Genomic DNA, 55,748 nt, shown 5'->3' on the forward strand with positions numbered 1-55,748 from the left:
GGAATCTCTTTTGCAGTAGGCGCTTTCATTTTCGCTTTGGGAAGCATTTTTATGTTCTGCTCACTGCGCTGGCCTGAATTGGTCAATTTGACCAATCTGACTTTTTTTGCAGGCTCCATACCTTTTACAATTGCCGCAGGGTTACAGCATTTTCAATCGGCCAATGCATCGGACTTTAGTGTTCAGGAGGTTGAAGGACATACTCGGTTATCGATTATAGGATGGCATCCAAGTAGTGCAGGTTGGTTAAGCTCTTTCACGCAGTTTATTGGCACGCTCGCTTTTAATATCAGTACATTTAACAGTATCGCTGCTCCAGGCCGCCCGGAATTGGATGTTCTGGAAATATGGGCACCGAATTTTGAAGGCTCTGTCTTGTTTCTGATTTCGGGCTATTTGGCTTTTGTTGAGGTTGGAAACAAACATTGGAGCTGGCGCCCGAAGAGTTTATCGTGGCAGATCGTTTTTATTAATCTTCTGGGTTGTGTTGCATTTATGATAGCAGCGATTACACCGTCGTCTCCGAACAGAGACGATGCGCTATGGTTACTTAGCTATTCCAACACACATACCCTTATCGGTGCGGTGTATTTTTTTATCGGTGCTGTTCTACTTGTCAGGGAGAGCCGTGAGGCCGAACCAAGTTGATGAAAGTGAGATTAGATATCCGCCGTCTGATATTTCTTGGCCGTGCTGCTGATCAAACGACTGACATGCTCTAGTGCGTGATCGCGCACACGCATATTGCGCAAATGTTCGACAGTGTTTGAGAGATAATCGATATTTGCACCAGATTCGCCTTGTGCTGATGCGACGATTGCCGCTGCATCCTCTGCTTTAAGAGAGCCAGCATATTGTGTATGCGTTCGGTCGGCGACATAGGTGACGGCTTGTACATCGCGGCCATCTGCTAGTCGTAGACGTAGCCATTTTTCGTGATAGACGCGATTAGCCATTTCACGCTCGCGCAAATAGACCATGACTTCATCCGACATTTCCCCGGGTACACGGAAAGCGATTCCAAGACAGGAACCTCCGGTATCAAGGCCGAGCACCAGACCAGGGTGATCAGGGGTACCACGATGAACATGTGAATATATGCAAAGACTGCGGCGATAGCCGTGAAGGCGCGCGCGTGCAGTTTCGACATGTGCAAATCCCGGTCGCCACATCAGTGAGCCGTAACCGAATACCCAAAAATCATTTATGTGCTGATTGTCGGTGTGCTTTATCATGGTAGGAATCTATATAAGTTCAATTATGGCACGTTTTTAACGGCATTCTTAGAATATCCCGCACTTTTTGGTGAGCGGCACTTCACAGGACCCAATCCTGCCATAATATAGCCACCTGTTGGAGACAGCAGATTAATTTATGATGCGTCAGGTTCGCAAACTGATATCAGGTTCTGGTAACCAAGTAACTGATTAAATAGAGGCTTTTTTGATGGCGCATGCTGGTAGTGAAACAAGAAAATCCAGAAAGCGCACAATCACGATAGCGGCTATGGTCGTTGCCCTCGTTGCGGCTTATACGGCTGGTTGGTTCTATGTCTCAGATAAGATTGAAGCGCGCGCTAAAGCTGATATAGCGAAACTCGCATCTCAGGGGGTAGGCGTTCAGTGTGAGAACCTTCACATGGGCGGATATCCACTGCGTGTGAACGTAGTGTGTTCCAGCATATCTTGGCAGAAACCCTCTGAAGGTATGGCTTTGCGAGCCGGCCGCTTCGCCTCGGGCTCTCCTGTTTTTGCGCCGCGTTCACTCAGCAATGAACTGAACGGGCCTGCTTTTGTCGAGTTTCCTGGCATTCAGCCGCTAGAGGTCAATTGGAGCAAGTTTACCTCCAATACACGTCTTGCGCGTCCGTTCCCAACAGAAGTCGAACTTGATGCTCGTGATGTCACAGTCGGCGTGCGGACCGAAACAACAACTACTGAACCCATCAGCAAGCTTGAGCAGATGAATTTCCGCATGAGCACCGAAGATGATCAGCTCAAGATCAATGGGCGTTTTGCAGCGCTCAAGCTGGAACCATCCGTTATAGGTAGTGTCAAGAGTCCCGAAATCGACGGTCTGGCTGATATTGAGTTTGCCAATGCCGCAACATTGCTGGCACCGAGCGCTGCACCACTTAACGAACGGCTGCGTGGTCATAGCGGTGTGATTAATCAGGCTTTTCTGTCCATGCCCAATGGCGCTATGCTTTCGGTCGCCGGTCCATTTTCGGTGGATATGGAAGGTGCGATTGATGCTGACTTGAAGGTTACGATGGTCAATCCGCAATCCTTCGCGCAAGCCGGTCAGACTGTGTTTCCAGAACAGGGCGGTAATATCGCTACTGTTCTTTTTGCCCTTTCCGCCATGCCGAAAGACGAAAACGGCAACCCCGTTATCGAGATTGCCGTTCGTAAGGGTATAGCCAGTGCTGGATTTATTCCATTAGGACATTTGCCAACTTTGTAAGGCCTTATGGAATAGGGCAGAGCATTTGTCTGCCCCGATTATTATTTCTTTTCGCTGATTTCAGTGGCTGCCTGACGTCCGAAGTTTGGTGCGTCGACTTCCTGACCGGCATCGATAATGCTGCGACGCACCGCACGCGTGCGTGTGAATAGATCAAACAGAGCCTCACCATCACCCCAGCGAATCGAACGCTGCAATGAAGCGAGATCTTCCGAAAAACGCGCCAGCATCTCAAGGATTGCGTCCTTGTTATGCAGGCAGACATCGCGCCACATGGTTGGATCAGATGCGGCCAGACGCGTAAAATCACGGAAACCCGAAGCCGAATATTTGATGACTTCCGATTTTGTCACCTGCTCCAGATCACTGGCTGTACCAACGATGTTATAGGCGATGATATGCGGAAGATGCGAGACGATGGCCAGCACCAGATCGTGATGCTGTGGGTCCATCTGATCAAGGCGCGAGCCGCAAGCCGTCCAGAAGGCGGAAAGCTTGTCGATAGCCCCCTGATCTGTGTCCGGCAGAGGCGTAAGGATGCACCAGCGATTGGTGAAAAGTTCGGCAAAACCAGCATCGGGACCTGAATATTCCGTACCCGCAAGAGGATGACCGGGAATGAAATGCACATTGTCCGGCAGTTCCGGCTGCATCTGGGCGATGACGGAGGCCTTGGTGGAGCCCACATCGGTGACGATGGCGCCTGGCTTAAGATGTGCCGCAATCTGCTTGGCAACGGTGCCGGACGAACCGACCGGCACCGATACGATGACGAGATCGGCATCTTGGACGGCTTGCGCACTATCGGTTGAGTAGCTGTCGCCGAGGTTCAGTTCCTCGGCGCGCTTCAAGGTTTCGGCACTGCGTGTTGCAATGGCGATATGATTGACGAGGCCTTCGCGGCGAATGACACGTGCCAGCGATGAGCCGATGAGGCCAATACCGATGAGCGCGATTTTTTCGAAATGGATCGTGGACATCGTCTTATTTCAAAAACTCGGTCAAAGCAGCCACAACGCCACGATTGGCTTCTTCCGTACCAACCGTCATGCGCAGCGCATTCGGAAAACCATAGCCACCCACGCGACGCAGGATATAGCCGCGCCTGGAAAGCCATTCATCAGCCCTATCTGCCGAATATCGGGTATCGTCAAGGAAGTGGATTAAAACGAAGTTGGTGACGGAAGGTGTCACGCGCAGCCCAAGCTTGGTGAACTCATCAGTAAGCCAGGACAGCCACTTTTCATTGTATTCAACCGATTTTGCAACATGAGCTCGATCACGGATTGCAGCAGCCCCCGCAGCGATTGCTGCGGAGTTCATGTTGAAGGGGCCGCGGATACGGTTGATGGCATCGATGATGTGCAGCGGCGCATACATCCAGCCGATGCGCAGGCCTGGCAGGCCGTGAATCTTTGAGAATGTGCGCGTCATGACGACGTTCTCATTTGACGAGACCAGTTCAAGACCCGCCTCATAATCATTCCGGCGAACATATTCTGCATAAGCGCCATCAAGTACGAGCAAGACGTTTTTCGGCAGCCCGGCGTGAAGACGACGTACTTCCTCGAATGGCAGATAGGTGCCCGTCGGATTGGCCGGATTTGCAATAAAGACGATCTTCGTGCGTGGTGAAAGGCTGGCGAGTATTGCATCAACGTCAATGCGCTCGTCCTTTTCCTTGGCTGTCACCGGATTTGCACCCGCACCCATCGACTGGATTTTATAAACAGCAAAACCGTGTTCGGTGACGATAGTTTCATCACCTGGAGCCAAATAAGTCTGGCAGATAAGTCCGAGCAACTCATCCGATCCGTTGCCGCACATGATGTTGCCAATATTAAGTCCCTGTACTTCGGCAATCGCTTCGCGCAGGGCCTGCGCCTGACCATCGGGGTAGATCGCCAAAGCGTCTGCCAAGTGTCGATAAGCTTCTATTGCATGTGGACTGGGGCCAATTGGGGTTTCATTGGAGGAGAGCTTATAGACTTTTGCAACGCCTTCCACGTGTTCCTTGCCTGGAACATAGGCTGCAATATCGAGCAGGCCGGTTTTAGGCTGGGGACGGGAAAGGTCTTGCGTATTGGTCATGATTTTGGCTCCGCCAAAAGGACTGATGTTAAGGTTGCGTAGCGGGCATAAACCTCCGCTGCGTGCAAGTCGAGAAAAACCTTGCTGTGAAAGGATGTAGTGCTACTTTTTGGATTCTTTGGGAGCTGTTTTTCGCAAGCCGCTGACCGGTGTTCCCTGTGGTGCCAGAACTGGCACAAAGACACGGCGTGATGAGCGTTGTGCAACTGGCAACCCCTGATAAAGCCGTTTCTGCGCTTCGATAACCAGAACGCCGGAAAACAGTGGCCAGAGCTTGCGGCCTAGGCCTTCAATCGCCATGCAGGGGCGCATCATCCAGCGACGTTTGACAGGCGGAAAATGCAGCGCATTGCTGATTGTGTTGACACTGAAATTGGCCTCGCGCAGCAAGGCTGTCAACTGTGTGCGGCTGTAAGGGCGGCCACTGCCGAATGGCGTGCGGTCGAGACGCGCCCAGACACCGCGACGGTTCGGCACCACGATGACGAGCCGGCCGTTGGGGGCCAGCACCCGCCACATTTCTTTGAGCGTTTCAGAAGCGTTTTCGGCATATTCCAGCGCATGAACCATTAACACCCGGTCGATGGAAGAATCAGGCAAGGGCAATTCTTCGTCGAAAACCAATGCCGTGCTGGATTTTCCTGATGATGGCCATGCAACAGCACCCTGTCCGGCAGGCATGAAAGCAAAGCTGCGTTCTGTATCGGCGCTGAAACGGTCGAGATAGGGGAGACTATAACCAAGCCCCACAAGACGTTCGCCTGGTACATGTCCCCATAGTGCTGCAAGTGCCATGCGAATAGAGCGCTCGGCAAGATGGCCAAGGGTGGTTTCGTAAAAGGAACGTAGTTCGATAATGTCCGGATGCATGCCTGGCACGCTATATCAAATCAATAAAATGGCAAATGATTATGCTTCATCTGGCTCATCGCAAAGTCGTGCGTTCCTAAATGGTGCAATTTTCTGAAAGCATGCTATAGAGCGTGCCTTTCAGAACTAAGCGATGCTTGTAAATCAGGAGACGCAGCAGATGCCTCAGGTCGGCGGCAAAACCATTGACGTGCTTTTCAGCCCGGAGGAAATCGCTGCGCGTAATCTCGCGCTGGCAAAGGAAATCGCCGGTCGCGATTTTCATAATCTGCTGACAATTTCCATTCTCAAAGGCTCTTTCATTTTCGCAGCGGATCTTATTCGTGCAATGCATGATGCAGGGGTTGAGCCGGATGTCGAATTCATCACGGTTTCAAGCTATGGCAAGGGTACGACCAGCACGGAAGTACGTCTGCTGCGCGATATCGACAGCGATGTAAAAGATCGCGACGTTTTACTGATCGATGACATCCTCGAATCAGGCAAGACGCTCAAATTTGTGCGTGAGCTGATGATTGAGCGTGGCGCGCGTAGCGTCAGCATTGCCGTGCTTCTCGACAAGAGCATGCGTCGAAAAGTTGATCTTGACGCCGATTTTGTCGCTTTCGAATGTCCAGACTATTTCGTTGTTGGTTATGGCATGGATGTCGGCCATTCCTTTCGCCAACTTCCATATGTCGGTCATGTGAAGGAATAGTACCAGATTTCTGGCTGCTGTTTTGGCGTCAATCGAACTGCAGCAGCCGCTGGAGATATTCCTTTTCCATCTGCGGGGTCAGCGCATCGCCAAGCTTGCGGCGAATCTCATCCAGAATCTGACGGGCGCGCTGAATATCGATCTCTCCAGGTATCTTGACGCCGTCGCCATCAGACGGACCGTTGTTGCCTTGCTGGCGACCGAGCGGATCACGGCCATTTTGACCGCTCTGCCCCTGAGCGTCCTGTCCCATGGCCTGCTGCATCTTCTGTATCATATCGCGGCCACCGCGGCGAAGTGCTTCCAAAGCACTGCCTTGCTGATCGCCTGCTTCCGAGCCTTCATTGCGACCAAGTGCATCGGCGGCCATGCCCATGGATTTTCCGGCGTCGGAGAAATCCTGATTGGGATCAATGCCCATGCCCTTGAGGTCTTCATTGAACTTCTTCAGCTCGTCTTGAAGTGCCTGCTGCTGCTGTTGCAGCTTGCGCATGGCTTCCGCGAGATCTGAAGGCGTATCGCCGGGCTGGACACCCTGACCTTGACCCTGTTGCGATTCGCCCTGTCCCATAGGGCCCGTATCGCCGGGAAGCTGGTCGTCCCCATATTCGCCTTCGCCGCTGCCATATTGCTGTTGCTGCATCTGCTGATCGAGTTTGAATGTCTCGTTCATCATCTGTTGCTGGCGGCGCATCAGATCACCAAGCTTGTTCATCTGCTGCTGCATCTGGTTGGCTTGGCCCTGACCTTGCCCCTGCTGGCCGGGCTGCGCCTGTTGCCCCATCTGCAGATTGTTCATCAGGTCCTGCAGTTGCGACAGAAGCTGTTCAGCCTGATCACGCGAACCTTGACGAGCCAGATTTTCAATCTGGTCCATCATGCGCTGCAAATCCTTGTCGGTCAGCATGCGTGCATTCGGGTCCGTCGGCTGGTTGCGTGCATTCGGGTTCTGCTGCTGACGCTGGGCGAATTCACGCAGGAACTGCTGCATCGCTTCGCGCAATTCGGCCGTCAGCTTTTCGATTTCTTCCTGAGAAGCACCGTTCTGCAAGGCGTTACGCAATGCTTCCTGCGCCTGACGCAAACGCCTTTCTGCTGCTGACAGATTGCCGTCTTCAATACCGAGCGCAACCTGCCACATATAATCGGCTGTATCTCGCAAGGTGTCGTCGCTGGTCGCAAGTTTCAGCCGCGTGCGGATCGTCACGAGACCCAAATAATGGGCGGTGTTCTTAATCGTTTCCTCTGGCCGCAACATCAATGCAGAAAGCATGTCGCGCACATGGTCGCGTTGCGTTGCATCAAGCGCCAGAATACGGCGCTGCTCGGCAACAGCCTTGGCCAGCGGATTGGAGAAAGGGCGTTCAGGCAGCGTGATGATTTTTGTTTCGCTGCGTCCGAACTTGCCTGCTGCGTCTGCTGCAACAAGTGTCAGTGCCACTTTCTGGCCGGCCCAAGGATGCTGGGTCAGATCTTTCGACGTCGTTGCCTCTTTCGATCCACGGCGGGGAAGGGCAAGCGGTAATTCAGGCGCATCATAAAGAGGAGCGGTTTCCTCTTCCTCATGATCAATATCAAGCGGTACGACTTCACCATAGGCCTTGGTGGCACCGTAATCGTCGCTGATCTCATAGCTAAGCTGCAAAGTGCCATTGAGTGCGCGGCCCGGCTCTTTGGTGAGGCGGATTGTCGGCGCATTGTCTGGCGTGACAGCAAATGTCCAGCTGAGATCATTGCCCGAAAGGTTCAGGGTTTCGTCCTGTTGAAGATCGTAGCGGAAGTTGCGGCTGCCATCGACATTGGTCTGCTGTTCAGCCGTTGCATCTTCGCCTTCCTTGGGTGCGATAGGCTGTACTTCACGACGATGTCCGGTCGCATCGGTTGCTGTCAATCTTTCAGAACTGCCGCCGATTACGCGAATATTGACGATGCTGCCCTGCGGTACGGTTATAGGCTTTTCGACATTGCCTTCATCAGCATTGGTGCTGAGGAATACCGGCGCGCGGCCCGTATACTGTGGTGGCGTTACCCAGGCATCGACGCGGGCAACAGCGGTGGCACTACCGGCGCGGATATGAAAAGCATCGGCGATGCGCCCGCTATTTGGGCTAAGGCTATAGGCGGAAGCGGTCACGAACAGCAGCGCCACGATTGCGCGCAGTGCAAAAGGATCACGCTCAGGAATATGTGGACGCGGTACGCCTGACTGCAGGTTTTTCAGGCGCTCGGCCATGCGGCGCTTGTGCTCCCGCCAGAGAGCGACCGCAAAAGGATCATTGTTGCCGGTCGCCATTTGCCCGGTTTGCACGGCCAAGGGTTCATGGATCAGACCGTTTACATCTTCAATGCGTGCGGTAATGGCATCTTCACCGGGCAGGCGGAAACGAAACGGCAGATAGAGCGCGACAAGTGCCGCCAAAGCAAAAAGCCCAAGCACACCCAGATGCAGCCAGCGCGGCATCAGCGCAAAAAGCCCAAGCCAGCTTAAGCTTGCAAAAAGCGCAATCAACAGAATCAGCGGCAGTACGAGAGGCCAGAGTCGCTCGAAACTGATCGTCAGAAAGCTTTGCAGGCGAAGGCGGCGCAGGGCTGCACCTTCGCCGGAAAACAGGCGGAAAAACGCATCGCGCTTGCGGTTTGGCAAGTCTTTGCTGTCTTTTCTCTGTTGTGTCATCGGGTCTTTCTGATGCGTGTAACGCCTATGGTTGTTTCATAGAATAACACGCATCATGGCAAAGGCGAGGCTGGGCCTCTAATTTATAGCCAGTCCGGTACAGAATCGAGTGCTAGAAGCTCTTCGTAAGTGCGGCGTGGACGAATGACGTGGTAGCGATCACCATCCACCAGCACTTCAGGGATCAGAAGACGGCTGTTGTAGGTGCTCGACAGAACTGCGCCATAAGCGCCCGTCGTACAGACAGCGATCAGGTCACCGGGAGCAGGCTTTGCCACTTCACGGTCAAGGCCTAGATAGTCGCCGGTTTCACAAACAGGGCCGACAAAATCGGCGCGGATGCGTGGGGCATTATCCTTGGTTTCCTTGACCGGTTTGATGTCGTGGAAAGCTTCGTAAAGGGTCGGACGAATGAGGTCATTCATCGCTGCATCAACGATGACGAAGTTCTTTGCGTCGCCTTCCTTCACGAAAATAACTTCCGTTACCAGCAGACCGGCATTGCCGACGATCAGGCGGCCCGGCTCGAACACGGTTTTGAGACCAAGCGGCTTAATGTGCTTTGCAACGATTTCCGCATAGGCAACCGGCAGCGGTGGCGGGTTGTTATCGGTACGATAAGGAATGCCTAAGCCCCCGCCGACATCAACGTGGCGAATATTGTGGCCATCAGACCGCAATTCCTCAACCAGCTGCGCCATCAGTGCAAAAGCGTCGTCGAAAGGCTCAAGATCAATGATTTGGCTACCGATATGCATGTCGATGCCGACAACATCGATACCGGGCAGGCTTGCTGCGCGCGCGTAGGCCTGACGGGCTTTTATGCGTGGAATGCCAAACTTGTTTTCGGATTTACCGGTCGAAATCTTGGCATGGGTCTTGGCATCGACATCCGGATTGATGCGCAGGGATACAGATGCAACCTTGCCCGCCTTGACTGCGCGGGCGGAAAGAATTTCCAGCTCCGGTTCGGATTCGACGTTGAAGCAGTAGATGCCTGCTTCCAGCGCAAAATCCATTTCATGCGGGGTTTTGCCAACGCCGGAAAACACGATCTTGTTGGCCGGGATACCGGCAGCCAAGGCGCGGCGGATTTCACCTTCTGAAACCGTGTCAGCGCCTGCGCCAAGCTTGGCGAGTATCTTGAGAACAGCCAGGTTCGAGTTGGCCTTCAACGCGTAAGTTACCAGCGTTTCCATATCCGCAAAGGCTTCGCTGAAGACGCGGAAATGGCGCTCGATCGTGGCGCGCGAATAGACGTAAAAAGGCGTGCCGACTTCTTTTGCGATGTCGGGCAGGCTCAGATTTTCGGCGTGGAGAACGCCGTCGCGATATTCAAAATGATTCACGGGAAACAGTCCCTGCTTGATAAGCTATTACAGAATCTTGTCGAGTATGAAGGGCTTGTCTTCCTTCGGTTTCTCAACTGTGCGACCCTGTTCATTGGTGATGAGCTGTGCTGGCGGTGGCTCAAGTGGGCCTTTTCGTCCGCAAGCGGCAAGAATGGCTGCAAGAGCGGCGATCAGAAGCACGGAGGAAATGGCGGAGCGGCCTGTCATCAGCTTTGGTTCCCGAATTTGTCCTATGGGTCAGGTCTAACCCAAAATATCTGAAAGTGAAATCACTCCTTCAAGAGCGATCTCACTAACATGCTCAGCTTACGCCTTTGTAATGCGCTTTTTCCAATAACGGATCTGGCGGCGCACTTCCTGTGGCGCTGTTCCGCCAAAAGACTGGCGGCTCTTGACCGACTTCTCAACCGTCAGATAGCCGAAGATCGCATCGGTAATACCCGGATTGATCGACTGAAGGTCTTCCAGCGAAAGCCTGGAGAGATCGACCTTTTTGCTTTCGGCCAGAGCCACGGCGCGGCCCGTCACATGATGGGCGTCACGGAAAGGAAGGCCAAGCTCACGAACCAGCCAGTCGGCCAGATCGGTAGCGGTTGAATAACCAGAACCTGCAGCCTTCTTCATGCTTGCAACATTGATGGTCAGGTCACGCACCATGCCGGACATGGCGGCAATTGCGAGTTCCAGATTTTCGGCTGCATCGAAAACCTGTTCCTTGTCTTCCTGCATATCCTTGGAATAGGCGAGCGGCAGACCCTTCATGATGGTGAGAAGTGCAACAAGCGAGCCGTTGATACGGCCGGTCTTGGCGCGAACCAGTTCGGCGGCGTCCGGGTTCTTCTTCTGCGGCATGATCGACGAGCCGGTCGAGAAGGCATCAGACAGGCGCACGAAATTGAACTGCGGTGTGGACCAGATAACGATTTCTTCAGCCAGACGCGACAGGTGACCCGCGCAAATGGCAGCAATCGACAGGAATTCCAGCGCGTAGTCACGGTCAGAAACACTGTCGAGTGAGTTGCGGGTTGGCTCGCGGAAACCGAGAGCTGTCGCAGTCATGTGGCGATCGATCGGGAAGCCAGTTCCGGCGAGCGCTGCCGCACCCAAAGGCGATTCGTCCATGCGTTCAATCGCATCGCGCACGCGCGACAGATCGCGGCCAAACATTTCGACATAGGCCATGCAATGATGACCAAAGGTGACGGGCTGCGCGGTCTGTAGATGCGTGAAGCCCGGCATGACGGTTGCGGCATGTTCTTCGGCGCGCTCAAGGAAAGCCTCGATCAAGCCTTTAAGAGCCGCGGCAGTCTTCTGCATTTCCTGCTTGACCCAAAGGCGGAAATCAACAGCCACCTGATCATTGCGCGAACGGGCTGTATGCAGACGTCCTGCGGAGGCGCCAATCAGATCGGCAAGACGCGCTTCGATATTCATGTGAATGTCTTCAAGCTTGCGCGAGAAAGCGAATTTGCCGTCCTCGATTTCCTTGAGGATGGTTTTCAGGCCGTCTTCGATCTTTTTGTGATCGTCTGCCGCAATGATGCCTGTCTTTGCAAGCATGGCAGCATGGGCGAGCGAGCCCTGAATATCCTGTGCATACAGCTTGCGGTCGAAGCCGATCGATGCATTGATCTCTTCCATGATCGCATCGGGCCCTGAGGCAAAACGGCCGCCCCACATCTGATTGCTTGATTTTTGTTCGCTCATGCTCGTATGCCTCGGATGCAAGACTACCGCATCGGCTCAAAATCGGAATCGATTTTGGAAAGCACGATGCGTAGATTAAACAAGTGAGAGCGTCCTTTGTGCATCCAATTGGATGCACGGCGCTCTAACGGAAAGTGACGCGCTATGGCTGAAGACAACGTTAAGGCAAAGTCAGGCAATCGGAAGATTGTCCTTCTTGCAGCACTTGCCGGTGTCATCGCCGGTATAGGCGCGGTATACGTGATGGAACGGCCTTCTGGCAATGCACCAGTCGGCAAAGTTTACGTTCAAAGTGATGAGGCTTCCGCACAATGTGCGTTCAAGGCGGATAGTCTGAAAGCGCTTGATGCGGCGGTGACGGGCAGTGTTGCCGCTATGCGTGCCGCCGAGAAGCCGATTTCTGTAGCCCATATTGCTTTCACTGGACCCGATGGCAAGCAGACAACACTTGGCGATTACAAGGGCAAGACGCTGCTTGTTAATCTCTGGGCGACGTGGTGCGCGCCGTGCCGCGAAGAAATGCCGGAGCTTGATAATCTTCAGGCAGAAAAGGGCGGAAGCGATTTTGATGTCGTTGCCATCAATATCGATACCGGATCGGATGAAAAGCCGAAAAAGTTTCTCAAAGAGATCGGCATCAAGAATCTGAGCCTCAATCGCGATGCCACCATGTCGAGTTTCAATGAATTAAAGCGTAAGAATCTGGCTTTTGGCCTGCCTGTGACGCTGCTGGTTGATAAAGACGGCTGTCAGATTGCCTCAATGAATGGGCCGGCTCCATGGGATGGACCTGACGCGATTAAGCTGATCGAAGCTGCGCAAAAACTTTAGATAGACAATTTCACCGTTCGGTGGCTTCCTCTTCTTGAGAGAGGAAGTTGCCCATGAGTATTGAAATCTGGCTGGCGTTTTCTGCCGCATCCATCGTGCTCCTGATTATTCCAGGACCAACGGTTTTGCTTGCCGTGTCCTATGCGCTTGGGCAGGGCTGGAAAGCAGCTCTCCCCATGGCAATTGGCGTGGCGATTGGTGATTTTACCGCCATGACGCTTTCCATGCTGGGTGTCGGTGCACTTCTCGCCGCGTCAGCGACGGTATTTACTGCGGTTAAGTGGGTCGGTGCTGCCTATCTCATCTGGTTGGGTATAAAGTTGTTTCGGGCGGGCGGCATAATGGACGCCAAGGCGCGGCACGATGAAGTCAAGCCCGTACGGATGCTGCTTCATGCTTGGCTGGTCACGGCGCTCAATCCGAAAAGCATTACGTTTTTCGTGGCTTTCCTGCCGCAGTTTTTAAGCCCGCATCGTGATTTCATGACGCAGATGCTGGTCTTTGAAAGCACGTTCCTTGTGCTGGCATTTGTCAATGCCTTTGCTTATGCGCTGATTGCTACACGCGCCCGCAGCTTCTTTGCAAATGAACGCGCCCTTCGCATCTTCAATCGGGCAGGCGGAACGATGTTGGTCGGTGCGGGTATTGCGACAGCCTCGATCCGATCAAGCTGATTTAAAGCCGGAGCGTTTCAACTGGACAATCGCCAGTTCAAGCGCTGACAGAAACGCTGAGCGATCCTTGGGAGAAAAGGGTGCTGGCCCGCGCGTGACTTCACCTGCGGAGCGCAGTGAATCCATCAGATTGCGCGTTGCGAGTGTGTTGCCGATAGTGCTTGCCGTATGCACCTTACCATTGGGCGCTATGACCGATGCGCCCATCTCAATCGACCGGCTTGCCAGCGGTATATCAGCGGCGATGACGACAATGCCAGGGCGGGAATTTTCAGCGATCCAGTCATCAGCCGCATCAAGCTTGTCGGACACAATGACACGTTCGACGCGTTCAATATCGCGCGGGATGGCGATATAGCTGTTGGCCACGAGAACAACGGCCAAGCCGTGCCGTTCGGCAACGCGGTAGACTTCCGCCTTTACCGGGCAGGCGTCGGCATCAACAAAAATGCGGATTGTGTCGTTCTGAGTGTCCATGCCTTTTCATAGGCAGAAGCGAGGCATTTGGCAAATTGATCGCAGCGTTGAGATTTATGCGATAGCGCAATTCTCCGAACCGGATTAGAGCAGGCGCCAAAGAAAAGAGTCTCTGATCATGGCTACCCGCTTTTTCCCCCTCATGTTTGTTCTGCTCTGGGCCACCGGCTTCATCGGGGCTGGGCTTTCTATGCCCTATGCAGAACCATTCAGTTTTATGGCGGTGCGGTTTTCTATTGCAGCGCTCATCATGATCATCTGGGCTTTAGCCAGCCATAGCGTCTGGCCGAGGGGAAAAGTGCTGATGCACGCAGCCATCGCTGGCTGCCTGATCCATGGTGTTTATCTCTCTGCACTTTTCTGGGCCGTGCATCATGGCCTGCCAGCAGGCATGTCGGGGCTTGTCGCGGGTCTTCAGCCGATGCTGACCACATTGATTGCAGCGCTTCTATTGGGCGAACGTGCCAGTGGGCGGCAATGGCTGGGGCTGCTGATCGGTTTTGTTGGCGTTACGATGGTGGTTTGGCCGAAGTTTTCAGGCCATAGCGGTGTTGACCCGCAAAGCTTGTTTGCAGCTTTTGTCGCGGTGCTTGCAATCAGCACCGGAACCGTATGGCAGAAGCGATTTGGCACGGCGGCGGATCTTAAAACGGGGACAGCGGTGCAATATATTGCAGCCGCAGCGCTAACCGGGACCTGTGCTTTCATGTTTGAAACGCGGGTGATGGTCTGGTCGCCACAGCTTATTTTTGCTCTGGTCTGGTTGACCCTTGCGATTTCAATCGGTGCAATTCTGGCACTTCTAGTGATGATCCGCGAAGGTGCGATGTCGAAAGTTGCATCGCTTTTCTATCTGGTGCCGGGCACGGCTGCGATTATGGCCTATCTGATTTTTGGCGAAACGCTGGGGCCCATTCAGATTGCTGGTATGGTTGTGACTACGCTCGGTGTGGCACTCACGACTTTACGTCGATGAGATCGGGCTGCTGTTCGCGCTTGCGAAAGTTCATGATTGCGGCGTTTATTTCAGCACCGATGATAAAGATTGCCGATAACATATAGAGAAAAACGATAGCCACCATGATCGAGGCGAGGCCCGCATAGGTGGTGACGTAATTTGCAAAAGTTTCGAGATATTTTGCAAAAGCAGTCGCGGCTGCCAGCCACGCAACCAACGTGATAACGATGCCGGGGAGAATGTCGCTCAAGCGGCGTTTTCCGGCAGGTAGCCAGATATGCACGATGAAGAGTGCGAGCACCAGAACGATCACTGCAATAGTATAGCGCCAGATGGCAATTGTGCCTGTAAATGGCGCGATGTCAGGAAACCATTGCTCGGCCAGGCGCACGGCCAACGGAGCAAGAACCAGCAGAAAGCTGATAGCCATCAGGCTTATCGTGCCGATCAGCACGAAGCCTAAGCTTTGCAGGCGGCAGAAGATGATCGAGCGCTGGTCAATCACGCGATAGGCGCGGTTGAGCGACATGCGCAGCGCTTCGACACCGTTGGAAGCAAAATAGGCAGCGGCAATCACACTCAAGGTCAGAAGTCCGCCGCGCTGAACCGTCAAAACGTTCATCACTTCATTGGCGATAGGCCCTGCAATATTGGACGGCCACATATCGAAAATGACATGCACTGCCGTATTGGCAAACTCCTTGGTACCGAGAAAGCTGGCGAGGGACGTTGCAAAGATGAGAAATGGAAACAGCGCCATCAACCCGGACAGAGCAATGTGTGAGGCAAAGGCCCATCCATCGTCACTGCTGAAATGACCGTAAACGTCAAAGGTGATCTGACGGAGAAAACGCCTGACTTTTCGCATCCGCAGATTTGCCCCTTTCAGTTCAGCTATTTGGATTCAAGGCCTTAAATCTAGCATCGAATTGGGAAATGCAAGGGGCGAGCTGTTTTAAACCTTTTGCGAATCAAGCACTCTGCCCAAAATCCTGCCGTAGGAAACACGCCATGGTCTCAAAAAATGCAAAGCGCAGCATTCTGATAACCGGATGTTCTTCCGGCATCGGAGCTTATTGTGCCGAGGCCTTGCATCTGGCGGGCTGGCGTGTGTTTGCCACCGCACGAAAAGATGAGGATATTGCAGCACTCAAAGCCAAAGGTATTGAGGCTTTTTATCTCGATTATACCGAACCGCAATCGATCGAGGCGCTAGTCGACGAAGTCTTGCGTGCAACGGATGGCAGACTGGACGCACTTTTCAACAATGGTGCCTATGCGCAGCCCGGCGCCATTGAGGATCTTCCCGTAGAAGCGTTGCGCGCGCAGTTTGAGGCCAATTTCTTCGGCTGGCATGATCTGACACGTCGTATTATCCCCACCATGCGCGCACAGGGGCATGGTCGGATCGTGCATTGTTCATCGATCTTGGGCCTTGTGCCGATGAAATGGCGCGGTGCCTATGTTGCGTCGAAATTTGCACTGGAAGGGCTGATGACGGCGCAACGTATGGAACTGGAAGGGTCTGGCATTGAGGTGTCCATGATAGAGCCAGGGCCGATTGCCTCACAGTTCACCTATAATGCAGCCATGCATGCGCGCGCCAATATCGATTTGGAACATTCCGTGCATCGCGAATTATATCAGCGACAGATGGCAAAGCTTGAAGGCGGTGGTACAAAATCAAAAAACAAGCTTGGTCCTGAGGCAGTTTACGCGGTACTTGTACATGCATTGGAGGCGTCCAAGCCGCGTCCGCATTATGCTGTTACGCGACCTGCGAAACTGGGTATTCTTGCTCGACGCCTGCTGCCGTCACGCTGGCTTTACCGAATGCTGTCCGATCAGTCTTGAAATAAAAGAATACGGCGGATTATGGGAGGGAACTAAATGGACTTTTTGTTCAAAGCCGCATCCATGGTGGCTGTGCTTGCCGTGGCGATTGTGCTGCTTATAGGCCTGCGCAATATGATGCGGGGCGGGGATGGCAATTTCTCCAATAAGATGATGCAACTGCGAGTACTGTTGCAATTTGTTGCAATTCTACTGGTCGTGGGTGCTATCTATTTCGCACGACAGGCAAGCGGACAGTAAGCATGGTCAAGCTCAACAAGATTTATACACGTACTGGAGATGATGGTACCACTGGCCTGACCTCGGGGCCGCGCAGGTTGAAATCTGATCTTCGTGTAGAGGCTTACGGTACGGTTGACGAAACCAATGCTTGTATTGGCCTGGTTCGGCAGCACACGCAGGATGCAGATCACGTGCATATTGATGTTATGCTCATGCGCATCCAGAACGATCTGTTCGATCTTGGTGCAGATCTTTCAACGCCTGACGAGGGTGAGCCGCTTTCCTACGAACCTCTGCGTATCGTTGAGCAACAGGTTAAAAGGCTGGAATCCGACATTGACTATCTGAACGCGGATATTCCGCCGCTGAGGTCGTTTATTTTACCGGGCGGTTCTGCTGCATCTGCTGCATTGCATCTGGCACGCACCGTGTCACGCCGTGCGGAGCGCTTGATGGTGCAGCTTGCAAAGACCGAAGGCGAAGTGGTTTCGAAGGAAGCGTTGCAATATATAAACCGCCTCTCCGACTTCCTTTTCGTCGCCGCCCGCGCCGTCAATGAAAACGGCGCAAAGGATGTGTTGTGGGTGCCAGGCCAAAATAGATAGGCATTGCCGTGATGCCGGTCTGCAAATGGCGTTCTGTTTGCGCTTCTGTGCTCACTTACTTCAAGTAAGCTCCGCTCCGATGCTCAACAGATCACTATTTTCGCCACGGCCTGACGACAATGCGCGTCGCGGATGGTTTCAGACACCACGCTTATTGCCCCAGATCAGCACATGAAGCTGTGGCAGAACGTGGGCTTCAAACCAGCGATCAGCCATCACCTTGTCGATCAGCCATTCCATGCGGTTCATGATACCGTCCATGTCGATGCGGGCATCGTCATCTTCGGGCGGCGGCGGTGTGTGATTGCCGGGCTGAAGGTAGACAGCCAAATGCGGATGACGTGCTGATGCCGCCTTCGCAAAGGTATAATCCGCATCATCGAAGACCACGAATTTCAGCACGGTCTTTGGTTTTGGTCCTGCAGCATCAATGGATGCAGCGAGTGCATCCCAATCTGTCTCCATGCCGCTAGAGGGCGGTTTTGGGCTTAGAACCAGCGTATCAAGCCGGGAAAACCAGCCCTTTGCCACAGATCCCTGTGTTTCGAGTGCAAAGCGATAACCTTGCTTGTGTCCATGATCGATCAGCGGCCCCAAAGGCTGAATGGCCGGGTTGCCACCGGAAAGTGACACTGTTATTGGCTTTTTGCCAGAGAGTGTCGTCACTTCATGCCAGATAGCCTCAATGCTCATCTGTTTCCAGTCATGGCGAAAGCGGCTTTCAACGGCGTGCAGACTGTCACACCATGCGCAGCGATAGTCGCAGCCACCCGTGCGCACGAAAACAGTCGGCTCGCCGCTCAACACACCTTCGCCCTGAATGGTAGGGCCGAAAATCTCGCTGATGCGGATTTCTGGACACTTGATCATTGCTTTAGAAAGCATGGTTGCAGACGTTCCGGGCGGTATTCAGCCCATGTTTTTGGCGTTTCGCTGACCCTCACGGCGGTGACCTCATGCCAGCGTGCTTGGCACCATTCATAAAGATGCAGCGCCAGAAACTCTGCTGTGACGCAATTATGCCCAAGCACATCATTGAGATGGCGGTGGTCGAGTTCATCATCGATATAGCGCTTGAGTGGCGCCAACTCGTGATAATCACGCACGAAACCATGCTCATTGAGGTCGGCTGCCGACAGTTCCACCTCAACGATGTAATTGTGCCCGTGCAGCCGCGCGCATTGATGATCGGCAGGCAGTTCTGTGAGTTGATGCGAAGCGGCGAAATGAAATTCTTTCGTGATGCGAAACATCAGGCGCTCCTTTTCTCGATTACCGCACGCCAGAAATCTGCATCCTCATAGACAGTGGGATCTGCGATACCTGCCAGATGGAAGGCTTCGCGACGTTCAACGCAGGTACCGCAACGCCCGCAATGATGCTCGCCTCCCTTATAGCAGGACCATGTGGCTTCAAATGGTGCCTTGTATTTTACACCGTCTGAAACGATGGCGCTTTTTGACTTGTGCACATAGGGCGCAAGCACCTGAATATCGGCATATCCTTCGAGCGCATGGTTCTGCATGATCTGAAAAGCATCGATAAAGCCAGGGCGACAATCGGGGTAGATGAAATGGTCGCCGCCGTGAACAGCGAGCGCCACGGCATCGGCCTTCTGGGCTGCTGCCACGCCAAAGGCGATAGCCAGCATGATGGCGTTACGGTTGGGAACGACCGTGATTTTCATCGTTTCTTCGGCGTAATGACCATCGGGAACATCAACGTCATCTGTCAGAGCCGAGCCGGTCAGACTGGCGCCGATCGACCGGATATCGATGATCTGATACGGAACATTTAGCCGCTTTGCGCATGCTTCCGCAAAGCTCAGTTCCTTTTTGTGCCGCTGGCCGTAATCAAAAGAGATAAGGCCAGTGAGCTGTTGTTCTGCCGCGATTTTGTGCGCAAGCGAAACGGAGTCCAATCCGCCAGAGCAGATGACAAGCGTCTTCATAGTTTGAGTCCTTGTTTTGACCGGGTAGGCTGCGACCGGATGTTTACGCGGCTCTCCTACCGCATGAAGTCAGGCTTGTAAACGCCAAGAAAAGGGGAGGGTATGCATCGTGGGACAAATCATGCCTAAGAGCTTCAAATTGATATGGCGCGATCGGATGAATGTTAGTGCGAAAAAGGAATGACTATCTGTCAGAATATATTCATTTAAATCGAAATAGCAGGCCATCCGCGATTGACGCGCACGTCAACCGTCTTTAGGTTTCGTGCCGGTTCCTGATGTTGCGGGGAAGTGCCGGTTTTGACGGCGTTTCTGTCAGCAACGTTTTCATGTCGGATTCTGACATGCGGGCAAAGATTCACGGCGGCATAGTCGTGTCGCAAAAGTCATTGAAGAGGTAATCGCGGATGAAAGTCCTTGTCGCAGTAAAGCGGGTTGTAGATTACAACGTAAAGATCCGTGTTAAGGGGGATGGTTCTGGCGTTGAGCTTGCAAACGTCAAGATGTCGATGAACCCTTTTGACGAGATCGCAGTTGAAGAAGCGATCCGTTTGAAAGAAGCTGGCAAGGTTACAGAAATCGTCGTGGTTTCGGTCGGTCCAGCACAGGCGCAGGAAACGCTGCGCACGGCCCTTGCCATGGGTGCTGATCGTGCAATTCTAGTTAAGACCGACGAAACCGTCGAGCCGCTTGGCGTTGCCAAGGTGTTGAAGGGGGTAGTGGAAGCTGAACAGCCAGACCTCGTGTTTCTCGGCAAGCAGGCGATTGACGACGATAGTAACCAGACCGGTCAGATGCTTTCCGCACTGCTCAACTGGAGCCAGGCAACATTCGCCTCGAAGGTGGAGCTAGGCGACGGTTCGGTCAAGGTAACGCGCGAAGTGGATGGCGGTCTGCAGACCATTGATGTGAAGCTTCCAGCCATTGTCACGGTTGATCTTCGTTTGAACCAGCCGCGCTATGCTTCGCTGCCAAACATCATGAAGGCCAAGAAGAAGCCGCTTGATGAGAAGGCACCTGCTGATTTCGGTGCTGACATTGCCCCACGTCTCAAGGTTCTGAAGACTGAAGAACCGGGTGGCCGCAAGGCTGGCGTGAAGGTTGGTTCGGTTTCCGAGCTGGTTGAGAAGCTTAAGGCCGACGGCGTATTGTAACAGATCGGAAGGGACAAACACATGGCTATTCTTCTTATTGCCGAACACGACAATGCAAGCCTTTCCGATCAGACTGCAAAGGCTCTGACTGCTGCTGCCCAGATTGGTGGCGATGTCGATATTCTGGTTGCAGGCAAGGGTGCGAAAGCAGCCGCTGATGCAGCTGCAAAGCTTGTCGGAGTGCGCAAGGTTCTGTTGGCTGAAAGCGATGCACTGGAAAACCGTCTGGCCGAGCCACTCGCAGCAGCTATCGTTGAACTCGCCGGCAATTACGACACGATCATTGCACCAGCCACCACTTCGGCCAAGAATGTGCTGCCACGCGTTGCAGCTCTGCTTGATGTGATGCAGCTGTCGGAAATTATGGAAGTTGTGTCCGCTGACACCTTCAAGCGTCCGATCTATGCTGGCAATGCGATCCAGACGGTTCAGTCGACCGATGCCAAGAAGGTCATCACGGTTCGTACGGCTTCTTTCTCGGCAACTGGTGAGGGCGGTTCGGCTCCAGTTGAAAGCGTGAACGCTGCTGCTGATCCTGCTCTTTCGAGCTTTGTTGAAAACGCACTGTCGGATTCGGATCGTCCGGAGCTGACCTCTGCCAAGATCATCATCTCGGGCGGTCGTGCACTTGGTTCGTCAGAGAAGTTTGAGGAAGTGATCCTTCCTGTTGCCGACAAGCTTGGCGCCGCCGTTGGTGCAAGCCGTGCAGCAGTTGATGCTGGCTATGCGCCAAACGATTGGCAGGTTGGTCAGACCGGTAAAGTGGTTGCGCCTGAACTTTACATTGCAGTTGGTATCTCCGGTGCAATCCAGCATCTGGCGGGCATGAAAGACAGCCGCGTGATCGTTGCGATCAATAAGGATGAAGAAGCGCCGATCTTCCAGGTGGCGGATTATGGCCTCGTGGGTGACCTGTTCACCATTCTGCCAGAGCTGCAGAAAGCGCTTTAAGTCATCAGAAGGCGGCAGTTTATACTGCCGCCTTTTTTATTTCCCGCCTTGCATTTTTCTCATGGTGCTGTCTTGTTAAGCAAGTTGTGAGACAGGCGTGCATATGTGAGCATGGAGGAGTTAAAACTGTGGCAATCAAGACCGTAGGTATTGTTGGTGCCGGGCAGATGGGCAGTGGAATTGCGCATGTCTGCGCGTTGGCAGGTTTCGAAGTCCTCGTGCATGACGCATCGGCTGAACGTCTTGAAAAGGGTATTGCTACAATCAATGGCAATATGGCGCGGCAAGTATCTTCTGGAAAGCTGGAAGAACAACAGCGTGCCGACGCAATGAAGCTGATCCGTCCTGCTGTTTCAATGGAAGACCTCGCAGGCGTTGATCTGGCAATTGAAGCCGCCACCGAAGACGAAACAGTCAAGCGCAAGATTTTTGCTCAGCTTTGTCCGGTGCTAAACCCCGAAGCCATTGTTGCGACCAACACATCGTCGATCTCGATCACGCGTCTTGCTTCGACCACGGACCGTCCAGAGCGCTTCATCGGTATTCACTTCATGAATCCCGTGCCAATCATGAAATTGGTTGAACTCGTGCGGGGTATTGCGACTGAGGAAGACACATTCCGCAAGTCAAAGGATTTTGTAACCGCACTTGGCAAGACTGTAACGGTTGCCGAAGATTTCCCGGCTTTCATCGTCAACCGCATTCTGCTTCCCATGATCAACGAAGCGATCTACACGCTTTATGAAGGCGTGGGCAGCGTCGAGGCAATCGACACCGCCATGAAGCTAGGTGCAAACCATCCGATGGGGCCTTTGCAGCTTGCGGATTTCATTGGCCTCGATACGTGTCTTTCCATCATGCAGGTGCTGCATGATGGGCTGTCGGACTCGAAATACCGCCCATGCCCATTGCTGGTCAAATATGTCGAAGCTGGCTGGCTGGGGCGTAAAACAGGCCGCGGCTTTTATGATTATCGCGGCGAAACTCCGGTTCCGACGCGTTAAACGAACTTTGGATTTTTGTGACAGCCGGTGTTGAAGCGCCGGCTGTTTTAGTTTGTGACTAATTTCCCACGGCTGTGGAAAACCTGAATATCCTTACTGTTAACTTAACCTTAACCATACCGATTCAGGGGTTGTTCATCTTTAATTGTTAAAGTTTTCATTAAGATGTTCGGAAACATTCAGGGTTTCAGCAACCCTAACAGGCTGTGACGGGCATCATTCTCGAAAAGCAATTTGGTGAAGAGGTGAAGACGATGAACATTATAGTTCAGCTGCGTGACAGCGTTAATGTTATTCGTGAATTCGTCGCACCAAGCTACAGGCCCGAGCGCCATTACATGCGCGGACCGGGCCCGGCTTGCGCGGCACGCACGGGTAGCTGATTTTCGGAACAACTTGGAAAGAACGGATAAAAAAAGCCAGAGCGATCATACGCTCTGGCTTTTGTTTTGCCGAATCCGGCTCACTTACTCCAGACCTTCAAACAAAGCTGTCGAAAGATAGCGTTCTGCGAAGGATGGAATTATGATCACGATATTCTTGCCCTTGTTTTCAGGGCGTTTGCCAACTTCGATAGCGGCAGTAAGCGCTGCGCCTGAAGAAATGCCGACCGGAATGCCTTCAATGCGAGCAATCAGGCGGGAGTTGGCAAAAGAATCTTCGTTGGAAACGGTGACGATTTCATCATAGATGCCAGTATCAAGCGTTTTGGGTGCAAAGCCTGCGCCGATACCCTGGATCTTATGTGGCCCGGGTGTGCCGCCAGAAAGCACTGGCGAATCCTTGGGTTCGACAGCGATCACCTTGAAGGAAGGCTTGCGTGCCTTGATCACCTGACCAACACCGGTGATTGTCCCGCCGGTGCCGATGCCGGAAATCAGGATGTCAGCTTCACCGTTGGTGTCGTTCCAGATTTCCTCAGCCGTGGTAAGGCGGTGAATTTCAGGATTGGCCGGGTTTTCAAACTGCTGCGGAATAATGGCATTCGGGTTGCCTTCGGCGATTTCTTCCGCCTTGGCAATGGCGCCCTTCATGCCTTTTGCGCCTTCTGTGAGAACTAACTCTGCACCGAGCAGTTTGAGCAGCTTGCGCCGTTCAACAGACATGGTTTCAGGCATGGTCAGAACGAGACGATAGCCCTTGGCAGCTGCTGCAAAAGCCAGCGCAATGCCGGTGTTGCCAGAAGTCGGTTCCACAAATACGGTCTTGCCGGGAACAGCTTTGCCCTGTGCTTCAAGCGCTTCGATCAACGCAAGACCGATACGATCTTTCACACTTGCCAATGGATTGAAGAATTCGAGCTTGACAAGAAGGTTGGCTTCAACGCCATTTTCCTTGGCAAACTTGTCGATACGCACGAGCGGCGTATTGCCGATCGTATCGAGAATGGAATTATAGATGCGACCGCGTCCTGCGGTCTCGCCGTCTTTTCCGCCAAGGGGCTTGCTCATGGAATAATCTCCTTCTGTTTGGGGCGAAGTTTATGAGGAAATGGCGCAAAAGCATAGCTGGGTCCATGCATCAAATTGGATAAATTTAGAATTTTATTCTTTAAAATGGATATAATTGGCATATTATTACAGGTGATTGGGTGCTGCTGAAGCGCACGATCATTTGTTTGAAAATCACTTAGTCCTTTAGCGAAAACAGATCAGTTGCCCTTTCGGTAACCTCCTCATGTCTATAAGCTTTTATTGTCTGATTGATCCGCATCAATGCTCTTATCTTTAAGAGCGCGCATGGTTGGATCGTGATCATAAACTGGAGGTTGGGCCGTGTATAAAACAATTCTGATTGCAACCGATGGATCTGAACTCGCCGACAAGGGCGTAGAGCAGGGTGTGGCGCTGGCAAAGCAATTTGGCTCGAAGGTGCTGCTGGTTTCTGTTACTGAACTTCTGCCATCTTACGGCATCGTCGTTGCTGCGGAGTGGGCATCCAGCCCTGCCGCCTTCCAAGAGTACCGCGAGGCAATCACCAAAGCAGCTGCTGATTTGCTCGCCAAAGCAAAAGCCAAGGCGGCAGCTTCGGGCGTTGATGCTGAAACTCTTCACGTTGAGAACCAGTCGCCAGCACAGGGTATCATCGAGGCCGCCAAGCAGACAGGCAGCGATCTGATCGTGATCGCATCGCATGGCCGTCGCGGCGTCAACAAATTGTTGCTTGGCAGTCAGGCCGCAGAAGTACTTTCACTAAGTTCCGTCCCTGTTCTCGTGGTCAAATAATGACATAATCTTCAATAATATACAGAAGGTATGACAATATTCATTCTGAATTTGCCAAATGCCTATCAGCGTCAAAACTGCAGAAAATCTTGCTGAGCCCCTCCTCCCCTAAAATGGGGACGGGGGGATCTGGCTATAAAAGCCGCTCGGTGCCAATCCAAGGTCGGCAACGGCAATCTTCCTACCTATTTTGAAACACAAAAAGCTAAAAGGGTTAGCTCCACTATTTGCTTACCGGCAACCCATTGGCAGTCCAAGCTTCGAGGCCACCACGATACCAGAATGTCGTCCAGCCAAGTGTAGCGGCACGCAGAGCTGCATTATACGACGAGCGATCACGCATACCTTTTCCGAAAAAGACAAGCCCTACACTGCGATCGCCGCTGGCCTTCTCGTTGAGCCACTCGTCCAGCGCTTCTTGAAGACCATCAGTTACGCTACCATCACGCCCAGCATCAGTAAGCGAATATGCATTCTGCAACGTTTCGGGCAAACCACTGGTGTCGATGAAAAGTGTCTTTCGGCCATTCGCAATGATTTTTGCAACGTCAACGGTTGTAACGATTGTTGCTCTCGCATGTTTGTTGGGAGTTGGGCCCGTATAGGGAGCCTGAAACAGAACCATACTGGCTGCGATGCCATCATCGCGCAATTCGTCTATAGCAGCGCTCCCAGAGGTCGTATTCCCACCGGATGAAGCTGACGATGTTTCTGTTTCCGTTGCTGGTTCGCCTCTTACGGTTCCGCTTTCAACATCAGAAATCATCACTGCCAGATGTTCAAACAGGTCATAGCACATGGTGATTGACCCTTCTTTTGGATCATACCATGCATTTAACTGGTCACAGTCGCGGAAAGTAACAGTGATCGGGCGCGGAAGCACATAAGTCTGAGATAGATTGTTGAAATAACCGGTCAGAGCTTTTGAAAGCTTAGCATAATAATAATCACCTACGCGACGCGTTGATGGCTCAAAAACAGTTTTGATCTGAGCGCCGGGTGCATTGGCAGGTTGTTCACCTTCGGGATGCCATTCACCCGCACGGGTGTGAGGTGCGAGGATTTTACGCCATGCGCGGTTTTGTTTGTTAAACTCATCGGAGCATCGGAAACGTGTGCGTTCGTCAAGTTGGACGTTATCAGCGAGGCTGTTAAACACCTTGGGGTTTCCGCCATACATGATACAGATCATATTGCGAAACCGCTTCAGATCGGCGGTATGCTCATCCTGCCAGGGCGAGGGTGCGTTGCCCTTCATTTCATTGATCTTGCCGCTGTAATACCACTGCAATGCAGCATAGGTCGCCGAGCCAATCGCCATATCATCGACGTCCTTGTCACCCGATGGGTACATAGTTGGTTCAACAATTTGCAGCGCAGAATAGATATCGACGGCATCTTCTTCAGGGCCTGTTGATGGCAATTGCAATTCGCCAATCAAGGCATGCCCGAACTCATGAGCAAAAATGCTGCGCATGAGACCAAAATAAACTGATGCTATGCGGTTTGGATTTCCATCGAAATCAGGAATGGGACCGGAAAGCCCGCCTGATCCAGCTTGTGTTGGAGCTGCTGTCTGCGGTTGCTGTTGCGCGCCTGTATCCGCAGTTTGCGGCGTTCCGCCACTTTGCGTGCTTGGCGTGATCGGTTGCGTAGGAACATTCTCCCCATCCGATGTTATACTGAACCCCCTCACAGCGAATATTCCGACGTCATAGGCCATGATGCCGATTTGAGCCCCGAGAGCTCTGGAGGCCTGTACATCTCCAATGGTTTTGCCATTCAGCAAGAAACGCGACACACCCGGCACATCGACCATTTCGATAATATCACTGCCATCCAGCTTTGCTGCGTTCGGTACATTGGCAATATCAAGCCGCTGACCATCGTCCATGCAGAATAGTTTCGCGGATTTATCTGCCGTGATCTCCATCAGACAGATCGCCTTCTGAGCAGGATTAGAAGCAACCAATCCAATCGAGGCGCTGGGTTTGGATGATTTGACGGCAAAAGCGACGCGCGTAACGCGGCCCTCATCTGGCGCAGTACCAGCGGTCAACATGAAAGCTTGTTCAGAGCCACTCGCTTGCTGGTTATTGAGTACGAACCAACCATCTTGTGCTGACCCTGTCCATCCCTGTAAAATCTGGGACGTTGCAGCAGATGCCAGAGGGCCGAGCTCTTTTTCATATTGCGCGAAGGCTGGCATACCGGACGCAAGAACGCCTGCTAGAAAAGCCGCAAATATTATACGCATCGTGTGTCCTCGCTCCGCTTTAGTCGTCAAAGTGGAGCGAATGTGCTCCTACAGGCAACTATCCACTCGCCGTGAAATTTATCCGCACAAATCCACGTGCAAAAACACAGATAGACGAATTTTATTATGTTCGACAATTCGCAAGTGAGTTCCCGGATATAAAACCAATCAAAACAATTGGTTATCTTACTCTTTATGAGAATGAAAATCATTCAACCGGGTGCGAATCATCTTAATAATCACTTATATAGCTAAAGCTTATTCGTTAGGTAAAACCTGAATGCCCGCTCGACATGTCTTCACCGTCTCATTTTGAGCACTTGAACAATTCCGAGGTCATGAAAATTGAATTAGTAAACAGATTTTGACCGCTTGGCGGAGTCATACTAAGAAATGTGCCGAAGAAATATTCTTACATGAAATTGGTATAAGGAGGCGTCATGCGCTTACCGATCTTGGCTATAGCATTGATGTCTATGACGCAGGGGCCTGTCGCTGCGGCTGAAAAGCCTATCGATTCTTATTATGCGCGATTGAGTGAGCGCGACCATTATAGTTCGTCTGGCCAGCGTTTGACCACTGTTGCAGGAATTATTCGCCAGGATCGTGCAAACGTACACCAATTTGGCAAGGTTGATCCAGAAGACGTTAAAGATCGCTTTTTTAGTGATAAGAACAATCGCGCCAAGCTTGAGAAAATGCTAACAAATGTTCAAATATCGCCGATTGATCGGGCAACGATTAAAAATGCGACGCCGCTTATATTTGTTGAAGTTTATCCAAGTTACGTCGTCATAACGATGAAGTGAGTTTTCAGAAAATGGTGCGGGTGGTCGGAATCGAACCGACACTCCTTTCGGAACCGGATTTTGAGTCCGGCGCGTCTACCAGTTCCACCACACCCGCACTTGACTGCCGAAGCAGTTTGATATGGTCCAAAAGCGGACAGCGGAGAGGGATATAACGGCTAAACGAAACAAGGTCAATCGCTCTAAAGCGCCTTCACTGATTATACTTTTACACAGGCCCTATGCGCTCGCGACGGGTGACAAAGCCGGTCGCTCATGTCGCTTGAATAAGCAGACCTTGCAATAACGCGTCACGTCAGCGGCGCAAATTGTGCTCGACAATGTTCCAGCATACGAGAAAAGCAATAAAGCCCAGAACAATCATGTCGATTGTTTTCAGATAAGATAAATATTCCAGCATAGCGCATCTCCTTCCCAAAGGAGGCGCATCGGCTTTCCTGAAGCAGCGAAAAGGGATCGAATTGCATTGTCTTCTTTTAGTTGCTTGATCGCAAATAAAAAGAATAAGTTCAAACCCTTATTTTCGCCCTCAATAATTTATTTAAGGCGCTCTCCCGAAGAAAAATATAGCACAGCTTTCAATTTTCTCAAATATTTGTTTCCAATCTCATCCTGTACAACCTGAATTTACTTACGTTCGGTAAAGTTACGAATGCGATTTCGTATGATACGCGTTAAATTGCGTGTGCGTTGATAAAGGTGGATTTGCGATGCGGCCTGACGTACCAACTTATCGACTCCTGGGTGGAGGCCGATCACCAGAGTTTCGATCTTTTCATGCTCCTTGAAAAGACGCGACATCACCGGATGATCCGGTACTGCGCATGAATCTGTCCGGATGATATTGGGGTCTTCAAGATGGTTCTTGACGACTTCGATCATCAGCAGCATGCCGGGCGAGTAAACCTTCAATGTCTCATCATAGGCTGTTTTCCAAGTCCATGCTTCACCGGAAACCGTGAAAACAATCAGGATTGCGATTACCCGGCCATCAAGTTCGAGCGTATGGACGCGGACACAATCGCGCTCGGCGAGATTATTAACAGCCTCGCGTGCGAAAGCTGCGCGAAAACGGTCTACAGCCATTGCCGTGCCACGTCGCCCCTTCCAGCCACTCGCTTCAAGTATGAGAAAATGCTCGAAGGCAATACGGACATCATCGGTCGTCCGTGCAATACGGTGTTCGAGCCTTCCTTTTTCGGAGAGGCGTCGCCATAAACGGTTATAATCACGACGATGATGTGATCCGATGGCCTGCTTGACGTAGGCTTCGCCGTCCAGCTTGCTTTCGAGAAACGGGCGGCACTTTTGTTCGATAGAGACAACGGGAAGTTGTCGACCGATTGCAACGGAACGGATCAGCTTTGCCGCTGCACCATCGGCGCGCATTTCCGGGAGCACGAGCACTTCCGGCATCTTGATATGATCTCGAGCGAGAATATCGAAGAGATCTTCGACCACACCGACAGGATCGTCATGATCAATGAGGGGGGTTCCCTGCGGACCAAATGGCGTGGCCCAAGCGCGGATGACGGGGGATGAAAGCGGTAGGCCCGGACGTTCAATCGTATAGGGCATAACGAAGCGGAGACGGCTGCGGATTTCGTTTTCGTCGCGCATCACCATGAAACGCACTTCACGATCTTCAAGACGTGGCATTGCCGGCGCAAGAAACCGTGCATTGAAGAAAATATTTGGCTCTATGGTACGACTGCTTAGATGATCGAGCTCATCGCGAAGTTCAAAGCCAGCGGAAGCCCCATAAACGGCCAGTTTACGTGGGATGTCGCGATTGTGCAAACTCTCTTCCAGCCGCTTGGTGGCATCCATCGCAGCAACATTTTCGGACAGTTGCGATATAACACGTGCTGAATGTCCACCTGCGGATTCCTCAAGCAAAGGTTTGGCAGCCATTACAAAGTCTCCTTGCGGGAAGGCCTATGGGCTTTGAGAATGAACATGGTGATCTGCATTGTCTTGTAAACAGCCGTTGAAAGCAGAAATGCTTCGAGCATCATTGAGAAAGCGGTTGCGAATGCTGCGCCCATTAATCCAAAGTGTGGAATGAGTATCAGATTGAGAGCGATGTTAACCATCAGCGTTAAAGCGTAGAGGAGGGCACAAATATTCTGCTTGCCCGACATATTAAGAAGGCTTTCAGCCGGTCCAACACTTGCACGGGCAATTACACCGACGATGAGTATGAAGAGCAGCGGATAGCCTTGCGTGAAACCGCTACCGAAAAGCATAAGCAAAGGATAGCCAAGAGTCAGAATAATGATGCTCAGAAAGAGTGTTGGCCAGAATGTCCAGCTTGTAGAGGCTTCTACAAAGAGTACGAATTCAGTACGATTTCCACTGTGCAGTAAGTCGGAATAGCGCTGCGCAACACCAGCTTTGACTGCGAAATAGACGAAGTGTGCAAGCGCCATGATTTTTGTCGCAGCATAATAGATTGCTACATCTTGCGGTTCCATTGCGTGGCCGACCATCAACACATCAATATTGATGAGTAGGAAGAAAAAGCCCTCGACCAAAAACATTGGAAGCGCCACTTTCATCCAGTGCGAAAAGAGAATTTCCTTTTTCCCGGCTGGAATCTCTGTCGTGAGCGAATGATTGACCGTGAGCAATTGGCCAACAGCTGTTATCCAGGTTGCAGCGATGGAAGCGCTGAGCGCAGTTATCGCTGAAGCTTTCAGTCCGATAGCATGCGCGGCGATCATGAAAAGAAGCACCAGTAAAGGACGTACGATATAGCTTGGTGCCAGAGCCAAGACGATCCACGACCGGGATCGGGCAATGCCATCAAGCATATTGCCAAGTGCGATCATTGGCAGGCAAATGAGACCCAGAATGAACGGTATAAGATAATAGTTCTCTACACTGTCTCTGAGTAGGTAGAGCAGCAGATAGCCGAGCAGCGCTATTATTGTTGCAGATACAAAGGCAAAAATGCGTCCTGTATAGATTATGCCGCTCAACGGATTAAAAAGATTGTGTTGAATATATTCAGGCACATAGCGAATGATAGTGGTGTGTAGTCCAAAGCAAGAGAGATCACCGATGATGACCATAGCGAGCCAGACAAGCACAAAAATTCCGTACTGAAATTCTCCCATCCAGCGCGCAAGCACAACCTGCGAAATAAGTGCGATTGCCGCACTCATAACACGTACGGTAAAAGCCACTGCTGACGAACGTTGTGCACTGGACTGTGCATCGGTGCCACTTAGCATAGCATCGAGCCGCTTCGTCAAAGGACGAAGTCTGGCTACGATATTGCCGGGCAAACACCGGCTCGCTGCACTGGACACCGAGAAACGCAATCTATGCTAACCCTGTTTTCTGCACCTGCTAAAGGGCGCAATTCTCTTTTCGGGCTTTTTTCAACCCGCGATAGTCGGACATTAGATAGCAGTTCTTTAAAAAGGTAAAAGGAAACGGCTTTAGCTATTAAAGGGCTGGCAAATTGAGAGAGATGGTAATTACTTTCTGAATATATAAGTTTTAACTGATTTAAAGGGTCGCGAATTATCTCATCTTAAACAAAAACCCGGCGGTTGCGCGCCGGGTTTTAGAGGTAGCTAGATTATGTAGGCGCCTATTCGAACGCACCGTGGCAATGCTTATACTTCTTGCCAGAACCACAAGGACAGGATTCGTTACGGCTCACCTTACCCCATGTTTTTGGGTCTGTGGGATCGCGTTCTGAGGCCGGGATGATGCGTTCATCCCGCTGATGCTCGGCCCATGCATTTTCATCAAAGTCGTTCTCGCCGGTGGTGCCATCAATGTGGACACCAGTCATTGCGGGCAAATCCGGTTCTGCCGGTGCTTCACGGACAATCTCGACACGCATAAGCTGCGTAATGACGACTTCGCGTAGGTTGGCTAGGAGAGCCTGGAAAAGCTCGAAGCCTTCAGTCTTGTACTCGTTCAGCGGGTCGCGCTGTGCATAACCACGGAAACCAACGACCGAACGCAGGTGGTCGAGATTGACCAGATGTTCGCGCCAAAGATTATCAAGCGATTGCATGATCACTGACTTTTCAATGTAAGTCATGATCTGTGGTCCAAAACGTTCTGCCTTCTCGGCTGCTGCCTTGTCGGCAGCTTCCTTGATGCGGGCTTCGAACTCTTCCTCTGCGATCCCTTCTTCCTTGGCCCATTCGTCAACAGGAAGAACAAGGTTCAGTTTGGTGAGAATGTCATCCTTAAGGGCGGCAATTTCCCACTTTTCAGCGTAGGCATCCTTCGGAATGCGCAGTGCAACCATGTCCTCGATGACTTCGTGACGCATTTCGCTCACGGTTTCGGTCAGGTCTTCTTCGTCCATGATCTCAAGACGCTGCTCGAAGATCACCTTACGCTGATCATTCATGACATCGTCATATTTGAGCAGGTTCTTGCGGATTTCGAAGTTACGCGCTTCAACCTTGGTCTGCGCCTTTTCAAGCGCCTTGTTGATCCACGGGTGAACAATGGCTTCGTCTTCCTTAAGGCCGAGCTTCTGCAGCATTCCGTCCATGCGGTCGGAGCCAAAGATGCGCATCAGATCGTCCTGCAGCGACAGGAAGAATTTGGAACGCCCCGGATCTCCCTGACGACCGGAACGACCGCGCAGCTGGTTGTCGATACGGCGGCTTTCGTGGCGCTCGGTAGCAAGAACGTAGAGACCGCCAGCCGCCAGTGCCTTTTCTTTCAGTTTTGCGATGTCGGCCTTGATCTCTGCGATTTTGGCAGTGCGTTCCGGGCCTTCCGGTACATCCGAAAGCTCTCGCTGAATGCGCATTTCAAGATTGCCGCCAAGCTGAATATCCGTGCCGCGACCCGCCATGTTGGTGGCAATAGTCACTGCACCCGGAACACCAGCCTGGGCAATAATAAAGGCTTCCTGCTCGTGATAACGGGCGTTGAGAACCTGAAAATCCTTGATGCCTTCTTTGCGCAGGCGCTCTGCGAGCAGTTCCGACTTTTCAATTGACGTCGTGCCAACGAGGACCGGCTGGCCCTTTGCATGCGAAGCCTGAATGTCACGCACGATGGCTTTGTATTTTTCTTCAACCGTACGATAGACCTCATCGTCTTCGTCGATACGCTTGACCGGCAGGTTGGTCGGAATTTCGAGAACGTCCAGGCCGTAAATATTGCCGAATTCCTCCGCTTCCGTTGCAGCTGTACCCGTCATGCCGGAGAGCTTGGTATACATACGGAAATAGTTCTGGAAGGTGATCGAAGCCAGCGTCTGGTTTTCAGGCTGGATGGTCACGTGTTCCTTTGCTTCCAAAGCCTGATGCAGACCTTCCGAGAAGCGACGGCCCGGCATCATACGACCGGTGAATTCATCGATTATGACGATTTCGTCGTTGCGGACGATATAATCCTTGTCGCGCTGGAAAAGCTTGTGAGCGCGCAACGCGTTGTTCAGGTGGTGAACGACCGCAACGTTTTCGATGTCATAAAGGCTTTCACCCTTGAGATGCCCCGCAGCTTCGAGGAGCTGTTCCACCTTTTCAGTACCGACTTCCGTAAAGATCGCGGTCTTCTGCTTTTCATCGATTTCGAAATCTTCCGGCTCAAGCGCAGGAATGAAAGTGTCGATGAGGTTGTAGAAATCCGAACGATCTTCAAGTGGACCGGAAATAATCAGCGGCGTACGTGCTTCATCGATGAGGATTGAGTCCACTTCATCGACGATGGCGTAGTTGTGACCGCGCTGAACCATCTGGCCGCGCTCGTATTTCATATTATCACGCAGATAATCGAAACCGAGTTCGTTGTTGGTGGCATAGGTAATATCGCAGGCATAAGCAGCCTGACGTTCATTATCATCAAGGCCATGCTTGATGACGCCCACGGTCAGACCGAGGAAGTTATAAAGCTTGCCCATGGTTTCGGCGTCGCGGGTGGCAAGATAATCGTTGACCGTCACCACATGCACGCCCTTGCCTTCAAGAGCGTTAAGGTAGACAGGCAGCGTTGCCATCAGAGTCTTGCCTTCACCCGTGCGCATTTCGGCGATGCCGCGTTCATGCAGCACCATGCCGCCGATCAGCTGCACGTCGAATGGCCGCATGCCGAGCACGCGCTTTGCCGCTTCACGCGCCGTCGCAAAAGCGTCTGGGAGCAACGCATCCAATTTCTTGCCCTGAGCGAGTTCTGCGCGGAACTCCGCCGTCTTCGCCTGAAGCTGTTCGTCGGTGAGGGCTTCGTAATTCTTCTCAAGCGCAGTAATCTGTTCCGCACGAGCGCGCAGGGTTTTGACGCGACGATCGTTGGATGAACCGAATATCTTGCGGGCGAGGCCGCCAAAGCTGACCATTCCTGGTCCTTTCCTGTCCGTTCAGCCGGAAGCGCTTCCGGCGCCATGGCCTTTTCGATTCAATCGAAGTTCTAAAAAGGCTCTAACTCTTTGTTCTTCCGCATTTTCGAACGCAAATCTGCTTCGCATTTTTGCCGATCATGCTTTTTCGAATGCTTTATTCACGCCTATTGAAACAAATGCAAGAAAACTGCGCTGTAAAAGCTGCCTTTAAAGGCGCATTTTTAGCGCAATCGGCCTGTCGCTTACTGGACGACAAGCCGAAGGACAGATAAGAGGGGCTTTGAGCGATGTCAATGTCACTCAATAGGCTGGAAACTCTATCATATACCGCTGATAAGAGTGTTTTCGGGCCAAATTCTGCCGCATTCATGGGGCCGGTAGGCGGTCTCGAAGGAGAGAATCCCATATGAAAGCCATTCTCAAAGCCCCTTATCGCAAGGCTCTTGCCGTTCTCGCAACCTCTGTTGCACTTGCTGGTTTCAGCAGTTCGGCTGTCTTTGCACAGGATGCAGCTAAACCCGCTGAAGCAACCACGTCTGCTGCTGCGTCAGAAGATCCGACAAAGGTTCTTGCGACCGTCAACGGCAAGGATATCACCATTGGTGAAGTTGATCAGGCCGCAGGTGACCTCGATCCGCAGTTTGCGCGCCTTCCTGCAGAACAACGCCGTTTGGCAGCTCTTGCAGCACTCATCGATATCAAGGCGATGGCTGGTGAAGCGACGAAGGAAAAGCTCGATCAGAGCGACGATTTCAAGAAGCGCATGGAATTCTTGCGTGAACGAGCACTCCACAATGAGTATTTCAAGGATGCGGTCGTCGACAAGATTTCGGACGCCGATGTTCGCGCCCGTTATGACAAGGAAATCGCAGCGATCCCGCCACAGAATGAAGTACGTGCGCGTCACATTCTTGTGAAGACCAAGGAAGAAGCTGAGGCCATCATCAAAAAGCTTGAAGGCGGCGCAAAGTTTGAAGATCTTGCCAAGGAAAGCTCAACCGATGGCACTGCTGCCAATGGTGGCGATCTTGGCTATTTCTCCGAAGGTCAGATGGTCCCGGAATTTGAAAAGGCTGCCTTTGCATTGAAGCCGGGTGAATACACCAAGGAACCGGTGCAGTCGCAGTTTGGTTTCCACGTCATTCAGCTCGAAGATCGCCGTACCAAGCAGCCACCGGCATTCGATCAGGTTTCTGACCAAATTCGTTCGATCATCATGCGTGAGCGTTATGTCGAAATGGTGAAGAAGCTGCGCGACGGGATGAAGATTGACTACAAGGATCCAGCCGTCGATAAAGCGATGAAGGATGCCGCAGCGGCGCAGGAACAGGGCGATGCAGCTGAAGCTGCTCCGCAGCAGTAAAATTTAAGTTTTAAAACGCCCCGGATTTCCGGGGCGTTTTTATTCCAAATGACTTATCGCTTGATTTTGCTCCGCAAACCTTTCCAATGCGGCAGAATCAAATCGCATCTCTCCAGAGGCAATCATGTCTGCGTCCGTATCACCGCTTGCTCCAAAACATTACCCATCCATGCCCGTCATTCACGGCGTTCGCATCGCAACCGCTGCAGCCGGTATCAAGTACAAGGGCCGCACAGATGTCATGCTGATGGTGTTTGACAAGCCTGCCGAAGCCGCCGGTGTCTTCACGCGCTCGCTCTGCCCTTCGGCACCTGTGGATCTCTGTCGTCAGAACCTCGTGCATGGCAAGGCGCGTGCCGTCGTGGTCAATTCGGGCAATGCCAACGCGTTCACTGGTCTGAAAGGTCGTGCTGCAACGGAGGCAACCGCTCAAGCCGCAGCCAAGGCCGTTGGATGCAACACCACAGATGTATTTCTTGCGTCCACCGGTGTTATCGGCGAGCCGCTTGATGCATCTAAGTTTTCCGGTCTTCTGGATGACATGGCAAAATCTGCCAGTAACAATTTCTGGACGGAAGCAGCCAAGGCGATCATGACCACTGACACCTATCCGAAAGTGGCAACCGAAACGGTGCTGCTGGGTAAGGTTCCAGTCACGATCAATGGCATCGCCAAAGGTGCGGGCATGATCGCGCCTGACATGGCGACCATGCTTTCCTTTGTTGTCACTGACGCGCCGATCAAGGCGGATGTGCTGCAAAGCCTGCTTTCCAAGGGTGTTGGTTCTACATTCAATGCAGTTACTGTTGACAGCGATACATCGACCTCTGATACGCTGATGCTGTTTGCAACCGGATCGGCAGCAGAGCGTGGAGCGCTTGAAGTTACCGATGCATCTGATAAGCGTTTGGGTGAATTCAAAAAGGCGCTGGCCCGCGTCTTGAAGTCGCTCGCACTTCAGGTTGTGCGCGATGGCGAGGGCGCGCGCAAGATGGTTGAAGTTGAAGTAACCGGCGCAAAGTCAGCTGCTTCAGCAAAAAAGATCGCACTTTCCATTGCCAATTCGCCATTGGTAAAAACCGCTGTTGCCGGTGAAGATGCGAATTGGGGCCGTGTTGTCATGGCTGTCGGCAAGGCTGGTGAACCGGCTGATCGCGATTTGCTGGCGATCTGGTTTGGCGATATTCGCGTGGCGTATCAGGGCGAGCGCGACCCGGCTTATTCCGAAGAAGCGACATCCGCTTATATGCAGGGCGAGGATATTCTTATTCGCGTTGACCTGGGGATCGGCAAGGGTAAGGCCACCGTCTGGACTTGCGATCTCACCAAGGAATATGTGGCGATTAACGGTGACTATCGTAGCTAAGCTTGGAAAGAGTTAGAATATGTCAAATCTTGCTATCGTTCGCCAGTTGGAGGCCGTTGGCTTTCGCGCATGGCCTGCCACGTCTGTTCATTATGACGGAACGTGGGCGATACGCATGACGGCAGCCCATCCTTCAAAGCGGCTCAACTCGGTCAACCCGCTTGATCCGGGCGATACGCGCGATATTCCGGCACGTATCGAACAGGCCTCGCAACGTTTTCGCGTTTATGGACGCGTTCCCTGTTTCAGGCTGTCGCCTCTGGCACCTTTAGAGCTTGAAAACTATCTCGAAGGTCTTGGCTGGAAGCGCAAGGATGAAACCATCGTCATGACCGCCAATCTTGGCGAGCTTGATCTTACAGATGAGCGTGATGAAACGCCCTTGAAAGATATTGGTCGGTTTGTCGATGCTTCGATCGCCATTCATGGCCGTCCGACAGAACTTCGTCCGGGTTTCTCGGAATTGCTGGATGGTATTCGCCCCAACAAGGGGATGTTTGTTCTGGAAGATGCCGGTCGCGCAATGTCCAATGTGCTTTGCGTTCAGGATGGCGCTATGGCGGGCCTGTTTGACGTCGGCACTTTGCCTGAAGCGCGCCGTAAGGGACATGGCCGTCAATTGATTGGTGCGACGCTAAAATGGGCCAAGTCGCTTGGCGCAAAAATGGCATGGCTGCAAATAGAAGCGGATAATATTGCGGGACTGGCGCTTTATAAGCACTTCGGCTTTCAGGAAGCCTATCGTTACGCCTATCGGGAGAGCGGTGAAAAATGACTGATGCGAAATCCCGCCGTATCGTGCTGGTTGCAGCCTGTGCACTGGTTGATGCTGATGGTCGGGTGCTTCTTGCACAACGTCCTCAAGGCAAGTCACTTGCAGGTCTCTGGGAGTTTCCTGGTGGTAAGGTTGAGGCAGGTGAAACGCCTGAAGAAACGCTGATCCGCGAGCTTCAGGAAGAAATCGGCGTGACGACAAAAGTTGCCTGTCTCGCTCCGCTCACTTTTGCCAGCCACACCTATGATGATTTTCATCTTTTAATGCCGCTTTATGTCTGCCGCCGCTTCGAAGGTGTGGCTCAGGGGCTGGAAGGGCAGGCGTTGAAATGGGTGCGACCGAGGGATATGCGCGACTATCCTATGCCACCGGCTGATGAGCCGTTGATCCCATTTCTGATCGATCTCTTGTGAGCTTGTGGAAAGTCTTGAAATAGTACCCAATTCCTTACCTGTTAACCTTATACGTTAATTGATGATTCACTCCACTGCGGCATTCTCTGGGATAAGCGTCCCGGAGTTAGCCTCATGAGTTTCGATAATAATTATTTCAGTGCCGATCATAATGAATATACACCGGGTCCGCTCTCGAAAGCTGGTCGTGGCATCCTCAGGGTCGTGCTTCTTTTTGGTTCGGCGGCTGTTGCCCTTGCACTGATCATTGTGCCTATTTTGAACGACCAGGCCAATAAGGTTGCGGCGCAATCCGTGTTGCCAGCGGGCATTGATCGTACCATGACGGGTTCTATCAAACGAGATGCTGTCCAGGTGCGTAAAGCGCCACTCCGTCCGATCTGTGTGATCGATGCGGATGGGAGTCATTCAGGCGATTGTTAAAGCCTATTCGACGTTTTTGAGCGCATCAGCCAGTGAGGCCTTGGCGGAACCGGGCTTTAATGGCTTTTGTTGTGATTCATGCGGTGCCCAGCCCGAAAGCCAGATTATCGAGAAAGTTGCGCGGATGCGACCATCCGGATCGCTGAACCGTTCGGCGTAGATTTCGGCTGCACGCAGGAAAAGCTTTTTTGAAACGGGTTTGCGCGAACGATCACGCAATACATTCTGCATACCCATGGCGCGCAAATCGGCCATCAGGTTGAAAATGTTGTCATAGCGCACGGTAACGCTATCAACGTCCGTCACGGGAAGTGCAAAACCTGCACGTTGCAGAAGACCGCCAACATCGCGAACATCTGCGAAAGGGAAAATGCGCGGTGAAGCGCCGCCCGTCAGCTCGATTTCTGCCTGCAAAAGACTTTCTCGCAGTTCGCCCAAGGTTCCATTGCCGCCGAGCGCTGCGAGAAACAGCCCGTCGGGCTTTAATGCACGCGAAATCTGTATCATGGCGCCCGGAGTATCATTGGTCGAATGCAGCGATAGCAGCGAAACGATGAGATCGGCACTCTGAGGCCGGAGCGGTAAGGCTTCTTCATCGGCGACAATCGCCGGGAAGGGGCCGTCGAGAAAAGCTTCATCGCGTTCGATGCGCAAAACCATGTCTGCTTTACCAGAATGGGCAATGGCCGCTGCTGCAAGGCCATTATGGCCTGCGAGATCTATGGCCACGGGGAAGTGGCGCTCGACAGCATCAAGCCTGTCTTCCAGATCGTCGGCTACCCTGCGCAGCAAAAAGTCTGCACCGGACACCGCACGTCTGAAGGCACGGCGGCGGAACGCCAGCTGGAGATCGCGATCAAAAATCGCATTTTCAGACAATTGGGCAGCCATTGCGATTCCGTCTTCTCTTTCGGATATGCGTAGTTAATATGGATATGAGCGTAGATGCATTCGAACGGGGGCGAATGCAATGGTTGATGACGACAGGGCACATCAAAGCTTGTTGTTCAGGCTTAAAACGGGAGTGTTTGGCGCTGTTCGCAGCTGCTTGCGCATGTCTGCCGATATTCTTTTTCCAGCGAGTTGTATCGGTTGCCGCATACAGGTTTCTGAGCCCGGAACGCTGTGTCCACATTGCTGGTCGCAATTGCGTTTTATCGAAAAGCCCTACTGTCCGGTACTTGGCATTCCGTTCAATCATGATTTCGGCGAGAATTTCATGAGCGCCGAAGCAATCGCCGATCCACCGCCGTTTCGCCGTCTGCGCTCGGCTGTGTTGCATAGAGGCGCTGCACAGCGCATGGCGGTAGCACTCAAGTTTCATGATCGAACCGATCTTGCGCCGTGGATGGCGCGCTGGATGCAACGCGCTGGGCGCGAACTGCTGGATGAGTGCGATGTCATTATGGCTGTGCCTTTGCACAAGTGGCGCTTCTGGTCGCGGCGGTTTAACCAGTCGGCAGAGCTGGCGCGTGCATTGGCGCAGCTGAGCGATAAACCTTTTGCACCACAGGCAGTTAAGCGTATTCGCCGCACCAGCCAGCAGATCGGACTTGGTTTGAAGGAACGCAAGCGAAATGTCGATGGCGCTTTCCGGGTGCCAAAGGAGCATGACATTCATGTGCGTGGACGCCGCGTGCTGCTGATTGATGATGTTTATACGACGGGATCAACGGTGAAGGCTGCCACGCGGGCGCTGCTGCGTGGCGGTGCAAAAAGCGTGGATGTGCTTACATTCAGCCGGGTTTTGCCGGATTAGTGAACATATCAGGGGCTTCCAGATCGTTGCTTTGCCACTTATATAGTGGGCAACGAATGGAGTTTTACATGACCGATGTTACGATCTATACCCGCCCCGGCTGCCCTTACTGCACGCGTGCGGTTGGCCTTCTGAAAGACAAGGGTGTCGAGTTTAACGAAATCAATGCAGGCGCTACACCTGAATTGCGTGCGGAAATGCAGGCGCGTTCGGGCCGCAACACCTTCCCGCAGATTTTTGTCGGTTCAGTGCATGTTGGCGGTTGCGACGATCTCTTTGCTCTCGACAATGCTGGCAAGCTTGATGGCCTGCTTGCGACCGGCGAACTGAACTAACATCATGATGGGGGAGATACCTATGAGCACTTTTCGCGCCGCTGCCGTTCAGATGCGTTCGGGCACCGATGTGGCCCGCAATGTTGAGGCGATGGAAAAACTGGTTTCCGATGCCGTGGCAAAGGGTGCTCAATATGTGCAAACCCCTGAAATGACCGGAGCGCTGATGCGCGATCGTGCCGCGCTTTTTGCAAGTTTGCGCGATGAAAACGGAGACCTTGTCTTCAAGGCAGCATCGGCACTTGCAAAGAAGCACGGCATATTCCTGCATATCGGATCAACGGCTATTGCAGCCGGTGACGGCAAGATTGCCAATCGTGGCGGCATCTTTGCCCCGTCCGGTGACAAGATTGCGACCTATGACAAGGTTCACATGTTTGATGTCGATCTCGACAATGGCGAAAGCTGGCGCGAATCGGCAACCTATGAACCGGGCAAGGAAACGGTGATTGCTGAATTGCCTTTTGCCAAAGTTGGCATGGCGGTCTGCTACGATATTCGTTTCCCGCAATTGTTTCGCGCGCAGGCGCTGGCGGGCGCCAATGTGATTACCGGACCAGCTGCTTTCACACGCCAGACGGGTGAAGCTCACTGGCATGTTTTGCAGCGTGCGCGCGCAATTGAAAATGGTGCATTCCTGATATCTGCCGCTCAGGGCGGTGTGCATGAAGATGGTCGCGAGACTTATGGTCATTCGCTGATCGTTTCACCATGGGGTAAGGTTCTGGCAGAAGCTGCTCATGATGAGCCCGGTGTAATTATCGCCGATATCGATGTCAGCGAAAGCACTGCTGCTCGTGCGAAAGTGCCAAACCTCAAGAATGCGCGCGAGTTTTCGGTGAAGGTCGCCCAAGAGAACGAGGACGCATAATCTATGATCCGCTTTTCGCTTCATTGCGATCACGGCCATGAATTTGAAGGCTGGTTTCGTGACAATGCCGATTTCGACCGGCAGTCAGAGCGTAAACTCGTCACTTGTCCTGCCTGTAACTCTGCTCAGGTTCAGAAATCTTTGATGGCGCCTGCCGTCTCCACCAGTCGCTCTAAAGAGCAGGTGGCGATTGCCATGAGTGAAGCGCAGAAGCAGATGCTTGAACAAATGCGGGAGCTGAGTCGTAAGGTCCGTGAAAACGCGGATTATGTTGGCGATCAGTTTGCCGAAGAAGCACGCAAGATCCACTTTGGTGAGACTGAAGCGCGGGGCATTTACGGCGAAGCTTCAAAGGAAGATGTTCACTCACTCATCGAAGACGGCGTTGATGTGATGCCTTTACCTGTTTTCCCGGAAGACAAGAACTGACTGCAATTGTGAATGCGTAGGAGAATGGGCGCATGAAACTGATGGATTCCGCGCCCTTCCTTTTAATAGCGACGGGCATACTGCTGGGGCTTATTCTGCCGCTGGGGAAGATCGCTGCCGAAGCAGGTATTCCACCTGCAATGTGGACATTCCTGTTTTCAGCCAGTGCGGGGATTATTCTGCTTCTGGTTTTGCTTTTGAGCAAAAAGCGGGTGGGATTCTCGGGTGGCAGGCTGCGCTATTATATTTGCACCGCCGCGATTTCCTATGCGCTGCCCAATCTCCTGATCCTGTCTGCGATACCGCGGCTTGGCGCTGGTTTCACGGGTATCATGTACACGCTGTCGCCGGTGATCACGCTGCTCATTTCGATGGGGTTTGGTCTTCGTCGACCGAATGGTTTGGGTATCGCGGGCATTATCGTAGGCTTCATCGGCGCAATTATGGTTGCAATGACGCGTGGCGAGGTTGGCAAACCAGCCGATCCTCTATGGATCGGGCTTGCGCTTCTCATTCCGGTTTTTCTTGCGATGGGGAATGTCTATCGCACTCTCGACTGGCCGAAAAATGCTGATCCGACCGAGCTTGCTTCGGGAAGCCATCTGGCCGCAGCCGTCATGCTTTTGATTGGGATGTTATTGTTTAACGGCGATTTCCCGATTGAGACGCTGGCGCTTGCGCCGTTGACAGCAGTCGCACAGGCTATTGCGTCAGCTGGCATGTTTGCCTTGTTCTTCCGACTGCAGGCCGTTGGTGGTCCCGTCTATCTCAGCCAGATCGGTTATGTGGCAGCAGCGCTGGGGCTGATTTCCGGCACGTTATTCTTGGGTGAACACTATCCGCCGCTCACATGGATCGGCGCGGTCGTCATCGCCATCGGTGTGGCGCTGACGACGAGAGCGCAGAAACGCTGATAGTTGCTCTATTAAGCAGGCCGCTCAGCGAGAACCATGTAGTTAACGTCGGTATCGCGAGAACGGCTCCAGCTGTCGGTTAGCGGATTGTAGGTTACGCCCAATTTGTCGATGAGATTGAGACCGGCTTTGGAAAGTGCTGCTTCGAGCTCTTCCGGGCGCACCAGCTTTTCATATTGATGCGTGCCGCGTGGCAACCAACGCAGTACATATTCAGCACCGATGATCGCGAGGCCATAGGCCTTGAGCGTGCGGTTAATGGTGGCGACAAACATCAAGCCACCCGGCTTCACCATTTCGCTGGTCGCAGACATGAAGAGATCGACGTCAGAGACGTGTTCGACCACTTCCATGTTCAGCACGACATCGAATTTCTCCCCAGCTTCGGCCAGAGCTTCTGCAGTGGTCGCGCGATAATCAACCTCGACACCGCTTTGGGCGGCGTGGATTTTTGCGACTTCGATATTGGTTTCGGATGCATCTGCGCCGATCACCGTGGCCCCCAGACGTGACATCGGCTCGCACAACAGGCCGCCGCCGCAACCGATATCGAGCAAGCGCAGACCTTCAAACGGACGTGGGCTGTTCGGATCGCGGTTAAATTTTTCGCAGACCTTCTCCTTGATATAGGCAAGGCGCGTCGGATTGAACTTGTGGAGCGGACGGAACTTGCCCTGCGGGTCCCACCATTGCGCAGCAATGCGCGAAAAATGCTCGATTTCAGAAGCATCGATTGTGGTGCGGGCAGTCTCGTTCATATCATTCTCCTGCGGAAGCGGCGTGCAGTTCTGCTCTCAAGGTAGCGTCTTAAAGTCAAGGATCAAATCAAATTCCTGAATCGTGAGCGCTGATTATTGTTTCACGGGAATCATACCCTTGCGGAAGCGCGACATTTTAGCTATGTGACCCCGGGTTTGTCTGTCGCAAGAAAATAATGTTTCGGCAGGCGTTAGTGTAATTTTTCAAAAGACGGGACGTATCCTTAAATGGCGCGCATCGTGATGAAATTCGGCGGCACTTCTGTGGCCGATCTGGAACGCATCTCTAATGTGGCGCGCCACGTCAAACGTGAAGTCGATGCGGGCAATCAGGTTGCCGTCGTGGTCTCCGCAATGTCGGGAAAGACGAACGAACTGGTCAACTGGGTGCAGAACATGCCCAAGGTTGCCGGTGGCACGTCACCTTTCTATGATGCACGCGAATATGACGCGATTGTTGCTTCTGGCGAACAGGTAACGAGCGGCCTTCTGGCCATTGCGCTGCAGTCCATTGGCGTTGACGCGCGTTCGTGGCAGGGCTGGCAGATTCCGATCAAGACCGACAATGCACATGGTGCTGCCCGTATTCAGGAAATCGACGGATCAGAAATAATCCGTCGTATGGAAATGGGGCAGGTTGCCGTTGTTGCCGGTTTCCAGGGGATTGGTCCTGATAATCGCATTGCAACGCTTGGCCGAGGTGGTTCGGATACATCGGCCGTTGCCATCGCGGCAGGTGTGAAGGCGGATCGCTGCGACATCTATACCGATGTTGATGGCGTTTACACGACTGATCCGCGCATTGAACCCAAGGCAAAGCGCCTTTCCCGCATTACATTTGAAGAAATGCTGGAAATGGCTTCGCTTGGTGCCAAGGTTCTGCAGGTGCGCTCGGTCGAGCTTGCCATGGTACACAAAGTACGCACTTTCGTGCGCTCAAGTTTTACGGACCCCAATGCACCGGGCATGGATGATCCGATCAACCCGCCCGGAACACTCATTTGCGACGAGGATGAAATCGTGGAACAGCAGGTCGTCACTGGTATCGCTTATGCGAAGGATGAAGCTCAGATTTCGCTCCGACGCGTGGCCGACCGGCCGGGTATCTCGGCAGCAATTTTCGGTCCATTGGCCGAGGAGCACATCAATGTCGATATGATCGTCCAGAACGTATCGGAAGACGGTTCGAAAACCGACATGACCTTTACGATTCCAACAGGTGATATCGACAAGGCATTGCGTGTTCTCGATAAGGCGAAGGGTGAAATCGGTTCCGATCACATTCAGTCTGAAACCGGTCTTGCCAAGATTTCCGTGATCGGCATCGGTATGCGCAGCCATGCAGGCGTTGCAGCGACTGCTTTTAAAGCGCTTGCCGAAAAGGGAATCAATATTCGTGCGATCACTACATCAGAGATCAAGATTTCCATCTTGATTGATGGTCCTTATGCAGAACTCGCAGTTCGTACACTGCATGGCGTCTACGGTCTCGATAAATAAATAACCGGCTGGGCCTGGTTCGTTTTGAAACAATGCCGCTCCCCATAATCTGGGGGCGGCATTTTCTTATTATATGAGTTATCAGATTTTCTGATGAAGAGACTAGACGTGGGTGGCAAAAATGCTCACAAAGGATTCGGCGTAACGCTTCGCAGGCGGGTAAAGGGAACTGGCTTTGCGGAAAAGCAGCGCCTGTACCAAATGAGGAGCGCTCTACGATCATGCGTGATCTGACAACTGGTCCCCGCGTGCTGCTGAAGCGGTTGCGCGAATTGATGGCGGAACCGCTGGAGCCGCAAGAACGCCTTGACCGGATCGTCCGTGAAATCGCGCAAAATATGGTTGCGGAAGTTTGTTCCTTCTACATTCTTCGTGCGGATGGCGTTCTTGAGCTTTATGCAACCGAAGGTCTCAATCCACAGTCTGTTCACTTGGCGCAGTTGCGTTTGGGGCAGGGGCTCGTCGGTACAATTGCCGCCAGCGCACGCCCTTTGAACCTGACTGATGCGCAAAGCCATCCCGCCTTCGCCTATCTGCCTGAAACGGGTGAAGAAGCCTATAATTCATTCCTCGGTGTCCCTGTTCTTCGCGCTGGTCGCACTTTGGGCGTTCTTGTCGTCCAGAATCAGACCAAGCGGGCATATCGCGAAGACGAGGTTGAAGCACTTGAGACGACAGCTATGGTTCTTGCGGAGATTATCGCGACTGGCGATGGTCTGCGGCTGGCGCGTCCGGGTATCGAACTTGATCTCGGCCGTCCGATGAGTGTTACGGGCAACGCGCTCAATGACGGCATCGGCCTTGGTCATGTCGTGCTGCACGAGCCGCGTATCGTTGTAACTAATCTCTTCAATGAAGACAGTCAGGCAGAGTTAACACGACTGGAAACGGCACTCGGATCTCTGCGTATTTCCATCGATGACATGCTGTCGCGCCGTGATGTGGCTGTGGAAGGTGAGCATCGCGAAGTATTGGAAGCCTATCGCATGTTTGCGCATGATCGTGGCTGGGTGCGTCGTCTGGAAGAAGCTATACATAATGGTCTGACGGCGGAAGCAGCGGTCGAAAAGGTGCAGAGCGACACGCGCGCGCGCATGGTACATCTGACCGATCCTTATATGCGTGAACGTCTGTCCGATTTTGATGATCTGGCAAACCGCCTGCTGCGTCAGCTCATGGGGCGGGATGTGAAAACCATCGCCGAATCACTGGCTAAGGATGCCATTATCGTCGCACGTACGATGGGGGCTGCCGAGCTACTCGACTATCCACGTGAGCGCTTGCGTGGCGTTGTTCTGGAAGATGGCGCAGCCACCAGCCATGTAGTGATTGTTGCGCGCGCGATGGGTATTCCCGTGGTTGGTCAGGCCAAGGGCGCTGTTTCCATGGCGGAAAATAACGATGCCGCTATTGTCGATGGTGATGAAGGCATTGTGCATCTGCGCCCACAGACGGATGTGGAAACTGCATATGCGGAAAAGGTACGCTTCCGGGCACGCCGTCAGGCGCTTTATCGGGAATCGCGTGACAAGCCTGCATTGACAAAAGACGGCGTCGATATTTCGCTGTTGATGAATGCCGGGCTTCTGGTTGATCTGCCGCAGCTTTCTGCGTCGGGCGCCGCAGGCATTGGTTTGTTTCGTACCGAGCTTCAGTTCATGGTGGCGTCGACCTTCCCACGTGCAGAACAGCAGGAACGTCTTTACCGTTCGGTGATTGAAGCGGCTGGTAACAAGCCAGTAACTTTCCGAACGCTTGATATTGGTGGCGATAAGGTGCTTCCATATTTCCGCGCAACCGGTCAGGAAGAAAACCCGGCTCTTGGCTGGCGCGCGATCCGTCTGACGTTGGATCGGCCCGGTTTGTTACGCACCCAGTTGCGCGCGCTTTTGAAAGCGGCCGGTGGTCGTGAGCTCAAAATCATGCTGCCGATGGTGACAGAAGTCAGCGAAGTGAAGGCTGCACGCGAGATCATTGATCGCGAAGTGCGTCATCTTTCGCGCTTTGCACACACGTTGCCACTTAATCTTAAGCTTGGCGCAATGATCGAAGTGCCAGCGCTTTTATGGCAGCTCGATGAGCTGATGTCGCTGGTGGATTTTGTCTCCGTTGGTTCTAACGATCTGTTCCAGTTTTTGATGGCGGTTGATCGCGGAAACTCGCTGATTTCTGGCCGTTTTGATCAGCTGTCGCCTGCATTTCTGCGTACACTGCGTCACATTGTGGATGCAGGTAATCGGCACGGTAAGCCGGTGACATTGTGCGGTGAAATGGCAGGGCGTCCACTGACAGCGATGGCGCTGATAGGTCTTGGTTTCCGCTCAATTTCGATGTCGGCCGCAAGCATTGGTCCAGTTAAAGCAATGCTGGCAGCGCTTGATGTGAGTGAGCTGAATGCTTTGCTGAATGACAAGCTGGACAAGCCAAACGGTGCGCATTCGCTACGCGAATTGCTGCTTCAGTTTGCAGAAGACAACGATATTCCGCTATAGCGTAGAAAATTGCATTTTATCATTGGGTATAGCGCCTTTTGTGCTGTGCCCGATTTTGTTTATTCTCACTTCGAGAAAATTTAGGACATAGCAATGACAGCCTTGCCACAGGACCGGATGGACCAGCTTTTGAAGCGGTTCTCGATGATTGAAAGCCAGATGGCAAACAATCCTGATTCCGCCACCTATGTGAAACTGGCTTCGGAATATTCGGAGCTGCAGGATGTTGTCGGTAAAATTCGCGAGCTGACAGACGCACGCAATGAGGCGCGAGATCTTACAGCGATGCGTGATGATGCATCTACAGATGCTGAAATGCGTGCATTGGCTGTGGAAGAATTGCCAGAGGTCGAAAAGCGCATTGAGACGCTAGAGCAGGAAGTGCAGATCCTGCTTCTGCCCAAAGATGCCGCTGACGAGAAAAATGCGATCCTTGAAATCCGCGCTGGCACAGGGGGACTTGAAGCCGCTCTTTTTGCCGGCGATCTCTTTCGTATGTATGAGCGTTTTGCTGCCGAAAAAGGCTGGCGTGTTGAGCTGGTTTCGGCAAGTGACGGCGATGCAGGTGGTTTTAAAGAAATTATTGCAACTGTTTCTGGCAAGGGCGTTTTTTCCAAGCTGAAGTTTGAATCAGGCGTTCATCGTGTGCAGCGCGTACCGGAAACCGAAGCAGGCGGCCGTATCCACACGTCCGCGGCAACGGTTGCCGTACTTCCCGAAGCGGAAGATATTGATATTGAAATCCGTAACGAAGATATTCGCATTGATACGATGCGCGCTTCGGGCGCGGGTGGTCAGCACGTCAATACGACCGATTCGGCCGTGCGTATTACGCATATTCCTACGGGCATTATGGTTGTTCAGGCGGAAAAATCGCAGCACCAGAACCGTGCACGCGCCATGCAGATCCTGCGTGCGCGTCTTTACGACATGGAGCGACAGAAGGCTGAGAGTGAACGTTCAGAATCACGCCGCAGTCAGGTTGGTTCTGGCGATCGCTCGGAGCGTATCCGCACCTATAATTTTCCGCAGGGCCGCGTGACCGACCACCGCATCAACCTGACGCTTTATAAACTCGATCGGGTGATGATGGGCGAGCTTGATGAGTTGGTCGATGCGCTGATTTCCGATCATCAAACAGCACTCCTGATGGAACTGGGCGAAAACGCGTGAGTGGTGAACGCCTTGATCAACTGATTTCGTCAAGTCGCAAGCGCTTGCGAGCAGCGGGCGTTGATACACCCGATCTTGATGCGCAGTTGCTTGTTGAATGGGCGACCGGTGCAACGCGGCTTGATCTGATTTCATGGCCGGAAAAGCTTATCGATGAAGCCAAGGTTATCCAGTTAAATGATGCGCTTGAGCGCCGCATAACAGGTGAGCCTGTGCATCGCATCATCGGGTTGCGTGAGTTTTATGGTCTGCCATTCCGGCTTTCACCGGAAACTCTCGAACCGCGCCCCGATACGGAAGCACTTGTCGAACTGGTTTCACCTTATCTCTACAAGCTGATCGAACATCATAGTCAGGCCGTGATGCTCGATATGGGCACCGGAACAGGTGCCATCGCGATTTCGCTTCTGCATAAATTTGAGAAGCTCAACGGCGTCGGGCTTGATGTTGCCGACGGTGCACTGGCCATGGCGCGGATCAATGCGGCGGCCAATGGCGTGAGCCAAAGGTTTGCTGCGCTTAAAAGCGACTGGTTCGCAAATGTAAGTGGCAAGTTTCATCTTATCGTCTCTAACCCGCCCTATATTCCAAGCAAGGAAATCGAAGATCTGTCGCGGGAAGTGCGCGAGCATGATCCAATGGCAGCCCTTGATGGCGGAGTTGACGGGCTTGATTTTTATCGCGCCCTTGCAAGCGGGGCCCACGCATACCTATATGATGATGGAATGATTGCCGTCGAAATTGGCGCAGGCCAGTTTGATGATGTGTGCGCTATTTTTGAAAGTGCTGATTTCCATTTGACCGATGTTGCTAGTGATCTCAGTGGCCATAGAAGGGCCATGGTTTTCATACATCAAGCTGTTGCGGGTGTTTGACGGGCTGAGTGTTAAAAAACGCTCGATGATCCAAAAAAGCGCTTGGAATTTACGGCGAAGCCGTTTAGTTTCCAGCCACCGTATACAGCCAGAATGGTTTTGCCCGCTTGTGGGCGGTGGCGGAAATGCTCCATGACGATTTAGGTCATGCTCCCGTGAGGTTTTCTCAGGGGATGGTTTGTACGGAAGCGCACGACTTTCAAAAATAGTTCCGAAGGGTTTTCTGTTCGGAGAGTCTTGCAAAATGCCAAGCCGAAAAGTTCGTGTTGTTCTTTTTGAGCAATGCGAAGCTCTTAACCATTCGATATGTGGGAAGTTTTAGGGTGTGCTTCCTCCATGGCTCGATAAAGCGAAGCCGGTGGCTTTAAGCTACGGAATTTGACGCCCTTTAATCTGAAAAGAGAAGACGATGAGGCCAGCACAGCAGAACAGGCGCATGCGCGGACGGGGGAATAACAATAATAACAACAATAACAACCGCAAGGGCCCCAATCCACTGTCGCGTAATTATGAAAGCAATGGTCCGGATGTAAAAATCCGTGGCAATGCGCAACATATTGCAGAAAAATATACGACACTGGCGCGTGACGCTCAGGCATCCGGCGACCGTGTCATGGCTGAAAATTATCTTCAGCACGCGGAACATTACAACCGCATCATTATGGCTGCCATGGCGCAGCAGAACATTCCGTATCAGCGCGAAGAAAACTTTGACAATGATGGCGGCGATGAGGATGAAGGCGGCTTCGTGCCAGCCACTCCTTCTATTGCACCTCAGCCAGTGAACGGTTCGGGCCCGCAACCTGTTATTGAAGGCACGCCTGCCGAAGTCGTTTATGGCGAAGAAGGCAGTGATAATCGTGGAGAAAGCCGCTCCGATAATCGCCAGCACCCGCGTGAAGGTCGTGATCGTCGTTTGGGCCGTGGCCGTCGTCCGCAGCGCGAGCGTTTCAATTCGGAAGAATCATCTGAACAACCAGTTGTTGCAGAGGCTCCAGTAGTTGAGGTTTCTGAGCAGCCAGAACAGCCTGCGGCAGTCATAGAAAAGCCAGTTCGTGCGGAACGCGCTCCAAGGGCTCCGAAGATTGTGGAAGAAGTTGCGCCCGTTGCTGAAAAGCCCGAAGTTGCAGCAGAAGCTCCGGTTGAAGCCGCACCTGAAGAAAAGCCGGTCCGCACCACCCGCCGTCCGGGTCGTCCGCGCCGTGTTCCAAAGGATGAAGTTGCAGAAACCGCAGATTCTGATGCGTAATTGCTGAAACGGCGATATGATTGATTTCAAAATGATGGCGCGGTTTTCCGCGCCATTTTTATTTATGCTTTGATGGCTTTTCTGGTCTTGCCTAACCCTGTTCATCTTCCCATATTTCTTCTTGGATAGTGAGCCAGCCGAATATGGGGGCTCCGTCACCAAAAGTCTTCCAATGCCAGAACGGGTTGGAGGGAAAAGGAGACATTATGAATATTGAAAAATACACTGAACGGGTTCGGGGCTTCATTCAGTCGGCCCAGACATTTGCGCTTTCTTCCAGCAATCAGCAGTTCACGCCTGAACATCTTCTCAAAGTCCTCGTTGACGATGACGAGGGACTTGTCGCGTCGCTGATTGAGCGTGCTGGCGGCCGTATTGCAGATGTGCGTATCGGTTTGCAGGCAGCGTTGGAAAAACTGCCGAAAGTGACCGGCGGTAATGATCAGCTTTATCTTGCGCAGCCATTGGCAAAGGTTTTTACCCTTGCTGAGGAGCTTGCAGCCAAGGCTGGCGACAGCTTTGTGACCGTTGAGCGTTTGCTTACCGCGCTTGCGATCGAAAAATCAGCAAAAACTTCTGAAATTCTTGCTGCTGCCGGTGTCACACCGACCGCGCTCAACAAGGTCATCAATGACATGCGTAAAGGCCGTACAGCCGATTCTGCTTCCGCTGAAAGCAATTATGATGCGCTGAAGAAATATGCGCGCGATCTGACGGAAGATGCGCGTGCGGGCAAGCTTGATCCGGTGATTGGTCGAGACGAAGAAATTCGTCGCACGATTCAGGTTCTGTCACGTCGTACCAAGAATAATCCGGTGCTGATTGGTGAACCAGGCGTTGGTAAGACAGCAATTGCCGAAGGTCTCGCGCTGCGTATCGTCAATGGTGACGTGCCGGAATCACTGAAAGACAAGCAGTTGATGGCGCTTGACATGGGTGCGCTTATTGCCGGGGCAAAATATCGCGGTGAGTTTGAAGAACGTCTGAAAGCCGTGCTTTCGGAAGTACAGACGGCTGCTGGACAGATTATCCTGTTCATCGACGAAATGCATACGCTTGTTGGTGCAGGCAAGTCTGATGGTGCAATGGATGCATCGAACCTTCTCAAGCCTGCGCTGGCACGCGGCGAGTTGCATTGCGTTGGCGCGACCACACTTGAGGAATATCGCAAGTATGTTGAAAAGGACGCGGCCCTTGCACGTCGTTTCCAGCCGGTATTTGTCGATGAGCCAACGGTTGAAGATACAATTTCGATCCTTCGCGGTTTGAAGGAAAAATATGAGCAGCACCACAAGGTCCGTGTCTCCGACTCGGCACTTGTCGCAGCGGCAACTTTGTCTAACCGTTACATCACTGACCGGTTTCTGCCGGATAAGGCGATTGATCTTGTCGATGAGGCTGCATCGCGTTTGCGTATGCAGGTGGATTCAAAGCCAGAAGAACTTGACGAAATCGACCGTCGCGCGATGCAGCTCAAAATCGAGCGTGAAGCACTGAAGGTTGAAACGGATACGGCTTCAAAGGATCGGCTACAGCGTCTCGAAAAAGAATTGACCGATCTGGAAGAAGAATCAGCCGAGCTGACGGCAAAGTGGCAGGCTGAAAAGCAGAAGCTGGGCTTGGCGGCCGATTTGAAACGTCAGCTGGAAGAAGCCCGCAATGCTCTGGCTATCGCACAGCGTAACGGCGAATTTCAGAAGGCGGGTGAACTTGCTTATGGCACCATTCCGCAGCTTGAAAAGCAGCTGGTCGACGCTGAAAGTAACGAGAACAAAGGTTCTCTGCTTGAGGAAACGGTAACACCGGATCACGTTGGGCAGATTGTGTCTCGTTGGACTGGCATTCCTGTCGAACGGATGCTGGAAGGTGAACGCGAAAAGCTTCTGCGCATGGAAGATGAACTGGCAAAGCGGGTCGTCGGTCAGGGCGAGGCGGTTCAGGCTGTTTCCAAGGCGGTGCGTCGTGCGCGTGCGGGTCTTCAGGATCCGAACCGGCCGATCGGCTCGTTCATCTTCCTTGGACCAACAGGTGTGGGTAAGACCGAGCTGACAAAGGCGCTGGCTTCTTTCCTGTTTCAGGACGACACGGCGATGGTTCGCATCGACATGTCGGAATTCATGGAAAAGCATTCTGTAAGCCGCCTCATTGGTGCACCTCCCGGCTATGTCGGTTATGAAGAAGGTGGTGTGCTGACGGAATCTGTAAGGCGCAGGCCATATCAGGTGATCCTGTTCGATGAGATCGAAAAGGCACATCCAGATGTGTTCAACGTGTTGCTCCAGGTTCTTGATGATGGTCGCCTGACCGACGGTCAGGGTCGTACAGTCGATTTCCGCAATACGGTCATCATCATGACCTCGAATCTTGGCGCTGAATATCTCGTCAATCTCGGGGAGAATGACGATGTCGAGAGCGTTCGTGATGAGGTGATGGGTGTCGTACGGGCTTCGTTCCGTCCGGAATTCCTGAATCGTGTTGATGAAATCATCCTCTTCCACAGGCTCCGCCGCGAGGACATGGGCTCAATTGTTGATATTCAGCTCAAGCGTTTGCAGTCTCTGCTGCATGATCGCAAAATTACGCTGGAACTTGAAGACGATGCTCGCGAATGGCTGGCAAACAAAGGATACGATCCGGCTTATGGTGCCCGCCCATTGAAGCGGGTCATCCAGAAGGAAGTTCAGGACCCGTTGGCTGAACGTATCTTACTTGGCGATATTCTTGACGGTTCCATCGTGAAGATACTGCCTGGTTCGGATCGGCTTAACTTTCGTCCCATCCGCGTGATGGGCGAAGGGGAGCCAGTGAAGGAAGACGAAAAGGCTTAAACCTTTATCGACATTGACAGAAAAAAGCCGTTGTCACTCGACAACGGCTTTTTTCATTAACCATCCGGTTTCAAGGCCATCTTCATGTCCAGTTCATCTGACATTTGCTGTTATTGAGTAATTAATTGTTAACCATATAGTTGCATCCCTTAACCTAAAGTAATTCAGGGTTTCTTGTATGTCGCATCTCTTACGCATGCTTCGCTTCGGATTGTTTGGTTCTGCAATCATTCTTGCAGCAGGTGGTTCTGCCTTTGCGGATGATCGCGATGCGACCCAACCGATACAGTTGGCACAGCTTTTCGACTGGGGGCATGATCGTGGCCGAGATCGTGGTGTGCGCGTTTACACGGATGAGTATGGCCGTCAGGTGACTATTGATCGCCGCGGGCGTGTTCTGAATATCGAAGACCCTCGTGATTCAGGACGTTATGCAAGCGGTGGCCGGCAGGATGGTGGCTGGTTTGATGGACCAGTTGGCGGTGGTGCACCCTATGACGGTTTCGGCAACGTGCCGGAAGACCCCAATTATTATCCGGAAGCACCGGCTGCTCCGGGTTATGATTATAACCGTGACGGTCAGGTGCAGCGTTCGGAATTACCTCCGGCGGGTACCGAATATCCTGATACGGAATCACCGACAGCCAGCATCAATCGCGATCCCGGCTATGCGCAGCCTTCAACGCAGCCGCATGCCATACCGAATACTCACGATATGACACCTGCTATTGAAATGCCGAAAGGGCAGGGGGCAAAGCAAAAGATCGCGGCCTATCAAGTTTTGCTGGATCGTGCTGGCGCATCTCCGGGCGTGATTGATGGCCGCTCGGGCAGCAATGTCGATAAAGCTGCGGCTGCCTATAGTGAGATGACAGGCAAGTTCCTTAACCCAACTGATGAAGCTGCGATTGATGCCGAATTGCAGGCAACCGGGGGGCCAGCTTTCACCGAGTATACGATCACCAATGAGGATGTTGGACGGCAATATGTAGCTTCTATTCCCGATGATTACGCGCATAAGGCTCAGCTTCCGGCTATGGCCTACACATCGGTTACGGAAATGCTTGGCGAGAAATTTCATATCGACGAGGCTTATCTCAAAGAAATTAATCCCGGCGTGAACTTCAATCAGCCGGGTTCCATTGTGAAGGTTCCGAACCTTGGCAAGCCTGTCCGTGCAAAGGTCGCGCGGATTATAGCAGATAAGGCTCGCAAGCAGGTTCGGGGGTATGATGAGAATGGCAAGCTCGTTGTTGCCTATCCCTCAACAATCGGCTCGTCTGATACGCCGTCACCTTCCGGTATTGTGCAGGTACAGCGCATCGCGATAAACCCGAATTACACTTATAATCCGAAGCTCAATTTCAAACAGGGCAATAATGACAAGGTTCTGACCATTCCGCCGGGTCCAAACGGCCCTGTCGGTACAGTCTGGATTGCGCTTTCGAAACCTACCTACGGTATTCATGGAACGCCTGAACCATCACGCATCGGCAAGACATCCAGCCATGGCTGCGTGCGTTTGACCAATTGGGATGCAGAAGAATTGGCCAAGCTTGTAAAAGCGGGCGTAACCGTTGAATTCACGGAATAGCCCCGGCGGAAAATAACGCTAGAAAGCAAAGCACCCAAAAATCAGTTCCGATTTTTGGGTGCTTTTATGTTTCTAAATCTAATAGCGGATAAATCAATTAGCTCTTTGTCGCTCCAGTCGAGGCGAGCTTTGTGCCTGTATCATCTGTGCTTAGAAGTGTATCGATGCGATCACGTTCTTGGATAAAAGCTTCAAGCTCCGCACCCCTAAGAGCTTTATTGTCTGGCAAGCGAATTCGAAGCGGGTCAACTTTGGTGCCGTTTACGATAAGTTCGTAATGAAGGTGCGGTCCGGTTGAAAGGCCAGTTGAACCGACATAACCAATGACTTGTCCCTGACGCACACGCTGTCCGGCGCTTACGCCACGGGCAATGGCGTTCTGATGGCTATAGCTACTAACATAACCGTTTGCATGGCGAATCAGAGTCTGATTGCCATAGCCATTTGTCCACCCCGCTTTTTCGACAACACCGT

Annotated in this window: 53 protein-coding genes and 1 tRNA gene (2 of these 54 cut by a window edge); 32 read left to right on the top strand and 22 right to left on the bottom strand. The window is 52.6% G+C overall.

What is annotated here, in order from left to right; genetic code table 11:
- Positions 1-648, top strand: the 3' portion of a protein-coding gene (locus H5024_RS02430) for a hypothetical protein (protein ID WP_187543862.1). 171 nt of this gene lie to the left of the window's left edge; 648 of the gene's 819 nt are visible here — the last part of the coding sequence; its start codon lies beyond the left edge, outside the window; its stop codon occupies positions 646-648.
- Between the two features lie 11 nt (positions 649-659).
- Here H5024_RS02430 and H5024_RS02435 read toward each other — a convergent pair whose 3' ends face one another.
- A complete protein-coding gene (locus H5024_RS02435; RefSeq protein ID WP_187543863.1) occupies positions 660-1,235 on the bottom strand; it encodes a gamma-glutamylcyclotransferase in 576 nt (191 codons plus the stop codon).
- A gap of 211 nt (positions 1,236-1,446) precedes the next feature.
- Between H5024_RS02435 and H5024_RS02440 the strand changes: the two genes are divergently transcribed.
- A complete protein-coding gene (locus tag H5024_RS02440; RefSeq protein WP_187543864.1) occupies positions 1,447-2,466 on the top strand; it encodes a DUF2125 domain-containing protein in 1,020 nt (339 codons plus the stop codon).
- Between the two features lie 41 nt (positions 2,467-2,507).
- Here H5024_RS02440 and H5024_RS02445 read toward each other — a convergent pair whose 3' ends face one another.
- The 3 genes from H5024_RS02445 to H5024_RS02455 form a co-directional block, all read right to left on the bottom strand.
- Complete coding sequence (locus H5024_RS02445; protein WP_187543865.1) at positions 2,508-3,446, bottom strand: prephenate/arogenate dehydrogenase family protein; 939 nt, start codon at positions 3,444-3,446, stop codon at positions 2,508-2,510.
- A 4-nt stretch (positions 3,447-3,450) separates the two neighbouring features.
- Complete coding sequence (hisC, locus tag H5024_RS02450; RefSeq protein WP_187543866.1) at positions 3,451-4,557, bottom strand: histidinol-phosphate transaminase; 1,107 nt, start codon at positions 4,555-4,557, stop codon at positions 3,451-3,453.
- Positions 4,558-4,659: 102 nt separating this feature from the next.
- Complete coding sequence (locus H5024_RS02455) at positions 4,660-5,427, bottom strand: class I SAM-dependent methyltransferase (protein ID WP_187546546.1); 768 nt, start codon at positions 5,425-5,427, stop codon at positions 4,660-4,662.
- A gap of 160 nt (positions 5,428-5,587) precedes the next feature.
- On the opposite strand from H5024_RS02455, the gene hpt reads away from it, so the two are divergent.
- Positions 5,588-6,124, top strand: a complete 537-nt coding sequence (hpt, locus tag H5024_RS02460; protein ID WP_187543867.1) for a hypoxanthine phosphoribosyltransferase — start codon at positions 5,588-5,590, stop codon at positions 6,122-6,124.
- 28 nt (positions 6,125-6,152) lie between these two features.
- Here hpt and H5024_RS02465 read toward each other — a convergent pair whose 3' ends face one another.
- The 4 genes from H5024_RS02465 to argH all read right to left on the bottom strand — a co-directional run bounded on the left by H5024_RS02465 (position 6,153) and on the right by argH (position 11,857).
- Complete coding sequence (locus tag H5024_RS02465; protein WP_187543868.1) at positions 6,153-8,798, bottom strand: TIGR02302 family protein; 2,646 nt, start codon at positions 8,796-8,798, stop codon at positions 6,153-6,155.
- 83 nt (positions 8,799-8,881) lie between these two features.
- Positions 8,882-10,147, bottom strand: coding sequence for a diaminopimelate decarboxylase (lysA, locus tag H5024_RS02470; RefSeq protein ID WP_187543869.1), 1,266 nt, complete (start codon positions 10,145-10,147; stop codon positions 8,882-8,884).
- A gap of 27 nt (positions 10,148-10,174) precedes the next feature.
- Entirely contained in the window at positions 10,175-10,357 is a 183-nt protein-coding gene (locus H5024_RS02475; protein WP_187543870.1) for a lipoprotein, read from the bottom strand.
- 99 nt (positions 10,358-10,456) lie between these two features.
- The gene (argH, locus tag H5024_RS02480) at positions 10,457-11,857 is read right to left on the bottom strand and encodes an argininosuccinate lyase (protein WP_187543871.1); all 1,401 of its coding nucleotides are present in this window, start codon (positions 11,855-11,857) and stop codon (positions 10,457-10,459) included.
- 144 nt (positions 11,858-12,001) lie between these two features.
- On the opposite strand from argH, the gene H5024_RS02485 reads away from it, so the two are divergent.
- On the top strand, positions 12,002-12,688 hold the full coding sequence (locus tag H5024_RS02485) for a TlpA disulfide reductase family protein (protein WP_187543872.1): 687 nt from the start codon (positions 12,002-12,004) through the stop codon (positions 12,686-12,688).
- A gap of 53 nt (positions 12,689-12,741) precedes the next feature.
- The gene (locus H5024_RS02490) at positions 12,742-13,362 is read left to right on the top strand and encodes a LysE family translocator (RefSeq protein ID WP_187543873.1); all 621 of its coding nucleotides are present in this window, start codon (positions 12,742-12,744) and stop codon (positions 13,360-13,362) included.
- On the opposite strand, the gene H5024_RS02495 is transcribed toward H5024_RS02490, so the two are convergent.
- Complete coding sequence (locus H5024_RS02495) at positions 13,354-13,839, bottom strand: YaiI/YqxD family protein (RefSeq protein WP_187543874.1); 486 nt, start codon at positions 13,837-13,839, stop codon at positions 13,354-13,356. The genes H5024_RS02490 and H5024_RS02495 overlap by 9 nt on opposite strands.
- Before the next feature lie 118 nt (positions 13,840-13,957).
- On the opposite strand from H5024_RS02495, the gene H5024_RS02500 reads away from it, so the two are divergent.
- On the top strand, positions 13,958-14,815 hold the full coding sequence (locus tag H5024_RS02500; protein ID WP_187543875.1) for a DMT family transporter: 858 nt from the start codon (positions 13,958-13,960) through the stop codon (positions 14,813-14,815).
- Here H5024_RS02500 and H5024_RS02505 read toward each other — a convergent pair.
- Positions 14,796-15,665: a YihY/virulence factor BrkB family protein gene (locus H5024_RS02505; protein ID WP_187543876.1), complete on the bottom strand. Its 870-nt coding sequence runs from the start codon at positions 15,663-15,665 to the stop codon at positions 14,796-14,798. The two genes, H5024_RS02500 and H5024_RS02505, sit on opposite strands and share 20 nt — an antisense overlap.
- A gap of 143 nt (positions 15,666-15,808) precedes the next feature.
- Here H5024_RS02505 and H5024_RS02510 point away from each other — a divergent pair, with 143 nt between their 5' ends.
- Genes H5024_RS02510 through H5024_RS02520 form a run of 3 tightly spaced genes read left to right on the top strand, consistent with a single transcriptional unit; the run spans position 15,809 to position 17,478 of the window.
- Positions 15,809-16,651: an SDR family oxidoreductase gene (locus H5024_RS02510; RefSeq protein ID WP_187543877.1), complete on the top strand. Its 843-nt coding sequence runs from the start codon at positions 15,809-15,811 to the stop codon at positions 16,649-16,651.
- A 36-nt stretch (positions 16,652-16,687) separates the two neighbouring features.
- The gene (locus H5024_RS02515) at positions 16,688-16,891 is read left to right on the top strand and encodes a twin transmembrane helix small protein (protein WP_187543878.1); all 204 of its coding nucleotides are present in this window, start codon (positions 16,688-16,690) and stop codon (positions 16,889-16,891) included.
- Positions 16,892-16,893: 2 nt separating this feature from the next.
- On the top strand, positions 16,894-17,478 hold the full coding sequence (locus H5024_RS02520) for a cob(I)yrinic acid a,c-diamide adenosyltransferase (protein WP_187543879.1): 585 nt from the start codon (positions 16,894-16,896) through the stop codon (positions 17,476-17,478).
- Positions 17,479-17,616: 138 nt separating this feature from the next.
- On the opposite strand, the gene queE is transcribed toward H5024_RS02520, so the two are convergent.
- The 3 genes from queE to queC are packed head-to-tail and all read right to left on the bottom strand — an operon-like array spanning position 17,617 to position 19,429.
- Positions 17,617-18,363: a 7-carboxy-7-deazaguanine synthase QueE gene (gene queE / locus H5024_RS02525; RefSeq protein ID WP_247875202.1), complete on the bottom strand. Its 747-nt coding sequence runs from the start codon at positions 18,361-18,363 to the stop codon at positions 17,617-17,619.
- On the bottom strand, positions 18,345-18,731 hold the full coding sequence (queD, locus tag H5024_RS02530) for a 6-carboxytetrahydropterin synthase QueD (protein ID WP_187543880.1): 387 nt from the start codon (positions 18,729-18,731) through the stop codon (positions 18,345-18,347). The genes queE and queD overlap by 19 nt, the downstream gene beginning before the upstream one ends.
- A complete protein-coding gene (queC, locus tag H5024_RS02535) occupies positions 18,731-19,429 on the bottom strand; it encodes a 7-cyano-7-deazaguanine synthase QueC (protein ID WP_187543881.1) in 699 nt (232 codons plus the stop codon). The genes queD and queC overlap by 1 nt, the downstream gene beginning before the upstream one ends.
- Positions 19,430-19,836: 407 nt before the next feature.
- Here queC and H5024_RS02540 point away from each other — a divergent pair, with 407 nt between their 5' ends.
- The 4 genes from H5024_RS02540 (at position 19,837) to H5024_RS21490 (ending at position 22,921) form a co-directional block, all read left to right on the top strand.
- A complete protein-coding gene (locus H5024_RS02540; protein ID WP_187543882.1) occupies positions 19,837-20,583 on the top strand; it encodes an electron transfer flavoprotein subunit beta/FixA family protein in 747 nt (248 codons plus the stop codon).
- A gap of 21 nt (positions 20,584-20,604) precedes the next feature.
- Positions 20,605-21,534 (top strand): electron transfer flavoprotein subunit alpha/FixB family protein, encoded by a 930-nt coding sequence (locus tag H5024_RS02545; RefSeq protein WP_187543883.1) that lies wholly within the window; start codon positions 20,605-20,607, stop codon positions 21,532-21,534.
- 128 nt (positions 21,535-21,662) lie between these two features.
- Positions 21,663-22,538 carry a 3-hydroxybutyryl-CoA dehydrogenase gene (locus H5024_RS02550; RefSeq protein ID WP_187543884.1) on the top strand — a complete coding sequence of 292 codons (876 nt, stop codon included), beginning with the start codon at positions 21,663-21,665 and terminating at the stop codon, positions 22,536-22,538.
- 254 nt (positions 22,539-22,792) lie between these two features.
- A complete protein-coding gene (locus H5024_RS21490) occupies positions 22,793-22,921 on the top strand; it encodes a hypothetical protein (protein WP_273729048.1) in 129 nt (42 codons plus the stop codon).
- An 84-nt stretch (positions 22,922-23,005) separates the two neighbouring features.
- Here H5024_RS21490 and cysK read toward each other — a convergent pair whose 3' ends face one another.
- On the bottom strand, positions 23,006-23,989 hold the full coding sequence (cysK, locus tag H5024_RS02555; RefSeq protein ID WP_187543885.1) for a cysteine synthase A: 984 nt from the start codon (positions 23,987-23,989) through the stop codon (positions 23,006-23,008).
- A gap of 324 nt (positions 23,990-24,313) precedes the next feature.
- Between cysK and H5024_RS02560 the strand changes: the two genes are divergently transcribed.
- Positions 24,314-24,763, top strand: coding sequence for a universal stress protein (locus tag H5024_RS02560; RefSeq protein WP_187543886.1), 450 nt, complete (start codon positions 24,314-24,316; stop codon positions 24,761-24,763).
- Positions 24,764-24,986: 223 nt separating this feature from the next.
- Here H5024_RS02560 and H5024_RS02565 read toward each other — a convergent pair whose 3' ends face one another.
- On the bottom strand, positions 24,987-27,020 hold the full coding sequence (locus H5024_RS02565) for a DUF4344 domain-containing metallopeptidase (RefSeq protein ID WP_187543887.1): 2,034 nt from the start codon (positions 27,018-27,020) through the stop codon (positions 24,987-24,989).
- Between the two features lie 455 nt (positions 27,021-27,475).
- Between H5024_RS02565 and H5024_RS02570 the strand changes: the two genes are divergently transcribed.
- Complete coding sequence (locus H5024_RS02570; protein WP_187543888.1) at positions 27,476-27,829, top strand: hypothetical protein; 354 nt, start codon at positions 27,476-27,478, stop codon at positions 27,827-27,829.
- Positions 27,830-27,841: 12 nt separating this feature from the next.
- Here H5024_RS02570 and H5024_RS02575 read toward each other — a convergent pair.
- The 4 genes from H5024_RS02575 to secA all read right to left on the bottom strand — a co-directional run bounded on the left by H5024_RS02575 (position 27,842) and on the right by secA (position 34,154).
- Positions 27,842-27,926: transfer RNA gene (locus tag H5024_RS02575), tRNA-Leu, on the bottom strand.
- Between the two features lie 530 nt (positions 27,927-28,456).
- A complete protein-coding gene (locus H5024_RS02580) occupies positions 28,457-29,743 on the bottom strand; it encodes a GNAT family N-acetyltransferase (protein ID WP_187543889.1) in 1,287 nt (428 codons plus the stop codon).
- Entirely contained in the window at positions 29,743-31,158 is a 1,416-nt protein-coding gene (locus H5024_RS02585) for a polysaccharide biosynthesis C-terminal domain-containing protein (protein WP_187543890.1), read from the bottom strand. Before H5024_RS02585 ends, H5024_RS02580 begins: the two co-directional genes overlap by 1 nt.
- A gap of 275 nt (positions 31,159-31,433) precedes the next feature.
- On the bottom strand, positions 31,434-34,154 hold the full coding sequence (gene secA, locus H5024_RS02590) for a preprotein translocase subunit SecA (protein WP_187543891.1): 2,721 nt from the start codon (positions 34,152-34,154) through the stop codon (positions 31,434-31,436).
- A 409-nt stretch (positions 34,155-34,563) separates the two neighbouring features.
- On the opposite strand from secA, the gene H5024_RS02595 reads away from it, so the two are divergent.
- The 5 genes from H5024_RS02595 (at position 34,564) to H5024_RS02615 (ending at position 38,497) form a co-directional block, all read left to right on the top strand.
- Positions 34,564-35,520, top strand: a complete 957-nt coding sequence (locus H5024_RS02595) for a peptidylprolyl isomerase (protein WP_187543892.1) — start codon at positions 34,564-34,566, stop codon at positions 35,518-35,520.
- A 124-nt stretch (positions 35,521-35,644) separates the two neighbouring features.
- Complete coding sequence (gene argJ, locus H5024_RS02600; protein ID WP_187543893.1) at positions 35,645-36,886, top strand: bifunctional glutamate N-acetyltransferase/amino-acid acetyltransferase ArgJ; 1,242 nt, start codon at positions 35,645-35,647, stop codon at positions 36,884-36,886.
- A 19-nt stretch (positions 36,887-36,905) separates the two neighbouring features.
- Complete coding sequence (locus H5024_RS02605; RefSeq protein ID WP_187543894.1) at positions 36,906-37,661, top strand: GNAT family N-acetyltransferase; 756 nt, start codon at positions 36,906-36,908, stop codon at positions 37,659-37,661.
- Positions 37,658-38,074 (top strand): 8-oxo-dGTP diphosphatase MutT, encoded by a 417-nt coding sequence (gene mutT / locus H5024_RS02610; protein WP_187543895.1) that lies wholly within the window; start codon positions 37,658-37,660, stop codon positions 38,072-38,074. The genes H5024_RS02605 and mutT overlap by 4 nt, the downstream gene beginning before the upstream one ends.
- A 114-nt stretch (positions 38,075-38,188) precedes the next feature.
- Complete coding sequence (locus tag H5024_RS02615; protein ID WP_187543896.1) at positions 38,189-38,497, top strand: hypothetical protein; 309 nt, start codon at positions 38,189-38,191, stop codon at positions 38,495-38,497.
- A gap of 3 nt (positions 38,498-38,500) precedes the next feature.
- Here the strand turns inward: H5024_RS02615 and H5024_RS02620 are convergent, their stop codons facing one another.
- Positions 38,501-39,388, bottom strand: a complete 888-nt coding sequence (locus H5024_RS02620; RefSeq protein WP_187543897.1) for a methyltransferase domain-containing protein — start codon at positions 39,386-39,388, stop codon at positions 38,501-38,503.
- A gap of 79 nt (positions 39,389-39,467) precedes the next feature.
- On the opposite strand from H5024_RS02620, the gene H5024_RS02625 reads away from it, so the two are divergent.
- The 5 genes from H5024_RS02625 to H5024_RS02645 all read left to right on the top strand — a co-directional run bounded on the left by H5024_RS02625 (position 39,468) and on the right by H5024_RS02645 (position 42,805).
- Positions 39,468-40,256, top strand: a complete 789-nt coding sequence (locus H5024_RS02625; RefSeq protein WP_187543898.1) for a ComF family protein — start codon at positions 39,468-39,470, stop codon at positions 40,254-40,256.
- A gap of 68 nt (positions 40,257-40,324) precedes the next feature.
- Positions 40,325-40,591, top strand: coding sequence for a glutaredoxin 3 (grxC, locus tag H5024_RS02630; protein WP_187543899.1), 267 nt, complete (start codon positions 40,325-40,327; stop codon positions 40,589-40,591).
- Between the two features lie 22 nt (positions 40,592-40,613).
- The gene (locus tag H5024_RS02635; protein WP_187543900.1) at positions 40,614-41,462 is read left to right on the top strand and encodes a carbon-nitrogen hydrolase family protein; all 849 of its coding nucleotides are present in this window, start codon (positions 40,614-40,616) and stop codon (positions 41,460-41,462) included.
- 3 nt (positions 41,463-41,465) lie between these two features.
- A complete protein-coding gene (locus H5024_RS02640) occupies positions 41,466-41,891 on the top strand; it encodes a DUF1178 family protein (protein WP_187543901.1) in 426 nt (141 codons plus the stop codon).
- A 32-nt stretch (positions 41,892-41,923) separates the two neighbouring features.
- Positions 41,924-42,805, top strand: coding sequence for a DMT family transporter (locus H5024_RS02645; RefSeq protein WP_187543902.1), 882 nt, complete (start codon positions 41,924-41,926; stop codon positions 42,803-42,805).
- 11 nt (positions 42,806-42,816) lie between these two features.
- Here the strand turns inward: H5024_RS02645 and ubiG are convergent, their stop codons facing one another.
- A complete protein-coding gene (ubiG, locus tag H5024_RS02650; RefSeq protein WP_187543903.1) occupies positions 42,817-43,563 on the bottom strand; it encodes a bifunctional 2-polyprenyl-6-hydroxyphenol methylase/3-demethylubiquinol 3-O-methyltransferase UbiG in 747 nt (248 codons plus the stop codon).
- A gap of 228 nt (positions 43,564-43,791) precedes the next feature.
- Here ubiG and H5024_RS02655 point away from each other — a divergent pair, with 228 nt between their 5' ends.
- The 7 genes from H5024_RS02655 to H5024_RS02685 all read left to right on the top strand — a co-directional run bounded on the left by H5024_RS02655 (position 43,792) and on the right by H5024_RS02685 (position 55,274).
- On the top strand, positions 43,792-45,063 hold the full coding sequence (locus H5024_RS02655) for an aspartate kinase (RefSeq protein ID WP_187543904.1): 1,272 nt from the start codon (positions 43,792-43,794) through the stop codon (positions 45,061-45,063).
- Between the two features lie 221 nt (positions 45,064-45,284).
- The gene (gene ptsP / locus H5024_RS02660; protein ID WP_187543905.1) at positions 45,285-47,555 is read left to right on the top strand and encodes a phosphoenolpyruvate--protein phosphotransferase; all 2,271 of its coding nucleotides are present in this window, start codon (positions 45,285-45,287) and stop codon (positions 47,553-47,555) included.
- A 93-nt stretch (positions 47,556-47,648) separates the two neighbouring features.
- A complete protein-coding gene (gene prfA, locus H5024_RS02665; RefSeq protein ID WP_187543906.1) occupies positions 47,649-48,728 on the top strand; it encodes a peptide chain release factor 1 in 1,080 nt (359 codons plus the stop codon).
- A complete protein-coding gene (gene prmC / locus H5024_RS02670) occupies positions 48,725-49,603 on the top strand; it encodes a peptide chain release factor N(5)-glutamine methyltransferase (RefSeq protein WP_187543907.1) in 879 nt (292 codons plus the stop codon). Before prfA ends, prmC begins: the two co-directional genes overlap by 4 nt.
- Positions 49,604-50,012: 409 nt before the next feature.
- A complete protein-coding gene (locus tag H5024_RS02675) occupies positions 50,013-50,852 on the top strand; it encodes a DUF4167 domain-containing protein (protein ID WP_187543908.1) in 840 nt (279 codons plus the stop codon).
- 206 nt (positions 50,853-51,058) lie between these two features.
- Positions 51,059-53,680, top strand: coding sequence for an ATP-dependent chaperone ClpB (gene clpB, locus H5024_RS02680; protein WP_187543909.1), 2,622 nt, complete (start codon positions 51,059-51,061; stop codon positions 53,678-53,680).
- A gap of 178 nt (positions 53,681-53,858) precedes the next feature.
- Entirely contained in the window at positions 53,859-55,274 is a 1,416-nt protein-coding gene (locus H5024_RS02685; protein WP_187543910.1) for a L,D-transpeptidase, read from the top strand.
- A gap of 97 nt (positions 55,275-55,371) precedes the next feature.
- On the opposite strand, the gene H5024_RS02690 is transcribed toward H5024_RS02685, so the two are convergent.
- A protein-coding gene (locus H5024_RS02690; RefSeq protein WP_187543911.1) for a M23 family metallopeptidase crosses the window boundary here: on the bottom strand, positions 55,372-55,748 show its 3' portion. The gene runs 1,579 nt beyond the window's last position; 377 of the gene's 1,956 nt are visible here — the last part of the coding sequence; the start codon falls outside the window, past its right edge; the stop codon is at positions 55,372-55,374.

Origin of the sequence: Ochrobactrum sp. Marseille-Q0166, assembly GCF_014397025.1 — a bacterium.
GTDB lineage: Bacteria > Pseudomonadota > Alphaproteobacteria > Rhizobiales > Rhizobiaceae > Brucella.

Coding starts and splice junctions, on each gene's coding strand:
- H5024_RS02435 (WP_187543863.1), bottom strand. CDS start 1,235: ATGATAAAGCACACCGACAATCAGCACATAAATGATTTTTGGGTATTC.
- H5024_RS02440 (WP_187543864.1), top strand. CDS start 1,447: ATGGCGCATGCTGGTAGTGAAACAAGAAAATCCAGAAAGCGCACAATC.
- H5024_RS02445 (WP_187543865.1), bottom strand. CDS start 3,446: ATGTCCACGATCCATTTCGAAAAAATCGCGCTCATCGGTATTGGCCTC.
- hisC (WP_187543866.1), bottom strand. CDS start 4,557: ATGACCAATACGCAAGACCTTTCCCGTCCCCAGCCTAAAACCGGCCTG.
- H5024_RS02455 (WP_187546546.1), bottom strand. CDS start 5,427: ATGCATCCGGACATTATCGAACTACGTTCCTTTTACGAAACCACCCTT.
- hpt (WP_187543867.1), top strand. CDS start 5,588: ATGCCTCAGGTCGGCGGCAAAACCATTGACGTGCTTTTCAGCCCGGAG.
- H5024_RS02465 (WP_187543868.1), bottom strand. CDS start 8,798: ATGACACAACAGAGAAAAGACAGCAAAGACTTGCCAAACCGCAAGCGC.
- H5024_RS02475 (WP_187543870.1), bottom strand. CDS start 10,357: ATGACAGGCCGCTCCGCCATTTCCTCCGTGCTTCTGATCGCCGCTCTT.
- argH (WP_187543871.1), bottom strand. CDS start 11,857: ATGAGCGAACAAAAATCAAGCAATCAGATGTGGGGCGGCCGTTTTGCC.
- H5024_RS02485 (WP_187543872.1), top strand. CDS start 12,002: ATGGCTGAAGACAACGTTAAGGCAAAGTCAGGCAATCGGAAGATTGTC.
- H5024_RS02490 (WP_187543873.1), top strand. CDS start 12,742: ATGAGTATTGAAATCTGGCTGGCGTTTTCTGCCGCATCCATCGTGCTC.
- H5024_RS02495 (WP_187543874.1), bottom strand. CDS start 13,839: ATGGACACTCAGAACGACACAATCCGCATTTTTGTTGATGCCGACGCC.
- H5024_RS02500 (WP_187543875.1), top strand. CDS start 13,958: ATGGCTACCCGCTTTTTCCCCCTCATGTTTGTTCTGCTCTGGGCCACC.
- H5024_RS02505 (WP_187543876.1), bottom strand. CDS start 15,665: ATGCGAAAAGTCAGGCGTTTTCTCCGTCAGATCACCTTTGACGTTTAC.
- H5024_RS02510 (WP_187543877.1), top strand. CDS start 15,809: ATGGTCTCAAAAAATGCAAAGCGCAGCATTCTGATAACCGGATGTTCT.
- H5024_RS02515 (WP_187543878.1), top strand. CDS start 16,688: ATGGACTTTTTGTTCAAAGCCGCATCCATGGTGGCTGTGCTTGCCGTG.
- H5024_RS02520 (WP_187543879.1), top strand. CDS start 16,894: ATGGTCAAGCTCAACAAGATTTATACACGTACTGGAGATGATGGTACC.
- queE (WP_247875202.1), bottom strand. CDS start 18,363: ATGCTTTCTAAAGCAATGATCAAGTGTCCAGAAATCCGCATCAGCGAG.
- queD (WP_187543880.1), bottom strand. CDS start 18,731: ATGTTTCGCATCACGAAAGAATTTCATTTCGCCGCTTCGCATCAACTC.
- queC (WP_187543881.1), bottom strand. CDS start 19,429: ATGAAGACGCTTGTCATCTGCTCTGGCGGATTGGACTCCGTTTCGCTT.
- H5024_RS02540 (WP_187543882.1), top strand. CDS start 19,837: ATGAAAGTCCTTGTCGCAGTAAAGCGGGTTGTAGATTACAACGTAAAG.
- H5024_RS02545 (WP_187543883.1), top strand. CDS start 20,605: ATGGCTATTCTTCTTATTGCCGAACACGACAATGCAAGCCTTTCCGAT.
- H5024_RS21490 (WP_273729048.1), top strand. CDS start 22,793: ATGAACATTATAGTTCAGCTGCGTGACAGCGTTAATGTTATTCGTGAA.
- cysK (WP_187543885.1), bottom strand. CDS start 23,989: ATGAGCAAGCCCCTTGGCGGAAAAGACGGCGAGACCGCAGGACGCGGT.
- H5024_RS02565 (WP_187543887.1), bottom strand. CDS start 27,020: ATGCGTATAATATTTGCGGCTTTTCTAGCAGGCGTTCTTGCGTCCGGT.
- H5024_RS02580 (WP_187543889.1), bottom strand. CDS start 29,743: ATGGCTGCCAAACCTTTGCTTGAGGAATCCGCAGGTGGACATTCAGCA.
- secA (WP_187543891.1), bottom strand. CDS start 34,154: ATGGTCAGCTTTGGCGGCCTCGCCCGCAAGATATTCGGTTCATCCAAC.
- H5024_RS02595 (WP_187543892.1), top strand. CDS start 34,564: ATGAAAGCCATTCTCAAAGCCCCTTATCGCAAGGCTCTTGCCGTTCTC.
- argJ (WP_187543893.1), top strand. CDS start 35,645: ATGTCTGCGTCCGTATCACCGCTTGCTCCAAAACATTACCCATCCATG.
- H5024_RS02605 (WP_187543894.1), top strand. CDS start 36,906: ATGTCAAATCTTGCTATCGTTCGCCAGTTGGAGGCCGTTGGCTTTCGC.
- mutT (WP_187543895.1), top strand. CDS start 37,658: ATGACTGATGCGAAATCCCGCCGTATCGTGCTGGTTGCAGCCTGTGCA.
- H5024_RS02615 (WP_187543896.1), top strand. CDS start 38,189: ATGAGTTTCGATAATAATTATTTCAGTGCCGATCATAATGAATATACA.
- H5024_RS02620 (WP_187543897.1), bottom strand. CDS start 39,388: ATGGCTGCCCAATTGTCTGAAAATGCGATTTTTGATCGCGATCTCCAG.
- H5024_RS02625 (WP_187543898.1), top strand. CDS start 39,468: ATGGTTGATGACGACAGGGCACATCAAAGCTTGTTGTTCAGGCTTAAA.
- grxC (WP_187543899.1), top strand. CDS start 40,325: ATGACCGATGTTACGATCTATACCCGCCCCGGCTGCCCTTACTGCACG.
- H5024_RS02635 (WP_187543900.1), top strand. CDS start 40,614: ATGAGCACTTTTCGCGCCGCTGCCGTTCAGATGCGTTCGGGCACCGAT.
- H5024_RS02640 (WP_187543901.1), top strand. CDS start 41,466: ATGATCCGCTTTTCGCTTCATTGCGATCACGGCCATGAATTTGAAGGC.
- H5024_RS02645 (WP_187543902.1), top strand. CDS start 41,924: ATGAAACTGATGGATTCCGCGCCCTTCCTTTTAATAGCGACGGGCATA.
- ubiG (WP_187543903.1), bottom strand. CDS start 43,563: ATGAACGAGACTGCCCGCACCACAATCGATGCTTCTGAAATCGAGCAT.
- H5024_RS02655 (WP_187543904.1), top strand. CDS start 43,792: ATGGCGCGCATCGTGATGAAATTCGGCGGCACTTCTGTGGCCGATCTG.
- ptsP (WP_187543905.1), top strand. CDS start 45,285: ATGCGTGATCTGACAACTGGTCCCCGCGTGCTGCTGAAGCGGTTGCGC.
- prfA (WP_187543906.1), top strand. CDS start 47,649: ATGACAGCCTTGCCACAGGACCGGATGGACCAGCTTTTGAAGCGGTTC.
- H5024_RS02675 (WP_187543908.1), top strand. CDS start 50,013: ATGAGGCCAGCACAGCAGAACAGGCGCATGCGCGGACGGGGGAATAAC.
- clpB (WP_187543909.1), top strand. CDS start 51,059: ATGAATATTGAAAAATACACTGAACGGGTTCGGGGCTTCATTCAGTCG.
- H5024_RS02685 (WP_187543910.1), top strand. CDS start 53,859: ATGTCGCATCTCTTACGCATGCTTCGCTTCGGATTGTTTGGTTCTGCA.